At 66.2% G+C, this 47,212-nt stretch carries 45 protein-coding genes and 1 riboswitch; of the genes, 23 read left to right on the top strand and 22 right to left on the bottom strand.

Annotation, left to right across the window (positions count from 1 at the left end; translation table 11 throughout):
- The 3 genes from V7787_RS36375 to V7787_RS36365 all read right to left on the bottom strand — a co-directional run.
- Positions 1 to 1,042, bottom strand: a 1,042-nt coding sequence (locus tag V7787_RS36375) for a hypothetical protein (protein WP_336092310.1), incomplete at its 3' end; no start/stop codon positions are given.
- 8 nt (positions 1,043 to 1,050) lie between these two features.
- Positions 1,051 to 1,821 carry a PP2C family serine/threonine-protein phosphatase gene (locus V7787_RS36370; protein WP_336092308.1) on the bottom strand — a complete coding sequence of 257 codons (771 nt, stop codon included), beginning with the start codon at positions 1,819 to 1,821 and terminating at the stop codon, positions 1,051 to 1,053.
- 17 nt (positions 1,822 to 1,838) lie between these two features.
- Positions 1,839 to 2,522: a vWA domain-containing protein gene (locus V7787_RS36365; RefSeq protein ID WP_336092306.1), complete on the bottom strand. Its 684-nt coding sequence runs from the start codon at positions 2,520 to 2,522 to the stop codon at positions 1,839 to 1,841.
- 104 nt (positions 2,523 to 2,626) lie between these two features.
- Between V7787_RS36365 and V7787_RS36360 the strand changes: the two genes are divergently transcribed.
- From V7787_RS36360 to V7787_RS36350, 3 genes are all read left to right on the top strand, one after another.
- Positions 2,627 to 3,748 carry an aromatic ring-hydroxylating oxygenase subunit alpha gene (locus V7787_RS36360; RefSeq protein WP_336092304.1) on the top strand — a complete coding sequence of 374 codons (1,122 nt, stop codon included), beginning with the start codon at positions 2,627 to 2,629 and terminating at the stop codon, positions 3,746 to 3,748.
- Between the two features lie 4 nt (positions 3,749 to 3,752).
- On the top strand, positions 3,753 to 5,096 hold the full coding sequence (locus V7787_RS36355) for an amino acid permease (protein WP_336092303.1): 1,344 nt from the start codon (positions 3,753 to 3,755) through the stop codon (positions 5,094 to 5,096).
- A 127-nt stretch (positions 5,097 to 5,223) separates the two neighbouring features.
- The gene (locus V7787_RS36350; protein WP_336092301.1) at positions 5,224 to 7,314 is read left to right on the top strand and encodes a phosphocholine-specific phospholipase C; all 2,091 of its coding nucleotides are present in this window, start codon (positions 5,224 to 5,226) and stop codon (positions 7,312 to 7,314) included.
- A gap of 108 nt (positions 7,315 to 7,422) precedes the next feature.
- On the opposite strand, the gene V7787_RS36345 is transcribed toward V7787_RS36350, so the two are convergent.
- The 4 genes from V7787_RS36345 to V7787_RS36330 form a co-directional block, all read right to left on the bottom strand.
- The gene (locus tag V7787_RS36345) at positions 7,423 to 7,974 is read right to left on the bottom strand and encodes a hypothetical protein (RefSeq protein WP_336092300.1); all 552 of its coding nucleotides are present in this window, start codon (positions 7,972 to 7,974) and stop codon (positions 7,423 to 7,425) included.
- Between the two features lie 365 nt (positions 7,975 to 8,339).
- The gene (locus tag V7787_RS36340; protein WP_336092298.1) at positions 8,340 to 9,248 is read right to left on the bottom strand and encodes a siderophore-interacting protein; all 909 of its coding nucleotides are present in this window, start codon (positions 9,246 to 9,248) and stop codon (positions 8,340 to 8,342) included.
- A gap of 178 nt (positions 9,249 to 9,426) precedes the next feature.
- Entirely contained in the window at positions 9,427 to 10,698 is a 1,272-nt protein-coding gene (locus V7787_RS36335; RefSeq protein WP_336092297.1) for a multidrug effflux MFS transporter, read from the bottom strand.
- Positions 10,695 to 11,153, bottom strand: a complete 459-nt coding sequence (locus V7787_RS36330) for a VOC family protein (RefSeq protein WP_336092296.1) — start codon at positions 11,151 to 11,153, stop codon at positions 10,695 to 10,697. The genes V7787_RS36335 and V7787_RS36330 overlap by 4 nt, the downstream gene beginning before the upstream one ends.
- A 339-nt stretch (positions 11,154 to 11,492) precedes the next feature.
- Positions 11,493 to 11,587, top strand: a riboswitch (glycine riboswitch).
- Between the two features lie 206 nt (positions 11,588 to 11,793).
- Here V7787_RS36330 and gcvP point away from each other — a divergent pair.
- A complete protein-coding gene (gene gcvP, locus V7787_RS36325; protein ID WP_336092294.1) occupies positions 11,794 to 14,652 on the top strand; it encodes an aminomethyl-transferring glycine dehydrogenase in 2,859 nt (952 codons plus the stop codon).
- Between the two features lie 797 nt (positions 14,653 to 15,449).
- Positions 15,450 to 15,878 carry a hypothetical protein gene (locus V7787_RS36320; RefSeq protein WP_336092292.1) on the top strand — a complete coding sequence of 143 codons (429 nt, stop codon included), beginning with the start codon at positions 15,450 to 15,452 and terminating at the stop codon, positions 15,876 to 15,878.
- A 184-nt stretch (positions 15,879 to 16,062) separates the two neighbouring features.
- On the opposite strand, the gene V7787_RS36315 is transcribed toward V7787_RS36320, so the two are convergent.
- On the bottom strand, positions 16,063 to 16,422 hold the full coding sequence (locus V7787_RS36315; protein WP_336092290.1) for a hypothetical protein: 360 nt from the start codon (positions 16,420 to 16,422) through the stop codon (positions 16,063 to 16,065).
- A gap of 162 nt (positions 16,423 to 16,584) precedes the next feature.
- Between V7787_RS36315 and V7787_RS36310 the strand changes: the two genes are divergently transcribed.
- A complete protein-coding gene (locus V7787_RS36310) occupies positions 16,585 to 17,604 on the top strand; it encodes a sensor domain-containing diguanylate cyclase (RefSeq protein ID WP_336092288.1) in 1,020 nt (339 codons plus the stop codon).
- Between the two features lie 20 nt (positions 17,605 to 17,624).
- Here the strand turns inward: V7787_RS36310 and V7787_RS36305 are convergent, their stop codons facing one another.
- From V7787_RS36305 to V7787_RS36295, 4 genes are all read right to left on the bottom strand, one after another.
- On the bottom strand, positions 17,625 to 18,110 hold the full coding sequence (locus tag V7787_RS36305) for a hypothetical protein (protein WP_336092286.1): 486 nt from the start codon (positions 18,108 to 18,110) through the stop codon (positions 17,625 to 17,627).
- Positions 18,111 to 18,132: 22 nt separating this feature from the next.
- Positions 18,133 to 18,498, bottom strand: a complete 366-nt coding sequence (locus tag V7787_RS53205; protein ID WP_442965347.1) for a DUF4189 domain-containing protein — start codon at positions 18,496 to 18,498, stop codon at positions 18,133 to 18,135.
- 122 nt (positions 18,499 to 18,620) lie between these two features.
- Positions 18,621 to 19,760 carry a type IV secretion system protein gene (locus V7787_RS36300; RefSeq protein WP_336092284.1) on the bottom strand — a complete coding sequence of 380 codons (1,140 nt, stop codon included), beginning with the start codon at positions 19,758 to 19,760 and terminating at the stop codon, positions 18,621 to 18,623.
- A 34-nt stretch (positions 19,761 to 19,794) separates the two neighbouring features.
- Positions 19,795 to 20,475 carry a hypothetical protein gene (locus V7787_RS36295; protein ID WP_336092282.1) on the bottom strand — a complete coding sequence of 227 codons (681 nt, stop codon included), beginning with the start codon at positions 20,473 to 20,475 and terminating at the stop codon, positions 19,795 to 19,797.
- 907 nt (positions 20,476 to 21,382) lie between these two features.
- Here V7787_RS36295 and V7787_RS36290 point away from each other — a divergent pair.
- Positions 21,383 to 22,654, top strand: a complete 1,272-nt coding sequence (locus tag V7787_RS36290) for a histidine kinase (protein ID WP_336092281.1) — start codon at positions 21,383 to 21,385, stop codon at positions 22,652 to 22,654.
- Positions 22,647 to 23,444, top strand: coding sequence for a LytR/AlgR family response regulator transcription factor (locus V7787_RS36285; RefSeq protein ID WP_336092279.1), 798 nt, complete (start codon positions 22,647 to 22,649; stop codon positions 23,442 to 23,444). The genes V7787_RS36290 and V7787_RS36285 overlap by 8 nt, the downstream gene beginning before the upstream one ends.
- Here the strand turns inward: V7787_RS36285 and V7787_RS36280 are convergent.
- Positions 23,411 to 23,665, bottom strand: a complete 255-nt coding sequence (locus V7787_RS36280; RefSeq protein ID WP_336092277.1) for a hypothetical protein — start codon at positions 23,663 to 23,665, stop codon at positions 23,411 to 23,413. The two genes, V7787_RS36285 and V7787_RS36280, sit on opposite strands and share 34 nt — an antisense overlap.
- Here V7787_RS36280 and V7787_RS36275 point away from each other — a divergent pair.
- Both V7787_RS36275 and V7787_RS36270 read left to right on the top strand, forming a co-directional pair.
- The gene (locus tag V7787_RS36275; RefSeq protein WP_336092275.1) at positions 23,664 to 24,041 is read left to right on the top strand and encodes a hypothetical protein; all 378 of its coding nucleotides are present in this window, start codon (positions 23,664 to 23,666) and stop codon (positions 24,039 to 24,041) included. The genes V7787_RS36280 and V7787_RS36275 overlap by 2 nt on opposite strands.
- A 134-nt stretch (positions 24,042 to 24,175) precedes the next feature.
- Positions 24,176 to 24,472: a hypothetical protein gene (locus tag V7787_RS36270; protein ID WP_336092273.1), complete on the top strand. Its 297-nt coding sequence runs from the start codon at positions 24,176 to 24,178 to the stop codon at positions 24,470 to 24,472.
- Here V7787_RS36270 and V7787_RS36265 read toward each other — a convergent pair.
- Both V7787_RS36265 and V7787_RS36260 read right to left on the bottom strand, forming a co-directional pair.
- Positions 24,469 to 25,326 carry a methyltransferase domain-containing protein gene (locus V7787_RS36265; protein WP_336092270.1) on the bottom strand — a complete coding sequence of 286 codons (858 nt, stop codon included), beginning with the start codon at positions 25,324 to 25,326 and terminating at the stop codon, positions 24,469 to 24,471. The genes V7787_RS36270 and V7787_RS36265 overlap by 4 nt on opposite strands.
- A gap of 54 nt (positions 25,327 to 25,380) precedes the next feature.
- The gene (locus tag V7787_RS36260) at positions 25,381 to 26,058 is read right to left on the bottom strand and encodes a hypothetical protein (protein ID WP_336092268.1); all 678 of its coding nucleotides are present in this window, start codon (positions 26,056 to 26,058) and stop codon (positions 25,381 to 25,383) included.
- A 156-nt stretch (positions 26,059 to 26,214) separates the two neighbouring features.
- On the opposite strand from V7787_RS36260, the gene V7787_RS36255 reads away from it, so the two are divergent.
- From V7787_RS36255 to V7787_RS36215, 9 genes are all read left to right on the top strand, one after another.
- Complete coding sequence (locus V7787_RS36255; RefSeq protein ID WP_336092265.1) at positions 26,215 to 27,006, top strand: helix-turn-helix domain-containing protein; 792 nt, start codon at positions 26,215 to 26,217, stop codon at positions 27,004 to 27,006.
- 82 nt (positions 27,007 to 27,088) lie between these two features.
- The gene (locus V7787_RS36250; protein ID WP_336092263.1) at positions 27,089 to 27,433 is read left to right on the top strand and encodes a hypothetical protein; all 345 of its coding nucleotides are present in this window, start codon (positions 27,089 to 27,091) and stop codon (positions 27,431 to 27,433) included.
- Positions 27,434 to 27,495: 62 nt separating this feature from the next.
- Entirely contained in the window at positions 27,496 to 28,029 is a 534-nt protein-coding gene (locus V7787_RS36245) for a hypothetical protein (RefSeq protein ID WP_336092261.1), read from the top strand.
- A gap of 413 nt (positions 28,030 to 28,442) precedes the next feature.
- Complete coding sequence (locus tag V7787_RS36240; protein WP_336092260.1) at positions 28,443 to 29,516, top strand: dipeptide epimerase; 1,074 nt, start codon at positions 28,443 to 28,445, stop codon at positions 29,514 to 29,516.
- A gap of 16 nt (positions 29,517 to 29,532) precedes the next feature.
- Positions 29,533 to 30,699 carry a dipeptidase gene (locus V7787_RS36235; protein ID WP_336092258.1) on the top strand — a complete coding sequence of 389 codons (1,167 nt, stop codon included), beginning with the start codon at positions 29,533 to 29,535 and terminating at the stop codon, positions 30,697 to 30,699.
- A gap of 69 nt (positions 30,700 to 30,768) precedes the next feature.
- A complete protein-coding gene (locus tag V7787_RS36230; RefSeq protein ID WP_336092256.1) occupies positions 30,769 to 33,009 on the top strand; it encodes a TonB-dependent receptor in 2,241 nt (746 codons plus the stop codon).
- A gap of 83 nt (positions 33,010 to 33,092) precedes the next feature.
- Entirely contained in the window at positions 33,093 to 34,151 is a 1,059-nt protein-coding gene (locus tag V7787_RS36225) for a DUF1611 domain-containing protein (RefSeq protein ID WP_336092254.1), read from the top strand.
- A 34-nt stretch (positions 34,152 to 34,185) separates the two neighbouring features.
- Positions 34,186 to 35,322: a YkvI family membrane protein gene (locus V7787_RS36220; protein WP_336092253.1), complete on the top strand. Its 1,137-nt coding sequence runs from the start codon at positions 34,186 to 34,188 to the stop codon at positions 35,320 to 35,322.
- 14 nt (positions 35,323 to 35,336) lie between these two features.
- A complete protein-coding gene (locus V7787_RS36215; protein WP_336092252.1) occupies positions 35,337 to 37,319 on the top strand; it encodes a serine hydrolase domain-containing protein in 1,983 nt (660 codons plus the stop codon).
- A gap of 71 nt (positions 37,320 to 37,390) precedes the next feature.
- On the opposite strand, the gene V7787_RS36210 is transcribed toward V7787_RS36215, so the two are convergent.
- A complete protein-coding gene (locus V7787_RS36210) occupies positions 37,391 to 37,651 on the bottom strand; it encodes a hypothetical protein (RefSeq protein WP_336092250.1) in 261 nt (86 codons plus the stop codon).
- Positions 37,652 to 38,185: 534 nt separating this feature from the next.
- Between V7787_RS36210 and V7787_RS36205 the strand changes: the two genes are divergently transcribed.
- Positions 38,186 to 38,725: a hypothetical protein gene (locus V7787_RS36205; RefSeq protein ID WP_336092248.1), complete on the top strand. Its 540-nt coding sequence runs from the start codon at positions 38,186 to 38,188 to the stop codon at positions 38,723 to 38,725.
- A 31-nt stretch (positions 38,726 to 38,756) separates the two neighbouring features.
- Here the strand turns inward: V7787_RS36205 and V7787_RS36200 are convergent, their stop codons facing one another.
- From V7787_RS36200 to V7787_RS36185, 4 genes are all read right to left on the bottom strand, one after another.
- Positions 38,757 to 39,356 (bottom strand): hypothetical protein, encoded by a 600-nt coding sequence (locus V7787_RS36200; RefSeq protein WP_336092246.1) that lies wholly within the window; start codon positions 39,354 to 39,356, stop codon positions 38,757 to 38,759.
- A 125-nt stretch (positions 39,357 to 39,481) separates the two neighbouring features.
- Complete coding sequence (locus V7787_RS36195) at positions 39,482 to 40,498, bottom strand: M28 family peptidase (RefSeq protein WP_336092245.1); 1,017 nt, start codon at positions 40,496 to 40,498, stop codon at positions 39,482 to 39,484.
- A gap of 119 nt (positions 40,499 to 40,617) precedes the next feature.
- Entirely contained in the window at positions 40,618 to 41,421 is an 804-nt protein-coding gene (locus tag V7787_RS36190) for a MipA/OmpV family protein (protein WP_336092244.1), read from the bottom strand.
- A gap of 226 nt (positions 41,422 to 41,647) precedes the next feature.
- Complete coding sequence (locus tag V7787_RS36185) at positions 41,648 to 42,547, bottom strand: LysR family transcriptional regulator (protein ID WP_336092242.1); 900 nt, start codon at positions 42,545 to 42,547, stop codon at positions 41,648 to 41,650.
- Positions 42,548 to 42,644: 97 nt separating this feature from the next.
- On the opposite strand from V7787_RS36185, the gene V7787_RS36180 reads away from it, so the two are divergent.
- From V7787_RS36180 to V7787_RS36170, 3 genes are all read left to right on the top strand, one after another.
- Positions 42,645 to 43,367: a type 1 glutamine amidotransferase domain-containing protein gene (locus V7787_RS36180; RefSeq protein ID WP_336092240.1), complete on the top strand. Its 723-nt coding sequence runs from the start codon at positions 42,645 to 42,647 to the stop codon at positions 43,365 to 43,367.
- A gap of 74 nt (positions 43,368 to 43,441) precedes the next feature.
- Complete coding sequence (locus tag V7787_RS36175) at positions 43,442 to 44,284, top strand: type 1 glutamine amidotransferase domain-containing protein (protein ID WP_336092239.1); 843 nt, start codon at positions 43,442 to 43,444, stop codon at positions 44,282 to 44,284.
- Positions 44,285 to 44,524: 240 nt separating this feature from the next.
- Positions 44,525 to 44,989 carry a carboxymuconolactone decarboxylase family protein gene (locus tag V7787_RS36170; RefSeq protein ID WP_336092237.1) on the top strand — a complete coding sequence of 155 codons (465 nt, stop codon included), beginning with the start codon at positions 44,525 to 44,527 and terminating at the stop codon, positions 44,987 to 44,989.
- A gap of 66 nt (positions 44,990 to 45,055) precedes the next feature.
- On the opposite strand, the gene V7787_RS36165 is transcribed toward V7787_RS36170, so the two are convergent.
- Both V7787_RS36165 and V7787_RS36160 read right to left on the bottom strand, forming a co-directional pair.
- Positions 45,056 to 46,276 carry an XVIPCD domain-containing protein gene (locus V7787_RS36165; RefSeq protein ID WP_336092236.1) on the bottom strand — a complete coding sequence of 407 codons (1,221 nt, stop codon included), beginning with the start codon at positions 46,274 to 46,276 and terminating at the stop codon, positions 45,056 to 45,058.
- A 64-nt stretch (positions 46,277 to 46,340) separates the two neighbouring features.
- Positions 46,341 to 47,000 (bottom strand): ankyrin repeat domain-containing protein, encoded by a 660-nt coding sequence (locus V7787_RS36160; protein ID WP_336092234.1) that lies wholly within the window; start codon positions 46,998 to 47,000, stop codon positions 46,341 to 46,343.
- Between the last annotated feature and the right edge of the window lie 212 nt (positions 47,001 to 47,212).

Below are 47,212 nucleotides of genomic sequence, written 5' to 3'. Positions count from 1 at the left end.
GCGCGGTGCGGGTCAGCAACTCATGCCGCGCGCACGAGGCGCAGGCCTGTCCGGCGTAATGCTGGTGCTCGCGGTTCTTGCCGCAGACCACGATCAGGCCGCGCGAAGGCTGCGCATACGCGCGCAAGGCATCGCCCCACTCGCTGGAACTCGGCCGCGCCGCCGGCACATCGCCGAACGCGCGATCGAACAGATCGCGCAGTTGCGTCGGCATCATCGCGTGCGCGCTGACCGGATTGGGCTGCATCGCCGGATTGCCGCGTCGCGCATAGGCGTAGCAGCGCTCGCGGATGCGCCCGGGCACGTCGGTGGGCACGCGGTCGTGCGCGGGCCGGCCGCTGTAGGGATGGATGCCGAAGTTCAACAACTGGAAGATCACCACCGCCAACGCGAAGCGGTCCTGAGTTTCCTCGCCGGCTTCGTCGAGCGCGCGGATCTGATACTCCGGCGCCAGATAATCCGGCGTGTACTGCGGCGCGTGGAAACGCCGGCCGCGGCCCTGGATGCTGAAGCCGTCGCAATCGAGCAAGGCGATATACAGCGAGGCGCGATAGAAGCGCAGATTCACCGGCTTCAGATCGACCACGTAATGGTGCTGCGCATGCAGCGCCGCCAGCACCGAGGCCAGATTCGCCGCCAGGGTGACCTTGTGCCCCAGCCCGACCGGCAGCCCGGCGGCGCGGGCCTGGCGCTCTTGCAGCACTTGTTCGACTTCCGAAGTCGAATCCACATCCAGCGCCGGCATGCTGAAACCGATGAAACGGCCGCGCTCATCGCGCACCACCGCGTCGGGCCATGCGATCTGCACGTAGCGCTTGCCGCCTTCCATCTGATCGGGCAGATGCGGGCGCAATTGCAACATCGCTTCGATCCGGTCGGTGTAGCTGGGCGGGTCGACCCGGGCGTGATAGATCTTGGCCACCGCGTCGGCGTCGTCGGGCAGCAGATACACGCTGCCGGCGCCGCCGCTCTTGATCAGCGGGCCAAGCCGGCTGCGGCGCGAACCGATCTGGATGATGCTGCCGGTGCTGGGGCTGCTCATCGCCGGACTCAGCCCCGCAGCGCGATCAACAAGGTCTTGTCGTCGGAGGTGATGCCGTGGGTGCGCGGATCTTCCAGCGTGCCCAGCAACGCGCGGCTGCCCTGCGCCTCATCCACCGACGCCAGATAGCGCGTCACCGGTTCGAAGAACGGCTGGAACAGGCCGGCGTTGTTCTTCTGCATCGCGAACGGCATCGCCCCGTCGGACATCAACGCCAGCCGCGCCGCCGGCGCGGGCGCGCGCAACACCCGCAACTGCTCGCGCCAGGCTTCGCCGGTGACGAAATAGGTTTCGTTGGCGTACTCGCCGTTGGCCGGCAGCGACACCACCGGCTCGGCCGCGGCTTCGCCGTCCGCGCCGGCCGCCTCGGCCACGCCGATGCCGTCGCCGATGTGGAAGAACCAGCCGCCGTGCGCGTCGCCGGCATAACCGACCAGGGTCGCCGCGTAACTCGACAACGACGCCTCATCGGCGGCCGCGATCTCGATCAACGCCGCGCGCGCGGACTGCACCGCCGCGGCGGCGATGGCGAAGAAACCATCGCGATCCTCGCCCAGCCAATCCGGCTCGCGCTGGAAACGCTCGCCCAACTCGCGCGCGACGGTATCGGCGACCACCCGCGATCCGACATCGCTGCGCGCAGCCGAACCCGCACCGTCGCAGACCACCGCCACCAGCGCATCGCCGTGCGCGTGGAAGGCGCAGGCGTCCTGGCAGGGAATGCCTTTGTCGAGGTGGGAGGTTCCGGTCGCCGATGCCGCGTAAATTCGCCAGCCCATGTCCGCGACCCCGCCGCTCAGGTCGGTACCGCCGACCAGGTGTCGGTGGACGGCAACTGCGCCTGCCCGCCCGGCCGCGATTGCGACACCACCTGCATGCTGGCGCTGAGCCACAGGAACAGTTCGCGGAACTGCAGGCCTTGCAGACGCTTGACCCCGCCCGGGCCCTTGCTGCTGAACTGGCCCATGATCGCGTCGTCGCCGCTTTCGCCGACCGCGATCGGGAAGATCGCGACCTTGTTGGCGCCCTCGGCTTCGCGCGCGCGGCCGGCCGCGGCCTGCCACGCGTCGGTGGGCACGCCGTCGGACATCAGGAACAGCCACGGCCGGGTGTAGGCGATGCCGGCGGCCTTGAAGCGCTGTTTTTCGTTCTCGACCTCGAGCAAGGCCAGATCGATCGCGCGGCCGGTCGGGGTGGTGCCGTCGGCCTCAAGCACGGGCGCGGTGAAATCCATCGCGTCGCACCAGTCGCCGACCACCTCGGCATGGTCGAAACCGCCGTAACGCACCACCAGCACGCGCACCCGCTTGGCCGCGATCACATCGCCCTTGAGCTCGGTTTCCAGCAGCTTCAGGCCTTCGTTCAATTGCTGGATCGGCGCGCCCATCATGCTGCCCGAGCAATCCAGCACCAGCACCAGCGGCGTGCGCTGTTCGGTGTTGTCGACCAGGGCTACATCGGGGATAGCGGACTGATTCATGGCATTCCCTTGCTTTGGAGTAGCCCGAGTATAGCCACCCGCGGGCCGCGCGGGGCCGCAATAGCGGCTTTGCGCCCGGCCCGGCCCGGGCGGATACTGCGGCCATGACCGAGCCCGCCGCCAACGTCATCGCCCGCCTCCGGCCCGATCGCGCCGATCTCGCGCCGCAGCCGCTGAGCCACGCCATCGCCCTGCCCGCGCGCTATTACGTCGAGCCCGGCATGGCCGCGCTGGACCGCGCGGCGATTTTCGATCGCGGTTGGCAATTGATCGCCCACCTGTGCCAACTGCGCGGCGCCGGCGATCATGTGGTCGCCGACTTCGCCGGCCTGCCGGTGATCGCGGTGCGCGGCAACGACGGCGAGATCCGCGCCTTCCACAACGTCTGCCGCCACCGCGCCGGGCCGATCGCCAGCTGCGACGGCCTGGCCGCGCGTTCGCTGCGCTGCCGCTATCACGGCTGGACCTACGGCCTGGACGGGGTGCTGCGTTCGGCGCCGGAGATGAATCACGCGCCGGATTTCGATCCGGCCCAGGTGCGCTTGCCGGCGCTGCAAGTGCGGGTGTGGCAAGGCCTGGTGTTCGCCGCCGCCGCGACCGCGATGGAGTTCGACGAATTCGTCGAAGGCATCGCCGCGCGCATCGGCCAGACGCGCGATCTGGCCGGTTACGGCCACCACCACCGGGTCGGTTATGAGGTGGCCTGCAACTGGAAGGTCTACGTCGACAACTACCTGGAGGGCTACCACGTCCCGCACATCCACCCGGGCCTCAACCGCCTGCTGGATTACCGCAGCTACATCACCGAAACCGCACGCTGGTATTCCTATCAGTGGAGTCCGCTGGAAAGCGGCGAAGGTTTGTACGGCAGCGGCGATGCGCTGTATTACTGGATGTGGCCCAACACCATGCTCAACATCCTGCCCGGCCGCCTGCAGACCAATCGGGTGGTGCCGCTGGGCGCGGAGCGTTGCCGGGTCGAGTTCGATTTCTACTACACGCCCGACGACTCGGGCGAAGCGCGCGCACGGCGCGAAGCCGATCTGGCCTTCAGCGACGAAGTGCAACTGGAAGATCTGACCATCTGCGAAGACGTGCAACGCGGACTGGCCAGCGGCTCGTACGTGGCCGGGCGCTTGAATCCGCTGCGCGAGAACGCCGTGCACCATTTCCAGGAACTGCTGCGCGAGGCCTATCGCGCGGCCTTGGCCGCGAGCGGCGACTGAGCCGATGGGCGCCGACGGCCTGGAGCCGGACGCGCCGGCATCGCAAGCGCCGCACGCAGCGGCTGCGCGCCGGCCGCTCGGGCTGTGGGCGGCGACCGCGCTGGTAGTCGGCAACATGATCGGCAGCGGCGTGTTTCTGCTGCCCGCGGCGCTGGCCCCGTACGGCGGCATCAGCCTGATCGGTTGGGCGATCACCTTGTGCGGCGCCTTGCTGCTGGCCTTCACCTTCGCCCGCATGGCCATGCGCTGGCCGCAGAGCGGCGGCCCTTACACCTATGCGCATCGCGCGTTCGGCGACACGGTCGGTTTCATCGTCGCCTGGAGCTATTGGATCTCGATCTGGTGCGCCAACGCGGCCATCGCGATCGCCTTCGCCGGCGCCGTCGGCGCCCTGGTTCCGGCGCTGACCGCCACGCCCGCGCGCGCGGCGGCCTGCGCGCTGGGCGCGTTGTGGCTGTGCACCGCGATCAATCTGCTCGGCGTGCGCGAAGCCGGGCGCGTGCAGATCGTCGCCACCGCCTTGAAGTTGCTGCCGCTGCTGTTGTTCGGCGTGGTCGCGCTGTGGTGGCTGGATCCGTCGCAAGCGCTGCGGCCGTTCAATCCCAGCGGGCTGTCGCCGGCGCAGGCCGCGCATGCGACCGCGGCGTTGACCTTGTGGGCGCTGCTGGGCCTGGAAGCGGCCACCGTGCCGGCCGGCTCGATCGAAAATCCCGAGCGCAACGTTCCGCGCGCGACGGTGTTCGGCACCTTGCTCGCCGGCATCGCTACGGTACTGGCCTGCACCGTCGTGGTCGGCCTGTTGCCGATCGACAGCCTGAAGCAATCGCAGGCGCCGATGGCCGACGCCGCGACCGCGCTGTGGGGCGCCGGCGCGGGCATCGCCTTGGCCGCGGTGTCGGCGGTGTCGTGCCTGGGCGCGCTCAACGGCTGGACCTTGCTGTCGGGACAATTGCCGCTGGCGGCCGCGCGCGACCGGGTGTTCCCGCAGTTGTTCGCGCGCATCGACAGGCGCGGCACGCCGTGGCTGGGCGTACTGATCGGCAGCGCGCTCGCCTCGATGCTGGTGCTGGCGAACTTCAGCCGCTCCCTGGTTCAGGTGTTCGTGTTCTCGATCCTGCTCTCGACCGCGGCGACCTTGCTGCCCTACCTCGCCGGCAGCGCGGCCTGGCTGATGCGCGGCGAAGGCCGCAGCCGCACCGTCGCCGCCTTCGCGCTCGCGTTCAGCGTGTACGCGCTGGCCGGCATCGGTGCGGAAGCGTTGCTGTGGGGCGCGGTGCTGGTGATCGCCGGGCTGCCCGTTCATCTATTGCTGCGGCTGCGAGCGCGCGCGCGCACTTCCGCGAGCTAGCGCACAAGTCGTCTCACCGGTCGGTATGCGGTCACAGCAATGCCATACGCGCGCAGCACGCTGCGTGTGCGGTTGCCCGCCGCTTCCCCCAGCCACCGCTCCCCAGCGGATTTTTCGCCCGGACCCCATGACCGACCAACCCGACTCCCAACGCCGCGGCTTCCTGCGCGGCGCCGCCGGCGCCACTGCCGCCGGCCTCGCCCTGAATCTGTTCCCGCCCGCGATCCAGAAGGCCCTGGCCATTCCCGCCGCGCGCGTCACCGGCACCATCCGCGACGTCAAGCACGTGGTGATCCTGATGCAGGAGAACCGCTCGTTCGACCATTACTTCGGCGCGATGCGCGGCGTGCGCGGCTTCGGCGACCGCTTCCCGATTCCGCTGCCCAGCGGCAAGCCGGTGTGGCAGCAGACCAATGCGCAAGGCCGCGAAATCCAGCCGTACCACATCGACACCAAGACCACGAGCGCGCAGCGCATCGACGGCACCCCGCACAGCTGGCCCGACGCCCAGGCCGCCTGGAACAACGGCTTGATGGACAAGTGGCTGCCGGCCAAGACCGAGCGCTCGCTCGGCCATTACCGCGAAGCCGACATCCCGTTCCAGTACGCGCTCGCCAACGCCTTCACCCTGTGCGATGCGTACCACTGCTCGCAGCAGACCGGCACCAACTCCAACCGCCTGTTCCATTGGACCGGCAACAACAATCCCTCCGGCGACGGCGGCGGCCCGGCGGTGGCGAACAACTTCGACGATCTCGGCCCGCCGACCGAAGGCTATTTCTGGACCACTTACCCCGAACGTCTGGAACGCGCCGGGGTGAGCTGGAAGCTGTACCAGGACATGGACGACAACTTCACCGACAACCCGCTGGAAGGTTTCCGCCAGTTCCGCGCCGCCGCGCCGGGTTCGGCGCTGGCCGAAAAAGCGCTGAAGACCTGGACCCTGGACGATCTGGCCGCGGACGTGCGCAGCGGCCGCCTGCCGCAGGTGTCGTGGCTGGTCGCGCCGGCCAAATACTCCGAACACCCGGGCCCGTCGGCGCCGATCTGGGGCGCGGACTACACCGCGCGCGTGCTCGATGCGCTCACCGCCGATCCGGCGGTGTGGGCGAGCACGGTGCTGATCGTCAACTTCGACGAGAACGACGGCTTCTTCGACCACATGCCGCCGCCGGCGGCGCCGTCGCTGGACGCCGACAACCGCCTGATCGGCGGCTCCACCGTGGATCTGCGCGGCGAACATCACCTCAGCCGCAGCGGCCCGGCCTACGGCACGTCGAGCGATCCCGCGATCTACTACAGCCGTCCTTACGGCCTGGGCCCGCGCGTGCCGATGTACGTGATCTCGCCGTGGAGCCGCGGCGGCTGGATCAACTCGCAGGTGTTCGACCACACCTCGGTGATCCGCTTCCTGGAAAAACGTTTCGGCGTGATCGAGCCCAACATCGGCCCGTGGCGGCGCGCGGTGTGCGGCGATCTGACCAGCGCGTTCAATTTCTTCGACCCGCACCACGAACCGATCCCGACCCTGCCGGATACCTCCAACGCCGACAGCATCGTCGCCGAGCAAAGCAAGCTGCCCAAGCCCAAGCCGCCGGCGGTGGCGAACGCGCCGCAGCAGGAACGCGGGATCAAGCCCTCGCGCGCGCTGCCTTACGACTTGCAGGTCGGCGAACGGGTCGAACGCGATGCGCGGCGGATCCGCCTGAGCTTCGCCAACACCGGGCGGGTCGCGGCGGTGTTCCACGTCTACGATTTGCTCGAACCCAATGCGATCCCGCGCCGCTACACGGTCGAACCCGGCAAGTCGCTGCACGGCGACTGGAGCCTGAAGACCGGCAGCGCCCGCGCCTACGCCTTGCAGGTGTTCGCGCCGAACGGGTTCTTCCGCGAATTCCGCGGCTCGCTGCACGGCAGCAACCCCAGCGTGACCACGATTGCCGACCTGCGCCTGCGTCGGCGCAAACTGATCCTGGCCCTGCGCAATCCCAACCGCAAACCGCTGCGGCTGGACATCGCCGACGAATACGGCTTGTACGAATCGCGGCTGGAACGCCTCGGCGCCGGCGCGGTGCGCTACCGCGCGATCCGGCTCGACGAAAGCCAGCAGTGGTACGACTTCGCGATCACCGACGCCAACGATCCGGAGTACTACCGCCGCCTCGGCGGGCGCCTGGAAACCGGCGAGCACGGCATCACCGATCCGGGTTTGATTTGAGGCCGATACGGATAGGGCACGCCACCCTGCATCCCTTCCCGGCGATTTGCCGGGAAGGAACGAAGCGTTCATCCGCTACATTCAGAGGGTCAGGCTCTCTTTCCCCTATCACTCGCAACGCGGGGCCACGGTTTCAAGCATGCCGTGACTTGAGGCGTAGCTCGAGTCTGTCCTTCGGTAAATCGCGCCAGTGCCTGCGCCGTCCTTCCAGAACACCAACATGATCGTCGCTTGCTCGGCACGGAACTTGGCGTCTTGAATCATCTGCCGTCCCGTATTCCTGTACTGCGCGGCCATCCAGGCTTTGTAGGTCGCGAACGCGAGTTGCTCGCGATCCACATCGCCCCCAGAGCATGGACCGACCGGAAAGGCAGCGGCGGGCCCTTCCGGATAGATGTCCTCTCCCCCGCCAAAACCGCCGCCGCCGCCACCGCCGCCCGTGCCACCGCTGCCGCCCCCAACGCTTCCGCCGCCATCAGTGGGGTCGCCGACGAATTCGCAAACTTGAATCGGCTGAGACGGATGCACGATGCCGTCAACCACGACCGAACCTCCGGGCATGGAGCGACACATGAGCCCCACATCCGCTTTTACCTGCGTCGTCGCGCAAAGCAGCAGCGCGACGGCGAATACTGCGCGCTGCCAATACCAAGCATTCATAACTCTCCCCTTGTCCATTGTTTTCCCCAGATTGCAAACGCCCAGCGACCTCGAAATCCCGCTCTCACCCGACAGTCCGCTCGGCCAAATCAACTTAGAATCTGAGCAAGCCGCCAACAAGCGCCCCCTGTAATAAATGCCAGGTACCAGTACACCGACGGGCGCATCGATGCTGATCTATACGACGCTCCGTCGCAGCGCTCTGGGCTGGAGTGAGCCGTTCGATCCCGCCTAAGTTGGAAACCGGCGAGCACGGCATTACCGATCCGGGTTTGATCTGACCCGGCAATCGTTCCGGCGGCGGGAACGGCGCAAGCTGCTTCCGTCGCAATCCGGCCCTGCGCAGTCGCTCGCACGAGCGCCGGTCAATCCAACACCCGGCCCTTGCGCCAATACCCCATAAAGCTGATTGCCGACTTGGCGAAGCCGCGCTCAGCCACCAGATGCCGGCGGATCGCCATCACCGCGCCGGCCTCGCCGGCGATCCAGGCGTAGAAGTCCGACGCGGCGGCCTCGGCCTGCTCCCACAGGATGTCGCGGTCGATATCCACCTCGGCCAGCGCCGTTTCCTCGGTCTGCGTCCGCGTCGGCGTCAGCTGCGCCGCGCGGATCGCCGCGACCAGACGGGCGCCGTAGTCGGCCGGGGTCGCATCGCGATGCTCGGCGCGCGGCAGCCAATGGATCTGCATATCGCGCGGCCCGTGCAACGGCACCGCATCGGCGCGCAACGGCACTTCGATGAAAGCGCGCACTTTCGGCGGCCGCGCCAACGCCGCCAGCGATTCGAGAATGCCGGCCACCGCCGGCAACGCGGTCTCATCGGCGATCAGCAGCACTTCGCTCACATCTTCCGGCGGCTGCCATTCCACTCCGCCGGCTTCGGCTTGATCGGCGTGCGGCGCCATCAGCACCAGTCGGTCGCCGGGCCTGGCGCTCATCGCCCAACGCGAGGCCGGGCCGGCATCGCCGTGGGCGGCGAAATCCACTTCCATCTCGGCCGACTCGGCGCGCAATGCGCGGATGGTGTAGGTGCGCATCGGCGAACGTTGCGCCGGGTGCTGATCGCGGTAACGCGCGTACCAATCCTCGCCGCGCGGCACGCTGAGCTCGCCGGCGTCGTTGGGAAAGAAAATCTTGATCCGCTGGTCCGGACCGAAACTGCGCGCCTGCGCCAGCGAATCGCCGGTGAAGACGAAACGCAGCATCGACGGACTCAGCTCGATGCGCCGGCGCACCGAGACATCGAACAAATGGAAGGTTCTGCGTTGGGCCATGGCGGCGCCTCCTGCATGAGCGTGTGCACATGGCTGGGAGCGCATTCAAGCGGCCTGGCTGCCGGTGCGGCGCATCGGCGCCGCGGTCGCAGCTTACGCCCGCGCGGCCGCGCTGAGGTTGCACGGCTTGGCCGGATCGAGGCTGCGCCGCCCGATCCGGCCACGATGGCCGGACGGACTACAGCGAGTCCTGCGGCTCCACCACCACCGCATCGTCCGGGATGCGCGCGCAGGCGGCTTTCGACACCAGCGCCTCCCAGCGCCAGAAGCCCCAGGCGATCGCGGTCAACACCGAACCTGCGATCGCCAGATGCAGCGCGCTGTCGCTGAGCAAGGGCGAGATCACCCCGGCCAACAAGGCGTTGACCACCAACCCGGAAAACGCCTGCAACGACGACGCCGAACCGCGCTGATGCGGGTACATGTCCAGGATCGACAAGGTCACGATCGGAAACACCAAGGCGATGCCGAACGCGCCGATGCACATCGGGATCACCGCCCACGGCACCTGCGGCGCGTCGGTCCACAGGTTGTAGCCCAGGTTGATCGCCAGCGCGAGCGCGCAGAAGCCGAAACCGATATTGACCAGCCGATCGCCGCTGACCTTGCCGGCCGCACGCCCGGATACGAACGAACCCAGCACCATGCCGCCGATGGTCGGCACGAAGAACCAGGCGAACTCGCGTTCGTTGAGCTTGAGGATGTCGAGCACGAACGCCGGCGCCGAGGCGATGTACAAGAACAGCGCGCCGAAATTGAACGCGCCGGCCGCAGTCAGACGCTGGAAGCGCGGGTTGAGGAAGATCGCCACGTAATCGCGCAGCAAACGCTTGGGCTTGAGCGCCAGCCGCGCCTGCGGCGGATGGGTTTCCGGCAGCAGGAAGATCACCGCCGCCAGCAGCATCGCCGAGAACGCGACCAGGAACCAGAAAATCGCCGGCCAATGCGCCCAGCCCAGAATCCAGCCGCCGATGATAGGCGCGATCGCCGGAGCGATGCCGAAAATCATCATCACCTGGCTCATCAACCGCTGCGCGTCGTCGCCGTGCAGCACGTCGCGGATCACCGCGCGGCCTACGATCAGGCCAACACCCGCAGACAAGCCCTGCACCGCGCGGAAGAAAAGCAAAGTAGGCAGGCTTTCCGACAGCGCGCACGCGACCGAAGCCAGGGTGAACACCACCAGCCCGCCGATGATCACCCGCCGCCGCCCGATCGCATCCGACAACGGCCCATGCACCACGCTCATCAGCGCATACGCCACCAGATACACGCTGATGGTCTGCTGCATCTCCAGCTTGTCCGCGCCCAGCTCGTTGGCCATCGCCGGAAACGCCGGAAAGATGGTGTCGATGGAGAACGGCCCGAACATCGCCAGGCCGCCCAGCAACAGGGCCAGCCGGCGCATCGACAAGGACGTCTTCGCGGGAGTTGCGGCGGTTTCGCTCATCGGCTCGCTGCTTGGGAAACGGTGGAATCGGCCGGCGCGTGCTCGGGCGGGCCCTTGAGTTCGACCACATTGCCTTCCGGGTCGAACAGATACTGCGACGGGCCTTCGCCCTCGGCGCCGTAGCGCGACCCGAAATCGCCGATGCGCGCGCCGTGCGCTTGCAGGTGGGCGACGATGGCCTCGTGGTCGAACGGCTCGGCGCGCAGGCACAGGTGGTCCATGTTGTGGCCCTCCGCGCCCGGCCCGGCGCCGCCGGCGCGGCCGAGCTTGCCGTCGATGTCGACCAGATCGATCAGCGAACTGCCGGCGCGCAGTTGGACCAGACCGATGGCGTCCTGGCGCCGCTCCACGCTGCAACCGAGCACGTCGCAGTAGAAGGCGATCATGTTGGCGGTGTCGCGCACCCGCAGCACCACGTGATCGATTTGCAGCAGGCGGAACGGTCTGTCGGCCATGGCCGGACCTCTTCGCATGAATGGGGCCCGACAGCATACTCCCGCGCGGCCCGGCCGATGCCGCAAGACTTGTTTCGATCTGTCCGAAAGCCCTTGTAGGAGCGGCGCGAGCCGCGACCAACCGCAGAGGTTTGGGCGACCGCAGTTACCCGAAGCGTCCGACGGCCGGAAAATGATGCGGGCGAGGATTGCGGGCCCTGGCTTCGGAGGGATGCGCTTTCGTACGTCTCTGCGGTTGGTCGCGGCTCGCGCCGCTCCTACAGGGGCCCAGGCGACGCTCGCCGGGTGACGGACTGAACCACCCCCACCCACCCCGGCACGGGCTATAATCGCCGCTTCGACCACGCGGTGGGAGAAGCGGCCCGGCCCACGCCGGCTCCGCTGCCGAAGGCGCAACGCCCGTAATCGCTCAGGCCCTATACCGTCGCGTGTACAAAACTCTGGAGAGACCGCCCGCCCCGGCCACATCGGAGCGGAACCGGCGCCGAAGGGGCACGAAGCGAGCGCGGACAGGAGCGGCCCCAGCGGCCATCCCCTCCCCTAGCTGCCTGACCGCAGCACGCTTCCAAACTCTCAGGCAAAAGGACAGAGGGGCGCCTCGCGTGCGGCACCGCACGCTGCCTTAGGACGCCCCCTGCCCATGACGAACGTATCCCTGCGCGATCTCGAGCACCACGACGCTTTCATCGAGCGCCACATCGGCCCCAACGACGCCGAGATCGGCCACATGCTGGGGCAAGTCGGCTACGACTCGCTCGAAGCGCTCACCGACGCCATCGTCCCCGGCTCGATCAAGTCGACCCAGCCGCTGGCCCTGCCGCGCGCGATCAGCGAAGTCGAGGCCCTGGCCAAGATCCGCGCCATCGCCAGCCAGAACAAGGTGTTCCGCAGCTTCATCGGCCGCGGCTACTACGGCACCCACACCCCCAACGTCATCCTGCGCAACATCCTGGAAAACCCGGCGTGGTACACGGCGTACACGCCGTACCAGGCGGAAATCTCGCAGGGCCGGATGGAAGCGCTGATCAACTTCCAGACCATGGTCGCCGACCTGACCGGGATGGAAATCGCCAACGCGTCGCTGCTCGACGAAGGCACCGCCGCGGCCGAGGCGATGACCCTGGCCAAGCGTTCGGCCAAGTCCAAGTCCGACACTTTCTTCGTCTCCAAGAACATCCACCCGCAGACGCTGGAAGTGCTGCGCACCCGCGCCGAGCCGCTGGAGATCAAGCTGCACGTCGGCGACGACGCCGAGGCGGCGACGGTCGATTCCTTCGGCGCGCTGTTGCAGTACCCGGACACCTTCGGCGGCGTGCACGACTACCAGGCCGTGTCCGACGCGGTCCACGCGCGCGGCGGCATCGTCGCGGTCGCCAGCGATCTGCTCGCGCTGACCCTGCTCAAGGCGCCGGGCGAATTCGGCGCCGACATCGTGGTCGGCAACACCCAGCGTTTCGGCGTGCCGTTCGGCTTCGGCGGCCCGCACGCCGGCTTCATGGCCTGCCGCGACGCCTACAAGCGCTCGATGCCCGGCCGCCTGATCGGCGTGTCGGTCGACACCGACGGCAAGCCGGCCTACCGCCTGACCCTGCAGACCCGCGAGCAGCACATCCGCCGCGAGAAGGCCACCAGCAACATCTGCACCGCGCAGGTGCTGCTGGCGGTGATGGCCAGCATGTACGCGGTCTACCACGGCCCCGACGGCCTGACCCGGATCGCCCGCCGCGTCCACCGCCAGGCCGCGATCCTGGCCGCCGCGCTGCGTAAGGCCGGCGTCAGCGTCGCCGACGGTTTCTTCGACACCCTGCACGTCAGCGGCATCGACGCCAAGGCGATCCATGCCAAGGCCGCCGCCGCCGGCATCAACCTGCGCGAGATCGACGCCGCCAGCCTCAGCCTGAGCCTGGACGAAACCGTCGCCCGCGAAGACCTGACCGCGCTGGCCGGCCTGTTCGGCGCCGCGCTCGACATCGACGCGCTGGATGCTTCCACCGCCGACGCCATCCCGGCCTCGCTGGCGCGCAAGTCCTCGTTCCTGCAGCACCCGGTGTTCAACACCCACCACAGCGAACACGAGCTGCTGCGCTACATGCGCTCGCTGGCCGACAAGGATCTGGCGATGGATCGCACCATGATCCCGCTGGGCAGCTGCACCATGAAGCTCAACGCCACCGCCGAAATGATCCCGGTGACCTGGCCTGAGTTCGGCAACATCCACCCGCTGGCCCCGGCCGCGCAGACCGTCGGCTACAAGCAGCTGATCGACGAACTCGAAGCGATGCTGGTGGAGTGCACCGGCTACGACGCGGTCAGCCTGCAGCCCAACTCCGGCGCGCAGGGCGAATACGCCGGCCTGCTGGCGATCCGCGCCTACCACCGTTCGCGCGGCGAAGACCATCGCGACATCTGCCTGATTCCGGACTCCGCCCACGGCACCAACCCGGCCTCGGCGCAGATGTGCGGCATGACCGTGGTCGTGACCAAGACCGACAGCAACGGCAACGTCGATGTCGAAGACATCCGCCGCAACGCCGAGAAGTACAGCAGCCGTCTGGCCGCGATCATGATGACCTACCCATCCACGCACGGCGTGTTCGAGGAAGAGGTGGTGGAGATCTGCGAGATCATCCACAAGCACGGCGGCCAGGTGTACACCGACGGCGCCAACATGAACGCCCTGGTCGGCGTGGCCAAGCCCGGCAAGTGGGGCTCGGACGTTTCCCACCTCAACCTGCACAAGACCTTCTGCATCCCGCACGGCGGCGGCGGCCCGGGCGTCGGCCCGTGCGCGGTCAAGTCGCACCTCGCCCCGTTCCTGCCCAAGACCGTCGATGGCGAAGGCGTGGTCGGCATGGTCAGCGCCGCCAGCTTCGGCTCGGCCAGCATCCTGCCGATCTCGTGGATGTACATCACCCTGATGGGCACCCAGGGCCTGCGCAAGGCGACCCAGGTGGCGTTGCTCAACGCCAACTACATCGCCAAGCGTCTGGCGCCGCATTACGAAACCCTCTACACCGGCCGCAACGGCCTGGTCGCGCACGAGTGCATCCTCGACCTGCGCCCGATCAAGGACGCCACCGGCATCAGCGCCGAGGACGTGGCCAAGCGCCTGATCGACTTCGGCTTCCACGCCCCGACCCTGAGCTTCCCGGTCGCCGGCACGCTGATGGTCGAACCGACCGAGAGCGAATCGCAGCACGAGCTGGACCGCTTCATCGACGCGATGATCCAGATCCGCGACGAAATCCGCGCGGTCGAAGACGGCCGCCTGGACCGCGAAGACAACCCGCTCAAGCACGCCCCGCACACCGCCACGCAAGTCACCGCGAGCGAGTGGACCCGCGCTTATCCGCGCGAGTTGGCCGCGTTCCCGCTGCCGTCGCTGAAGCTGCAGAAGTACTGGCCGCCGGTGTCGCGCGTGGACAACGTGTACGGCGACAAGAACGTCATGTGCGCGTGCATTCCGATCGATGCGTATAAGGAAGAAGTCGAGGCATAACTAAAACTCATCTACTTCAATCAGAGTTCGCGAACAGGCCCCGTCGAAATGCGGGGCCTGTTCGTTTTGGAAAATCAGAATACTGGCAACTTCGAATTACACCGCCCCTGCATCAATAATCCACCATTAAGAACATAAATCTCATCACGCTCTAAGAAATTGGCTTTCATGTCCATAGTGGAGATCATGGGTACCTACTCGAAGTACCAATACAACTAACTTTCCCACAAATCTCCTGATAAGATCGCCCCAGAATGGACTCTCGGAAGGGTCGAATGTCTTCAGAAGAACCCCATAACACATTGCCAGTAATCGCTGGCGCGGATGGTCAGCAACAGCGGCCTCCCGAACCCACTCCTGTACCGAGAACTCCATTCCCAAGCAGCCAACTAATCTCCGCACTTGATAGTGCCGCCAATAGCGGGCGCGGGTTCGGGAGTGAGGGAGCGAATGCCTTGGTCGTAGGTATAGCCACCCATCTTGATAACGAGATCCGAGAACTTAAAGGAAAGCTCTCGCGACTTGAATTCCAGCACGACCAACTAGTGAAAAAGAACCACCAGAACGAGCTAGAGGTAGCGCGCCTAAATAGCGAGGTAAGCACGGCCAAAAACTCAGCCGGCTACACAAAAGTCTTCCTGGGCATCACGGGCATCTTAGGCCCAGTAGGCTTTGGACTTGTACAAGACCCTAAACTTCTGGGGTTTGGTTCAACAGTACTTGCCATAGCCGTCATATCGGGAGCTCTTGGTCTGTTCCCCCGATTCATCAAACGACTCCTGTAACAGGACCTGCCAGTGAACTTCACGACTTCACTTCGCGACATCATCGTCGACACAGTGCGAGCGCCAGGGGTTCCGAATGCGGAATGCATTTGCTTGCGCGCCATTGATTATGTAGACACAACAAATCTTGGGATGATGATCGGGTACAGAATCCCAAACGGCACGGTCACCCCGCTAAGAGACAGGTTGTTTTGGTTTGGTGGCACTTATTTGCCGCCAAATACTCAGATCAACCTTTTTACGGGAGAAGGAGCCTATAACATGTCAGAGCTTGGCAACGGCTCATACCTACACAACATGTTCTGGGGCCAGCCTTTCACAGTGTTCAATTCATCCGAGATCGTGCCAATCCTGTTTCGCGTTCAGCACGCAAACATAGGCACTGCACCCTCGCCAATTGCCTTGCCTTACCTCGATGAAGTTCTGCGCTCACCGCGTTGAGGGAGACCGCCGAATGTGATTGAGCGCTCCTCATCGGCGCCCGAACCAATTCGGAATAAACCAGACACGGCAGACGAAGCGCCATAGCCTCTATCGCCCTGGAAACGCTACGTCAACGTCTCGCGGCAACCTCGAGAATCTGTCTTACCCAGCGCAGCCGGCCACTTACCGTCCTACGGGGTCGTCACCAAGGCGTCCAACGCCACCAAGGACGCGGCGGATGATCCGGCGGATGCAGGTCGCGGATGATCGATCGGTCGGCGACGGCCAACTCATACGCGGTCCAGGCGATGGGGTCGTGATGCCGGTCCGGCCGGTTGTCGCGCGCCCCGCTGCCGGCCCGGACGATGCCGCCGTGGGTCCGGTCCCAGGCCAGGTCGGCATCGCCCGCCGACAGGCCAAGATCGACCAGCGCCTGCCGGACCCGCTCGGGTTCCCAGCCCTGGCGGCCGCGATCGATCACCTCGCTCACCACGTCGTGCAAGCTCGTCCGCTCCGGCAGCGCGATGTCCAACGCCTGGTGCTCGATCCGTTCCTTCGGCATGTCCGGCCCTCCTGTTGGCCCGTGCGCTCGCTGCGCAGCTTATTCGGCGCCGGTTACCGGCGGCAAACCGCTGTGCCTGCCGGCCTGAATGCGGGCATCCTTCCGCCACACTCCCTCACCCTGCCGGCGATATACTGCCGCGGTCGCCGGGGGGTGATTGCAATGAATATGCAGGAACCACAACTGCAGACGTTCTCCGAGCGCCTGCTCAAAGTGATCCAGACCCAGACCGAGATCGCCAAGCTCGGGCTGGACCTGGGCGGGGTGATGGACCTGGTCGCCAACCGCGCGCAAACCCTCACCGGCGCGGTCGGGGCCGTGGTCGAGCTGGCCGAAGGCGAGGACATGGTCTATCGCGCCGCCGCCGGCATCGCCGAGTCCAGCCTGGGCATGCGCCTGAGCCGCGGCGCCAGCCTGTCGGGCCATTGCGTGGCCGCCGGCGCGCCGCTGCGCTGCGACGATTCGGAAACCGACCCGCGGGTGGACCGCGCCGCGTGCCGCGCGGTCGGCCTGCGTTCGATGATCGTGGTGCCGCTCAAGCATCACGAATCGGTGGTCGGCGTGCTCAAGGTCATGTCGCGGATACCGCACGGCTTCGGCGACGACGATCTGCATCTGCTCGACCTGATGTCGGGCCTGATCGCCGCGGCGATGTACCACGCCGCCAAGTACGAAACCAACGAGCTGTTCTACCAGGCCACTCACGATGCCTTGACCGGCCTGCCCAACCGCGCGCTGTTCTACGACCGCCTGCGCCACAACCTGGCCCAGGCGCACCGCGAATCGCGCCGCATCGGCATCCTCAATCTCGACATGGACGGGCTCAAGCCGGTCAACGACCACCTCGGCCATCGCGCCGGCGACGCCGCCATCCGCGAATTCGCCGAACGCATGAAACAACTCGCCCGCGCCGGCGACACGGTGGCGCGGGTCGGCGGCGACGAATTCGCGGTGATCCTGCCGCGGATCGAACACCGCGAAGGCGCCGCCGCCCAGGCCGAGCGCCTGGCCCAATCGCTGCGCTTCGCCTTCGAGTTCGAACAACGCCCGATCGCGCTCGACGCCAGCATCGGCTGCGCGGTGTATCCCGACGACGGCGAAGACCTCACCGATCTGCTGGAAAAGGCCGATCAGGCGATGTATCGGATGAAGCGGTCGAAGAAGGCCGGCGCGGCCGGTTGAGCCCCCAGCAGGCAAGAACGTTACGCTAAAAATGAGGATCCATCCGGCTTCCCATCTGAAGCATCGGTTCGGGCGAGATGCTGATGGCGGGACAAACGAATACCGATAGCCTGCCCAACGCAGCCAGTCAAAAGCACCACAAAGAACCAAGGCCTGAGCAACACATACGGCATGAGGGAAGCGCCTAGAAACAAAGTAGCGAAGCACAACCACGCGATGCCCCAAGAAACCAGTAGCCGGGTTTCGGCTTGAACAGACTCCGAAGGCTTCTTGGGACGGAATGCTATTGCAGAAAACACGCACCAGGTATACCCGATCGCAACTAGGCCCTGGAATAAAACGGCAACTAGTCCGACAAGAATCGCCAGTTTTAGCATCGGCACGAATAGAGTTCCCCACCCGAGGGCCAGCATACTGATTGCCACACCCCAGAAGGCAAAGGCCACAAAAGACAAGAACCTGGAGATGTTGGCACTGCGTTGAATCAAGACAGATTTCGTGCTCATAGCATTCGTATCGAGTGAGTCGTTAGCGAGCACGGACGGGGAGGCTGCAACCACTGTAGTAGACCCAGCATTCGCCAGCGCTGGACTCCCCACAGCGGCGCTGACCAATCGCACTTGCCTCTGCTTCTGTTGCTGCGCTTTGAGAAAATGACTGTGTGCGAGAATTAACTACCGCAGCACACTGATTGCGGAATGCGAAGTTTGCATTGCATGTTGCACTAGAGCGTTTCTCGCATTCAATCAGCGCGGCCTGCTTAGCTTTCCGCTCGCTTTTCATGCCTGTGACAATGCCAAATTGCCCATTCTCGTCTGTTGCAACAGCTCCCCAACGGCTTTCCCACCGGGGCTTACTCGGACCATTCGCCGGAATGGGAACACAACTAGCCATGGATGCTGCCGTGCCCTCCGAAGCCGAGAGGTTTCCCGGCATTTGCCCCGGCGGACAGCCGCCTTCCGCGTATGCCGGCGATACAAATGCAAGTAGCAGAGCAAGAAGTTTTTTCACGGCGGTCACTCCTTGCGGACCTCATCAGCAGACTTAACGCGATTCTCATGTTTTGGTGTCGCTTGATCGACAGACCGATTCATATGCGAGTAGGTTGTCTGAGGTGTTTGGTTGTTCCCCCTACTGGAATCTTGAACCGGATTTACAACCGCGGGAGGAGGGCCTTGGCTTGGCCCGCCCCCTCCACCTCCTCCTCCCTGACCCCATCTGCCAAATGCCGAGCTGGAAACGAAGTTGCCTATCTGCCCTTGGAAGAAATGCGCTGCCATTGGCGGGACCGAAATTATCAGCACAGTCATGATCATCCCTACGCTACCTTGCTGCATCGCCTGATTAGTAATGCCCTCAGCACTCAGACCTGGAATATTGGCCAGCTTAGCCAGCCACATGAACGTGGCTATACGAACCGTAAGGTCAAGCAGCAGATTGGCGACAAAACTCAGGACGGCCAACGAGAACAACGTGCCTATCCCGTATTTCAGCCACGATGTGAACATGCTTTTGGTAGCAGGAAATGCCAGCGCAAAGATGAAGATCGGCCCAAGACCGATCCATAAGTTGAGCGCGAAAGTCCAAAGCAACAGCATGCAACCGGCTGCGATGGCGGGACCAGCCGAACCCATGGTTGCCCACGCTTTCGCGCTCCGCTTCTCCTCCAACAACTCCGGGTCCGCCTCAAGCAGCTGAACACCATCGATAGCCGTTATCGCGAGCTGCACCACGGCAAGCGACTTATCGATGCTGTTCGCGGTCGTCTGATTTTTCTTCCCGGTCACCAACTCGTGAATCGCCTTGTCCATGTCCTTGGTCAAGAACGAGTTCAACGAAATATTGTTCACCGCCATCGTGGTGGCGATACCGAAGATGACCGCCATCCGCGCTCCTTGCAGAACGGTGCCCATCATCGGTTCCCGCGCGCCGCCGAGGATTCGGTAGCCCTGGAAGACCAGCCAGAGCAAGGCGAAGGAAAACCCTACCCCTCCCACAAACGACATCGACCGTCCCATCAGCGCCAGCCCAAAGTCCTCGACTCGGGTCGTGATCCATCCACTGATGAGGCGAAACAGCGCGTAATCGGCCAGTCCGCCTTGCGATGACGGCGAAAGCCAGCTGAGCATGTCTAACGGCAAGTTCAACAAATCCATGTTGGTATGACCTATTCGAGAATAAAGAGATGACCTATTGGCCGAGCGCCGCCTTGACCATGTCGGTTGGAACAATGCCGTCCAGCGCGCCTTTCTTCCCGCGTAGCGCCCGCTTGGCCAAACGGGTGTGATCCCATTTGAGCGCGGCGATGTAGTCGTCGTAGGCCTTCATGCGGGCCTGCCAGTAGTCCAGTTCTAGTTGGTTGCGGGCAACGAACCGATAGGCCTCGTTGTCGTTGGCGGCCAGCGCGCCCTGGCCGCCGTTGACGGCGTCGCGTTGGCTCTCGATCTGGGCGAACTCACGACTGCGTTGCATCAAGGTGCGCAACATGCCGACGGACTCGTTGTACTTCAGGTTCTCGGCGTAAACCATGCGCTGGCAAATGGCTTGTTGCTCATCCACCACGTTTCCTTCCAGCTTCGGCATGGCTTGGCGGAACGCCTTGGTCAGTTGCTCCTTGATGCCCTTGCCCGGTCCGGGGCATATGTCTTCCATGCCGTAGTCGGCAGGCCGTGGCGGGAAGCTGTCTTCCATCGGCTTCTGGCCGAAATTCAGCCGTTGCAGCTTGATGATCTGCTGCTGGTAGTGCTCCATCGTCTTTTGGTACTGGCTGACGGTCTCGTTCCAGCGCTTGGCCTGCTTTCCGAATTCGACCGAATCCTTGCTGATCTGCTCCATTTTGGCCACCAGACCGAACGGGTCTTTGGTGATCATCTGAGCGCTGGCTTGGCCAACCGGAAACGCGCTCAGAATTGCAATGACCCATGCAGCTCTCTCGATTAGGCCACGATTACCGCTGTTGTTCGCGTTCATGCCAATTCCAAATCCGTTTATGAATGTTGCCGATGGCGCTTGTCCTGACCTCGCTGTTTCGGAGGTTGGAAATCGATATGCAATCGATGGCTGCGTGGCCGCTTGTCGTTTTCTATTCGCTGCTATTGAGGCTTGTGTCGGGCTAGCCCGACAGAGTTATCGCTTCCCACCTGCGACCATCCGTGTCGCGCAATAGGATTAGCGAGCCACTTCGCACAATGCAAGTTGAATTCGACTGAAATGTGCGGAAATTTTGTTTGTTCAATCCTGTTCAATGCGCTGTTCAACGCGACCGAAATTTGTTCAACAGCAATACCGTGCGAATAATCGAATAAATGTGTGCCACGCGAATTGACGCCGCGTGTCTGAAGTAAGTCGATAGCGCTCTTCGAACGATTATTAGATCGCTCGATTCAGTGCCGTCTTGCCGCGCCGGCGATACATAACGCAACGAAGCACCGATCCAAAGAACGGTTCTACCAAGCTGCCCACAGCACGGTGACTGGCCTGTCCAAAGGCCGATTGGGCGGCGTACCGGATTCGGCGCTCGAAATGAGCCGGCCCCGCCGGAACGCCAGCCCCGCATCGCTGCGGGATCGGCGCTCCCCGCCGTGGGATCCATGCCCCAAACCGCCTACCCAGCCAGGATCCGGGCAAATCGCCCCACCCCGCATCCCCGCAGGCACCCGCTTCGCTCCCAAGCCCGGCCGTTTCGTCGCCACCGCCCCGGCTTCGTCGCGCGCCCCCTTCCACTTCGGCGCCGGCGTTCTATTCTGCCCTCCATCCGCCAACACCCACCGGACGCCCCGTGATCCGCAGCCTGTTCTTCGCCGTTCGCCTCGCCGCCGCATGGTTCGGTCTGTTCGTGCTGCTGGCGCTGGTCGCCTCGGTCATACCGGTGGTGAGGAATCAGGACACCGGCGCCTTGTTCCTGCTGGCGACAGTGGTGTCGGTGGTGGTGATGATCACCGCCTTCTCGCATCTGCGCCGGGTCCGCTTGATCGCCGGGCATGTCGATGCGGTGACCATGGCCAACCGCCAGCGCCGCCAGATCGAGGTGCCGCTGGATGCGGAAGAAACCTTCCACCTGCTCGACGCGGCGATCCGCGAGCTGCCGCGGGTCAAGTCGGTGGAAAGCGCGCGCGACAGCCTGCAAGTCCGGGCCAAGGTCGACAATCCCAACATCGGCGATCCCAACGCCACCGGGCCGGCCAATCCGCAGCACTGGAATCTGTACAACTGGTGGATCAGCGCGACCCGCAACCAGATCCTGGCCACGGTCGCGCCCGACGGCGACATCAGCCGCATCACCCTGATCTGCGAGCCGGAAACCGGCGCCTGGAGCGACTGGTTCCGGGTCGATCACGGCGCCAATCTGGAAAACGCCGAGGCCATCGTCCGCGCGATCAACCGCCGCATCGCCGAGCGCAGCCGCAACGAGCGCGCCGACGCCGCGCGCACCGCCACCGAGAAGGAGTTGGCGGTGGCCAAACTCAGCTTGCTGCATGCGCAGGTCGAGCCGCATTTTCTCTACAACACCCTGGCCAGCGCGCAGTACCTCACCCGCAACGATCCGCCGCTCGCCGATGAAATGCTCGGCCATCTGATCGAGTTCCTGCGCCGCTCGCTGCCACGCACCGAGGACGCGCTGTCCACGCTCGGCGATGAGCTGGACCGCTCGCGCGCTTATCTGGAAATCCTCAAGCTGCGCATGGGCCCGCGCCTGGCTTTGCAGTTGGACGTGCCCGAAGATCTGCGCGGGATCCAGCTGCCGCCGATGATCCTGCAAACCCTGGTCGAAAACGCGATCAAGCACGGCCTGGAACCCAAGCCCGGCGGCGGCATGGTCTGGATTCTGGCGCGGCGCAATGCCGATTCGATCTCGATCACCGTCGCCGACGACGGCCTGGGTTTCAACGCTTTGAACGCCGGCACCGGCATCGGCCTGCGCAATGTGCGCGAGCGTTTGCAACTGGTGTACGGCCCGCGCGCGCAGTTGACCATCGTCGCCAACTTCCCCAACGGCGTCGCCGCCACCATTGTCGTGCCGGCGCCGAGCCCGGAGACCGTCAGTGTCTGATTCCCCCAACCACGCCCCCGCGCTGACCGCACTGGTCGCCGAAGACGAAACCCTGCTGCGCCAGGCCCTGGTCGAAGCGCTGCAAGCGGGCTGGCCGCAACTGCGGATCGTGGCCGAATGCGAGGACGGCGCCGACGCGCTGGAAGCGCTGGCCGAACACCATCCCGACATCGCCTTCCTCGACATCCGCATGCCCGGATTGACCGGCCTGGATCTGGCCGCGGCGATGCCCGAGGTCAGCCCGCACACCCAGATCGTGTTCGTCACCGCTTACGACCAGCACGCCATCGACGCGTTCGAACACGGCGCGATCGACTACCTGCTCAAGCCGGTGACGCCGGAACGGCTGGCGATCACCATGCAGCGCCTGCAAGCGCGGCGCGGCGGCGGCCAGAACGAACGCGACGCGCTGACCGAACTGGCCCAGCGCCTGGCCGCCAGCCAGAGCAAGCGCGAGGAGAAACCCGCGCTGACCTGGATCACCGCCAGCGCCGGACGCGAAACCCGCCTGATCCTGGTCGACGACGTCGTCTACTTCCGCGCCGACAACAAATACACCACCGTCGTCACCGCCGAAGGCGAAGCGCTGTTGCGCAAGCCGATCCGCGAGTTGCTCGACGTGCTCGACAGCGCCCGGTTCAAGCAGATCCACCGCTCCACCATCGTCAACCTGAAAGCCATCGCGGGCATCGTCCGCGACGACAGCGGCAAGGGCACGGTGCGTCTGCGCGACCGGCCGGAGACGCTGACGGTCAGTCAACCGTTCATGACTTTGTTCAAGACGATGTAGCTTCCCCGCCGGCGCGGCCAGGGACGGCCGAGTCGGGTCACATCCGCGGCCTTGGCGGCGTCTACCGATACACCGGCCGCCAGCGGCTGCGATACGAAATTCCGGAACCGCGCGGCGCCGCGCATCGGCGCGGCGAGGCCGTGCGTTGCCCGCACGAAACTGCGTCGGCGGCGCACGGTCGGCACAACGCATTCATTCAAGCAGACCAAGGAGTCGGACATGCGCAATATGATGGCCCTGCTGTATTACCTGTGCGCCCTGCTCGGTTGCGACGTGGGCGGAACCACCACCGTGCACCGCGCCAACATCGACGGCGTCGACATCATCGACAGCCAGGTGCGGGTCAGCGAACAGATCGCCAAGTTCGACTGCCGCGCCAGCCGCAGCGGGCATTGCCACTACGCGCTGTTCCGCGCCGATTGCCCTGCCAAAACGCCCGCGGGCGCGGCCGCAAGCTGCGAAGGCGCGCCGTTCGAGCAATTCGACCTGGAAGCCGGTGCCAGCCGCGAGATCATCGATATCGCCAAGGGCTTCAAGATCTGCGTCAGCGACAAGAACCAGGCGGTCGGGCCGGACTGCAAGCCGGTCGCTTCGTGATGTCGGGTGAGCCGCGCGGCGAAAGCTGAACGCCGCGCGGCCGCATGTTTCATCGCTGCAATGTCCGCCCGCCGCGATCGCGCGCGTTGTTCAGTACATGCAAGGACCGACCGACAGGACGGCGGGAGGACGACATGGAACTGTTCCGCGACGATTACGCCCACGGCCCGGACCGGCTGCTGTCTGGCCACCGCGGCGACGCCGGCGAGATTCTGGACGATGCGGCTAGCCGCGACGGCAGCCAGCTCGATCTGCTGTACCGGCTCAAACTTGCCGGACGCGATCCGGAGCGGTTGAAACGGCGCCGACGCTCGTTGCGCGAGATCGCCTGTTGGCTCGCGGTCGCGGCGCTGATGGCCGCGGCGGTAGCCTCGCCGGTGCGCGCGGCGACGCCCGCGGCGGACCAAGCGGCGATGTGCGTTCGCGCTTAGGCGATCGGCCGGAACAGCGCGACTTGATCGGGGTACTGCGGCGCGCCGTCGCCGCGCAGCCAGGGTTGCCCGGCCAACACTTGCGTGCACGGTCCCAGGCTGCACACGCGGATCTCGCGCTGCCGCGCCTGCGCGTGGATCAGTTCGAGCATCCGCGCCATCACGCTGCCGGTGAAGGGCGTATACAGATAGAACACCGTGGCCTGGGACAGATCGGCGTCGCGCGCGTCGGCCTGAACGAAGCTCACCTTGGCTAACCGCAAATCCTCGGCGCAGCGTCGAGCGCTGGCCACATACGCCGGTTCCAGTTCGACGCCGACGCAGCGCGCCGGAGTCAGCAGCGAAGCCAGCAACGGCACGTGACCGAGCCCGGATCCCAGATCGATCAACACATCGCGCTCGCTCAAACCGAGCCGGCCGATCAGCTCGACGATATGCCGCGCCGGTGTGGGTTGATAGAACACCATCTCCGGACTCGGCGGCGCGACCTCGCCGCTGGGTTCGCTCAGTTGCAACACGCCGCCGAGCAAGGCGTCGAGGTGATCGTAGGCTTCGCCGCGGACGCCGTCTGCGGCCGATTCGGACGGCATCATCCACTCGCGCAGGCCGCGGGTGTCGCCGCTGCGAATGTTCGCACGCAGTTGCGCATACAGGCGGTCGTTGGTGGATTCCAGGCGGGCGACGACCGCGTCGAGACGCTCGCGCAGCGGCGCGGTCGATGGCGCATCCGGCAAGAAGTCGCGCAGATGTTCCAGTCGGTCCAGCGTCTGGATGCGTTCGCGCAAACGCCGCGGGTCTTCCAAACTCCGATCTTGCGCCAAACGATCGAGCAGAACCGACAAGGTTTCGCTCATGCGCTCATCCCTGCTCGGCAGGTGCACGCGCCTGCATGGAAACCAGCGAGGCGCTCATGGCGCCGGCTCCGGCAACGCCCTCAGGCTTTGCCGCAACGTCTCGACCTCGGCCGCGGGCAGCGCGCGCTCATGGCGGGCCAGGAACTTCGCCACCTCGGCGCGATACTCGGCGATGTAACGCGGATTGCCCGGGCTCACCTCAAGCCGCCGCGCGGCGCGCTGGACCGGCTCGCGATCTTCGGCGATCAACAGGGCTTTTCCGTAGTCCGACTCATCGACCATGATCGCGATATTGCGTTCGAACCCCGGCACGTACTTGGCCACGAACGGCGCGCCCTGCGGCGGGATCAGGATCGCGTTGCGGATCGGCCAGGTGCTGGCCGACATGGTGTCGAAGCTGATATCAACATCGCGGCCGTCGGCGGTCTTGAGCACCGCGTCGTACTCGTAGACGGTGCTGTCGTTGAGGGTGGAGTTGGTCGGCCGGCTGTCGACGATCACCGCCGTACTCCGCGTGCCGGCCGCATCGAGGAACCACGCGTTGAGGATATGCCCGGTGAAGATGTTGAACTGGGCGAACAAGAATCCGGCCAAGGTCAGCCATGCCCACCAACCACCGCCGCGCCAGCGCGAGATCAGCACGCCCAAGGCCATCGCGCCGAACAGGATCAGCGGGAACGACCAGAACGGGTGATGGGCGAGAAAATACAAAACCGCGGAGATTGCGACCATGTCAGCGATTCCTTGCCAAGTCAGTGGCGCGACCCGGGAGCCGGAGCGAGCCGAGACGATTTTCGCACGCCCTCGCCCGGCCCTGCCGCCACTAGCCCGAACCGGCTAAGTCCTGCCACAGTGGCGCGTCCGCAACCGCCGCCGTCCCGCCATCGCATGCACTGCGCGCCTCATCGCCAACCGCGGGTTTTCCAGCAGGCGCCGTGCCCGCCGCTGCGGCCGTTCGTGCAGCGCTTCATGGTGGTCGAGTTCGATGCGGCGCACGAGGACACGCATCTGCCCGACACCGCGACGGTCGCAGCCTTCTCGTTCCGGGGACGCTGCCGGCAGGACGCCGGCGAAGCGGTGCCACTGGCCGCCTTCACCGGCCTGCGCGACCGCTTGCGCGCGCATCAGCACGAGGCTGGTCATTCTGTGCTGCTGGCGGTGTTCTCGCCGGTCGGCGCGGCGGCGTTTCTGCGGCCCTCGCAGGCCGAGTTCGCTGGCGCCACCGTGGACCTGGGCGATGCGCTGGCAAGCGCCGGGGAACTGGATCGCCTGCACGAACAAATCGCCACCGCCAACGATCATCCGCAACGCGTGCGGCAACTGGAGGCGTTCTTGCTGGCGCGATTGGGCGCGGCGACGCCCGACCCGCTGATCGCCGCGGCGGTGACGTGGCTGCAGCGGCAACCGGCCAGCCAACGCATCGACGCGCTGACCCGCCACATCGGCCTGAGCCAGAGCGCGCTGGAACGCCGGTTCAAACGCGTGGTCGGGGTTTCGCCGAAGAAGTTCGCCACGATGCTGCGCCTGCAACGCGCCATCGGCCTGCACGGCGCCGGCGGCGGGCTGGCCGAGCTCGCGCTGGCCGCGGGCTATTACGACCAGGCCCATTTCAACCACGACTTCCACCGCGCCACCGGCCGCACGCCGAGCGCGTTCTTCGCCGCCTGCGAACCGGCCTGACCGGCGCGACGCCGGTTTTTTACAAGCCGCCGCGGCCGCGCGCCGGCACAGTGCGCGCTCCGACACACGAGCCGCTTGCGCCATGAATACCTACGTCATCGTGTTCCGCCGCGGCCGCGCCGCGCTGAGCGAAACCGAACAACAGCAACTGGGCCAGGCCATCGGCCCGTGGGCGGCCGCGCAGAACGAGGCCGGACATCGGCTCGAACCGCGCCTGCTGACCGCCGAGGCGCGCCACTACGGCCCGCACGCGGCGCTCGCCGAAGCCGATGCCTTGCCGGTCACCGCGTTGCTGTTCCTGGACGCGCGCGACCTGGACGAAGCCGCGCGCGTGGCCCAGAGCCATCCGGGCATGAACTACGGTTTCAGCATCGAGGTGCGCGCCTGGTCGGGACCGCAACGCGCCGCTACGGCCGCGCCGCGCTGATTCTTGGCGCGGGCCGCGCGAGCGCGTTATAAATCGGTTCTCCGTACGTACCGCGCCCGCCCATGCACGTCGTTTTCATCCACGGTCCCGTCGCTTCCGGCAAACACACCATCGGCAGCCGCGTGGCCGAAGCGCTGGCGCTGCCGCTGTTCCACAATCATCTGAGCGTGGACGCGGCATTGGCCTTGTTCGAATTCGGCACGCCCGGCTTCAAGCGTTTGCGCGCGGCGATCTGGACCGCCGCGTTCGCCGAAGCCGCCGCGGCCGGGCGTTCGTTCGTCTTCACCTTCCATCCCGAAGCCAGCGTGGATCCGGCTTTGATCGATGTCTTGATCCAGAGCGTGCAAGCGCAAGGCGGGCGGGTGTTGTTCGTAGAACTGCAATGCTCGTCGGCCGGCGTTTTGCAGCGGCTCGGCGAAGACAGCCGCAAACGTTTCGGCAAACTCACCGACCCGGATCTGTACCGGGCGATCGAACGCGACGGCGGCTTCGAATTCCCGCCGTTGCCCGCGCCGATCGTCCAGGTGGATACCGAAGCCCACACGCCGGACGCCGCCGCGGCGGCGATCGTCGCGGCGGTACGCGCGAACGCGTAACCGCCGCGGGCGCCGCTTGCGCCCGAGCCGATCCATAGCGCGCCCGCGCGCCGATTCCGAACCGCGGCGCAGGCCTGTCCGCGGGCCGAATTCGTTCGCCCTTGGGCGACCGCGCGCCTGATCCAGCGCGGGCCCAATCGCCTATCCATTCGCGCACTCGCGACGCCGTTCTTGCTGCGTCGCAGCAGAAAATGCTGGGCATTTCCGCCGTTTCCGCCCGATCCGGCGCTCTGGCACCGGCCCAACTTGACTCAATTGAAAATAAATTTTCTGATTCTGAAACACGCCGCACCGGCGCGTTCTGAAGATTCGGCGACGACCCGCGCAGGGGCCACAGCGCGGTCGCAGGGAGGGCCGCCGAGCAACCCGCACGCCGCGCACGCGGCGCCCGATGGTTTACCGGTCAAGCGCACATGTCCCGAGTTACCCGACTGCAGCTGTCGCTGGCGATCGAACCGCTGCCGTTGAAGGCGCCGTTCCGCATCGCCGGCTATCGCTTCGAAGCGATGCCGGCGTTGACCGCGATCCTCAGCGCGGCCGACGGCTACGGCCGCGGCGAAGCCAGCGGCGTGTACTACCTCAATGATGAGCCCGAATCGATGCGGGCCAGCGTGGAATCCTGCCGCGAGGCGATCGAAGCCGGTCTGGACCGCGCACAGTTGCGCGCGCTGCTGCCGCCGGGCGGCGCCCGCAACGCCATCGATTGCGCGTTGTGGGAACTGCAAGCCCAACGCGAACGGCGGCCGGTGTGGCAACTGGCGCAAGCGCCGCACCCGCGCGCGCTGATCACCGCCTTCACCCTCGGCGCGGAGGATCCGGGCGTCGTCGCCGCCGGCGCGCTCGGCCATGCCCAGGCGCGCTTGCTCAAGCTCAAGCTCGACGGCGATGTCGACGCCGACATCGCGCGCATCCAGGCCGCGCGCCGCGCGCGCCCGGACGTCGATCTCGCCGTCGACGCCAATCAGGCCTACACCCTGGAGCGGATCGAACCGCTTATCTCAGCGTTGGCCGATCAGCGCGCGATCCTGCTCGAACAGCCCTTCGCGCGCGGACGCGAAGCCGATATGGATTCGCTGGATTGCCCGATCGACGTGGCCGCCGACGAAAGCCTGCAAGGACTCGACGAAGTCGATGCCCTGCACGGCCGCTTCGATGTGCTCAACCTCAAGCTGGACAAATGCGGCGGCCTCACCGAAGCGCTGCTGATCGTCGCGCGAGCGCGCGAGCTGGGCATGAAGCTTATGGTCGGCAACATGCTCGGCACCAGTTGGGCCGCCGCGCCCGCATTCGTGCTCGGACAGTTCTGCGACGTGGTCGATCTGGACGGCCCGACCTTCCTCGCCGGCGACCGAGCGCGCGCGGTGACCTATCGCGACGGCCGCATCCACTGCCCCGGCGATGTCTGGGGCGGCGGCGACGCCGCCGCCACCGATGCCGCGCACACCGCTCGCCTCAACGCGGCGTTCCCCGCCGCGCCCCTCCGTTGACCACAGGCCCGCGCACATGAGCGATTCCACCGTCCGACTCGGCCGCCGCCGATTGCTGCAAGCCTCCGCGGCCGCCGCCGCGTTGGCGTTGCCGATGCATGCTTTGACCGCCGCCAAGTCGCCCGGCGCGATCCAGCCGGGCAAACCCGACCTCAGCCGATACTCCAGCCGCGCGCGCGCCATCGTCGAGCGCGCGCTGGTGATCGACATGCTCGCGCCGCTGCGTCTGGACATGCGCGAAGACGTCTATGCCTTGCCGTTGACCGACCAGCAAGTCGCCGATTTCCGCCTCAGCGGCATCGACGTCTTCCACAACTCCTGGGGCCTCACCGGGCCGGACGCGCGCGAACGCGTGGCCGAATACCTGGCCGGCTGGCACGGCCTGCTCGCCCGCCGCAGCGACCTGTTCACCCTGGTCGGTCAGGCCGCCGATCTGGATCGGGCCAAGCGCGACGGCAAGATCGCGGTGATCTCCGGCGTACAGAACGCCGAACACTTCCGCAGCAAGGAAGACGTGAAGTTCTTCCACGGCCTGGGCCTGCGCTGCGCGCAGTTGACCTACAACAGCCAGACCGTGATCGGCTCGGGCAGTACCGAGCGCGAAGACGGCGGGCTCAGCGATTACGGCGTTGCGATCGTCGCGGAGATGGAAAAGGTCGGCATGCTGGTCGACGTGTCGCATTGCGGCGAACGCACCACCCTGGACGCGATCGAACTGGCCAAGGGGCCGATCGCGATCACCCACTCCAACTGCCGCGCGCTCAACGACCACCCTCGGCTCAAGAGCGACGAAGCGATCCGCAAGCTCGCCGCCAAGGGCGGGGTGATGGGCATCACCGGCGTGCGCATGTTCGTCGGCGCCAAGGAACCGACCACGCTCGACAGCATGGTCGATCACATCGACCACGTCGCCAGGCTGGTCGGCATCGAGCACGTCGGCATCGGCTCCGACGCCGATCTGTACGGCTACGACGCGATGCCGGCCGATCAGCTCAAGGCGCTGAAGGCTTCGTACAAAGCCAGCTACGGCTTCCGCGAACGCATCGACATCGAAGGCTTCGACCGCCCGACCAAGATCTTCGAGCTCACCGACGCGCTGATCCGCCGCGGCTACAGCGACGGCGACATCGAAGCCGTGCTCGGCGGCAATTTCCGCCGCTTGCTCGGGCAAGTCTGGCGCTGACCCACGCCGCGGCCGTCGCCGCAATCTCCAGCGTCACCCCAACGCAGTCCGCTCCCCGGGAGTACCGTCATGCCGCACGCAACCACCCGCGACACCGCTCCGCATCGTCTCGGCCTGGCCATCGCCCTGGCCCTCGGCGCATGGTCCTGCACCGCCTCGGCGCAGGACGGCGCGGCGGAACCGGCGCCGCCGCAGCGCGGCGAGCAAGCTTCGGCGACCCTGGAAACGGTCACGGTGACCGCGCAGAAGCGCAGCGAGAACGCGCGCAAGGTGCCGTCCTCGATCAGCGTGATCGGCGAGCAACAACTGGAAAACCAGCACGTCACCCAGTTGTCGGATTTGAACGGTTACCTGCCGGCGATGACCATCACCGACAACGGCACGCCCGGCCAGACCTCGATCTCGCTGCGCGGCATCCCGACCCTGGGCCCGGGCGCGGTGGTCGGCACTTACCTGGACGACACGCCCCTGGGTTCGAGCAGCAACTTCGCCCGTTCCAGCGGCTTCGTGCTGGATCTGCTGCCTTACGACATCCAGCGGGTGGAAGTCCTGCGCGGCCCGCAAGGCACGCTGTACGGCGCCGGCGCGATGGGCGGCCTGCTCAAATACGTGCTCAAGGATCCGGACCTGGACAGTTTCGAAGGCCGCGTCGGCGGCGGCGTTTCCAGCATCCGCGGCGCCGGCGGCAACGGCTGGAACGCGCGCGCCGGCATCAACGCGCCGTTGATCGAAGGCAAGCTCGCGCTGCGCGCGTCCTTCGCCAACGAGTCCACGCCGGGCTGGACCGACAACGTCTACACCGGCCGCAAGGACATCAACGACACCCGTCAGCGCAGCGGCCATCTGTCGCTGCTGTGGCAGCCCGGCGAAAACCTGAGCCTCAAGCTCACCGGCCTGCACCAGACCATCGACGCCGACGACAACAGCGTCGGCATCCTCGACGCGCAGCGGCGCGCGCATTTGGGCAAGGACGGCACCGACAAGCCGGCCGCTGAGCGTTTCGAGAAGAAGATCGACTTCTTCGCCGCCACCGTCGACTGGAATCTGCACTGGGCCGATTTCGTTTCGGCCACCAGCTACTCCAAGACCACGACCTATCAGCTCAACGATCAAAGCAAGACCTACGGCCCGCTGTTTCCGCTGTTCGGCGCGGCCCCGGGCGTGTCGGTGTTTCCGCTCAGCCTGGGCTTGAAGAAATGGACCCAGGAACTGCGCCTGCAATCCAAACCCGACGACAAGGTCGAGTGGATGCTCGGCGGGTTCTACACCCACGAGAAATCGAGCAATCACCAGGAACTGCGCGCCGAGTCGTTCGCCGGCGTGCCGGTGGCCGGTATGGACCCGCTGGCGGTGGTCGACCTGCCCTCGACGTACAAGGAACGCGCGCTGTTCGGCAACCTCACCTACAAGTTCAGCCCGCGCTTCGACGTGACCGCCGGTGTGCGCTACGCGCGCAACGACCAGGACTTCCAGCAGATCGCCACCGCCGGCAGCTTGCTGGCCTTGGGCGTCACCGACGGCCAGTCCTCAGAAAGCGTCACCACGTATCTGCTGGGTTCGCGCTGGCATCTGGATCAGGACAGCATGCTGTATGCGCGCGTGGCCAGCGGCTACCGTCCCGGCGGCCCCAATGTCGCCTTGCCGGGGATTCCGCCGTCGGTCGATTCCGACAGCCTGGTCAACTACGAAATCGGCTGGAAATCGCTGTTCTTCGATCAGCGCGCGTCGATCGATCTGGCCGCGTTCCTGATCGACTGGAAGGACATCCAGTTGTCGGCCTCGACCCGCGACGGACTGACTTACTCGGCCAACGGCGGCAAGGCGCGCAGCCGCGGGGTCGAGCTGACGTCGGTGTTCAAGCTCACCCCGGATCTGCGCATGGGCTTCAACGGTTCGTACACCGATGCGTATCTGGTCGATGCCGCGCCGTCGTTGCGCGGCCTGCCCGGCGATGCGCTGACGGGCATTCCGCGCTGGAATTTCGCCCTGACCGCCGACTACGACTTCCTCTGGGCCGAAGGCTACAACGGCCGCGTCGGCGCCAGTTACCAATGGCTGGGCAAGCGCAAGACCCATGTCGACAGCAATCCCGACGCGGCGCAGCTGTCGGCCAGCGGCCAGCTCAACCTCAACACCGAGCTGAGCCACGGCAACTGGGCCTTGCGCATGTACGTGCGCAACCTCACCGATCAACGCGCCATCACCGCGCTGTCGCCGGTCAAGAGCGCCGCCACCGGCGCGACCGTGGAATGGCAGGCCAACCGGGTGCAGCCGCGCACGGTCGGACTGGAATTCGATATCTGGTTCTGAGCGAACCCACGCCGCATCCACTCCCCCTCACGCCTCGCCGCCCGGATCGCGACCACGCGCCGGGTCACAACGGAATGTCCCGAATGCCGATCGACGCTGTCGCCGAACCCGCTCCGCTGCAATCGCTCGACCTGCCGCAGCCCTACCTGTTGTTTCTGGGCGATGTGCAACATCCGGCCTTCGCCAAGACCGCGTTCGGTCTGCGCGACTGGGCGCCGGAACGCTGCATCGGCGAATACGCCCTGCCCGGCGCCACGGTCGGCTTGGGTCTGACCCAGATGGACCCGGGCCAAGCGCATGCGGCTGGCGCACGCGCGCTGGTGATCGGCGTGGCCAACGTCGGCGGGGTGATTCCGGCGCATTGGATGCCGGCGCTGCTGGATGCGCTGAGCAATGGTCTGGACCTGATCGGCGGCATGCACACCCGCCTGAGCGAGGTCGCGCCGCTGCGCGAACACGCGCAACGCCACGGCCGCCGCCTGATCGACGTGCGCGAGCCGCCGGCCGATCTGCCGACCGGCAGCGGCCGCAAACGCAGCGGCAAGCGCTTGCTCACCGTCGGCACCGATTGCGCCTTGGGCAAGAAATACACCGCGCTGAGTCTGGCCCGGGCGATGCGCGCGCTCGGCATCGATGCGACCTTCCGCGCCAGCGGCCAGACCGGCCTGTTGATCGCCGGACGCGGCATTCCGATGGATGCGGTGATCGCCGATTTCGCCTCCGGCGCCGCCGAACTGCTCAGCCCCGACGCGCACGCCGGGCATTGGGACGTGATCGAAGGCCAGGGCTCGTTGTCGCATCCGGCCTATGCCGGCGTATCGCTGGCGCTGCTGCACGGCAGCCAGCCCGATGCGATCGTGGTCTGTCACGAACCAGGCCGCACCGAATTGCTCGGCTATCCGGGCTACGCGTTGCCGTCGATCGAAGAAACCATCGATCTGAATCTGCGCCTGGGCCGCCGCACCAATCCGGCGATCCGTTGCGCCGGCGTGAGCCTGAATACCTCGCAGCTCGATCCCACCCAAGCGCAAGCCCTGCTCGACAGCGAAAGCGCGCGGCTGGGCTTGCCGGTCGCCGATCCGATCCGCGGCGGCGCGTCGTTGCAGGCGCTGGTGCGCGCGTGCTTGAACGATCCGGGCTGAATCTTCCACGCCACGGCCTCACCTGGAGATGTCCATGCGCTCATCCGCCACTGGCTCGTGGTTCCAACGCTTCCTGCTGCCGGGCTTCGCGTTCAAGGCGGTGGTGATCGGCGGCGGCTACGCCACCGGCCGCGAACTGGCCGAGTTCTTCTTGCCCGGCGGGCCGTGGGGCGGGATCAAGGGCATGCTGTTGGCGATGGCGGTGTGGAGCGCGGTGTGCATGGCCACCTTCGCCTACGCCCACGCCGCGGCGACCTACGATTACCGCGCGTTCTTCCAGCGCTTGCTCGGCCCGTTCTGGGGCTTGTTCGAACTGGCTTATCTGGCCTTGCTGATCGTGTTGCTGGCGGTGTTCGGCGCCGCCTCCGGCGCGATCGGCGCCGGCCTGTTCGGCTGGCCGCCGCTGCTGGGCACCTTGTGTCTGGTCGCCGGCATCGCCGCGTTCGTCAGCTTCGGCAACGAATCGGTGGAGCGCTTGTTCAAGTGGGTGTCGTTCTTTCTGTACGGGGTGTATGCGCTGTTCGTGGTGTTGGCGCTGAGCCGATTCGGCGACCGGATCGCCGCGCAGTTCGCCGCGCCGCGGCCGGAGCTGGACTGGGCGTTCAACGGCTTGACCTATGCCGGTTACAACATCATCGGCGCAGTGGTGATCTTGCCGATCGTCCGCCATTTCACCGGCCGCCGCGATGCGCTTATCGCCGGTTTGATCGCCGGGCCGCTGGCGATGCTGCCGGCGCTGGCCTTCTTCGCGTGCATGGTCGCCTATTACCCGCAGATCGCCGACGAAGCCTTGCCTTCGGATTACCTGTTGCAACGCTTGCAGCTGCCGCTGTTTCATGGCGTGTTCCAGCTGATGATCTTCGCTGCCCTGCTCGAAAGCGGCACCGGCGCGGTGCATGCGATCAATCAACGGGTGGAGGCGGCCTGGCGCGCGCGCGGCGGACAGGCCTTGCCCAAACGCGGACGTTTGGCGGTGGCCGGCGGATTGTTGATCGGATCGATCTTTCTCGCCGACCGCTTCGGCCTGGTCGATCTGATCGCCAGCGGTTACCGCGGTCTGGCTTATCTGTTGCTGGCGGTGTACGTGCTGCCGTTGTTGACCTGGGGTTTGTGGCAGTTGCGCAGCGGACGCTTGCGTCCGCCCGCCGCGCCGCAGTCCATCGCTTACTGACCTGGAGGACGGACATGAAGTGGTCGTACCTGAGATGTTTCGCCGTCGGTCTGCTGACGGCATCGATCGGCGCGCTGCACGCGCAGACGCCGCTGCCCGCTTCGCCCTCGCCCGCGCCGTCGCCCGCAACGACCGCGCCTGCGGTGGAGTCGGCGCCGGCCGCGCGCCTGGACGCCAAGGACCTGGGCGCCTACGTCGACGGCGTGGTCGAGTCCTATCGGCGCCGCTTCGGCATCGCCGGCGTCACCGTCGCGGTGGTCGACGCGCAAGGGCCGTTGCTGTTGCGCGGTTACGGGCTGGCCTCGCAGAATCCGGAGCGGCCGGTAACGCCGGACGCCACCTTGTTCCGGATCGGCTCGGTCTCCAAGACCTTCACCTATCTGGAAACGGTCAAGCTGATCGAAGCCGGCAAACTCAAGCTCGACACGCCGGTCAACGATTACCTGCCGCAAGACCTCAAGCTGCCCGAGGACGGTTACAAGCCGGTGCTGCTGCGCCACCTGCTGACCCACACCGCCGGTTACGAAGACTCCGCCTTCGGCCATCTGTTCGCCAAGGACCCGCAACACGCGCCGTCGCTGCACGATTACCTGCTGCGCCACCGCCCCGCGCGCGTGCGCGAGCCCGGTTTGTACGCGGTCTACTCCAACTACAGCCTGGCCCTGCTCGGCGAAGTGCTGGCGCAAGTCAGCGGCGTGCAGTTCGAAGCCTTGATCGAACGCGATCTGTTCGCGCCGATGGGCATGCGCCGCACCACCTTCCGCGAACCGCTGGGCGCGGCCGATCCGCGCGACAGCGGCGCCGCGTTCAAGGGGCTGTGGTCGGACGGGCATCAACGCAAGGACGGCGGGTTCAAGAAGCACGGCTTCGAATACATCGCCGCGGTCGCGCCGGCCGGTTCGGTCTCCAGCGACGCGGCCGACATGGCGCGTTACCTGCGCATGCTGCTCAACCGCGGCGAACTCGACGGCCAGCGGATCGTGCCGGCGGCGGCCTTCGCCCGGCTCGAAGCCGGCCCGCTGTTCGCCAGCGCGCCCGGCGCGACCGGCCTGAGCTACGGCTTCTTCCGCCGCCAATACGGCCAGGTCCACAGCCTGGAGCATGGCGGCGCGACCTTGTATTTCCACTCGAATATGGTCGCCGTGCCGGAGCTCGGCTTCGGCGTGTTCGTCTCCACCAACACCGACACCGGCGTGCGTCTGGCCGCCGAACTGCCCGGCTTGCTGCTGCAGCACTACTTCGAACGCGCGCGCCCGGCGCCGCTGCCGGTGCCGCCGGCGGATGCGGTGGAGACCAACAAGGCCTACCTGGGCAAATACCTCAGCGAACGCCGCAACCATCGTCATTTCGAAAAGCTGCTGACCGCCTCCAACGCCGTGTTGGGCGCGACCGACGACGGCTACCTCACCCTCAGCGTCGGCGATGAAACCTCGCGCTGGGTGTGGGAGAAGGCCGATACCTTCCGCGCGGTGGAAGGCCCCGGGCGCTTGGTGTTCGTGCGAGAGAACGGCGCGGTCAAGGGCTTCGTGTCGCCCTATGGCCACGATGTGTATCTGCGCGCCGGCGCGTTCGACAGCGCCAATACCCTGTACTTGCTGCTGGGGCTGAGCGTGCTGGCCTCGCTGGGCGTGTTGACCGGAATCTGGTTGCGCCGCCGCGGCGAACGTACCGCCGCCGCGAGCAGCACGCGCTGGCTCGGCCTCACCGCGGGCGCCTGGCTGTTGTTCGTGGTGTTGTTCGGGGCCAGCTTCGCCGAGTTGATGTCGGCCGGCAACGAAGCGATCTACAGCTACCCGACCGCGTTGCTGCGCGCCGCGCTGTGGCTGGCGCTGTTGCCGGCGCTGCTGACGCTGGTCGATCTGGCCTTGTTGTGGCCGCTGTGGCGCGCGGGCGACATCGGCGTGTGGCGCAAGCTGCGGCATACCCTGGCGGTGCTGGTGTTCGCCGTCACCGTGTATGCGATGTGGGGGTGGAACGCGTTCGGCTGGAAGGTCTGAACCCAACCGCCGCCTCGCGCCGCGCGCGTATCGCCAAGGGCCTCGCAAGAGGCCCTTGGCGTGTTCGCCGATCAGAGGTACTGGCAACGGATCGAGACGGTGATGTACCAGTTCGGGTGGAAATAACCGGCATTGGTGACGTTGTAGCCGAACAGCACGCTGCCGCCGGACTGCTGGCAAACGGCGATGGCCTGATTGATCGCGATCACCGTCGCGGTGGTCTGATCGGCCCAGGCGCCGCTGCCGTAGATCAATTCGGTGTGCGGAGCGGCCGAAGCCTGCGAAGCGAACAAGGACGCGGCCAGCAGCGGTGCGAGCATGAACTTCTTCATTGCGGATTCCTCCTCAAATCCCGCCCGATCGACGGTAGCGCAACGCTATCGCCGGGCCCGCGCGCGCGAATGTCGATGGGTACCGCTTATTTTGCGAATTGCCGCATCTGCGACGAAGACGCGGATCGGCCGGCGTGGTTGTGACCCGGCTGCTGAATCGCCGCGACCAGGGTCGCGCCCGCCGGGTTGAGCGGGTCTCGATAATTTTTCGATAGCGGTGCGATTGCCGCGGCGAACAGCCACGGGGTTGGCCGACTGCGCGGACATTCGCGGCCTGAGGTCCGACTGTAGGAGCTGCGCAAGCTGCGACCGCGACACCGCAGTTGCGTCGTAAGCGCGATGTCGCGGTCGCAGCTTGCGCAGCTCCTACAGGGGGGCTCCTACAGGGGGGCTCCTACAGGGGGCTCCGGCAGGGAGGCGCTGGGGTCGCTGTCTCTCAATTGTCACGAAACAGCCATAAATTGCCTGGATTCCGCCGTGGCGGTCCCGCTGCCGGACCTGTCCACCGATCGCCCCCCCCTACAGGCAACTCCCATGCGCTCGTTCAAGCTCGTTTCCCTGTTGTTGGCCCTGCTCGCGTGCACGTTCGCGGCCGCCGCCAAACCGCCCTATGTCGAGATCGAACAGCGCCTGAGCCCCGAGCAGCTGCGCGAGGTCGGCCTGAGCGCCGAACAACTGGCCACCCTCAACCGCATGCTGCGCGCGGCCGACGAAAAAGCCGCTCCCGCGCTGGTCGATAGCGCCCCGGCGACTTCGGCGGCGCAAGACGACGGCCCCGCCATCGGCGCGGGCGCACCGCCGGCCAAGACCGCCAAGCCGGCCGGCGCCGGCCAGTTCATCGGCCTCAACGATGAGCCGATCAAGAGCCGGCTCAAGCACGACGTCGCCGGCTGGGAACCCGGCACGGTGTTCGAACTGGAGAACGGGCAGCAGTGGAAGGTGCTCAAGGGCAGCATGAAACTGCCCAAGCCGATGACCACGCCCGAGATCGTGGTCGTCCCCGGCGTGGCCGGGCGCTGGTTTCTGCAGGTCGATGAGGACACGCCGAAGGCGCGGGTCTATCGCATCGACTGAGGAACCCCGCATCGCCGAACAGCGACGCGGTTCAACTGACGAACAGCACCTGCGTGGCGACGACGATCCAGCCGTCGCCACGCCGCTGCAGCTGATACAACTGGCCTTGCGAACACTGCAGGCCGCACTCGATCTGGGCATAGATCAACGCGCCGGTTCCGTCGGCCGTGCGCACCGCGCGGGCGACCATCAGCCAGGCTTTTGCGTTCGGGTAATCACGCAACGGCCAGAGCGACGATTCTTTTCTCTGACCTGACGTCGCCTCGCGGCGATACACGATTCCCGGATCGCGCGGATCGGGATTCTGCGACGGCGTCTGATTCGCCAGCACCAACTCGCGACGCAGTTTCAGCGGCATGAATCCGTCGTCGCGATACAGGGACACAATCGAGGTCGCCAACGGCGGCGTCGCGCAGCCGGCATCGCGCCTGGGCAACAGGTCTTCGCGAAAGCGGCAAGCCGCCGGCGTGTCCCGGCTCAGCACGACAGGCCGGTCGTCGATCCGCGGTTTCGCCGCCTCGCCCGGCGCGGGCGGCGGCGGCACGTCGCCACCGACTATTTCGATCTGATCGAGCAACGCGCGCACGATCGCCGCCTGCTCGCTATCGCTCACCGGCAACGGCCGCGGCATCGCCGCTTCGCGCTCGCGCTGCAGTCGCTGCTGGTGCCGGGCCAACGGAATCGACACCGCGATCGCCGCCGCGGCTGCCAGCGCCACCGCGACAACAACCGAGCGCCGCCAACGGATCGAATCGCTCACGGCATCTGACTCGCCGCATACACCGCCTGCACCACCTTGGCCATTCGCTGGTAATCCAGTTTTTCGTAAGTATCGCTGGCCTGATGATAGGTGTCGCTGCGCATGAACGAGGTGTCGGTGACCATCAACGCCGGATAGCCTTCGCGCCAGTAACTCAGGTGATCGGAGAAATCCACGCCTTGCACCAACAGCGGCGGCGCGTTGATCGAATGCACCGGCAGATCGCCGGCGCCGGCCAGGCTCGCCTTGAGCCGGCGGCTGGTTGCGAAGTCGCCCATGCGGCCGACCAGGGCGACGAAATCGCCGCGCTCGGAATACAAGCGGTGCATGCCGCGCACCGGATAGTGCTGGCTGCCGCGGCGGTCGCTGAAGCGGCCGATCATCTCCAGCGACAGCATGAACTCGACTTCGCGCCCGGCCTCGCGCAAGGCGCGCGCATGCCAGGCGCTGCCCATGTGTTCGCTGCGGAAATGCGGCGGCTCTTCCAGGGTGTAGGCGACCAGTTCGATCGGACGGGTCTGTTCGCTACGGCCGAGCATGCGCGCCAGTTCCAGCAAACCGGCCACGCCGCTGGCGTTGTCGTCGGCACCCGGGGTGTGGGTCTTGGGCGAGTAGCCGCGCGGGTCGTCGCTGCCCTGGCCGACGTCGGCGAAAGAATCGTAATGCGCGCCGAACACCCGCAGCGGTCCGCGTTCGGGGCCGAAGCGGGCGATCACGTTGCGGTACTTCGCACCCTCGACGGTTACGTCCTGGTACGACACGCGCGCGCCGCTCAGGCGCAGCTGCTCGTGGATGTAGCGCGCGGAAAGGTCCAGCATCTCCGGCTGGTCGTAACTGCGCGGGTACAGATCGACCGACAGGTGTTTGACGTCGGCGAGCAGGCGCTGCGGATCGGCCGCGGGCGGATGCGAAATCCGCGGCGAAACCCAAGGCTGCACCACCGCGAACAAAGCCAGCGCGCCGCAAACGGCCGCCAGCAACAGCAACCACAACAATCGCCGCAGATACTTCATGCTCAGGCCTCCCTGCCATTGCCCGGCGCATCCGGTCCGCCGCCGACGCTACCGCAAACCGCGGCCGCGCGCATCGGCAGCGCGGCCCTCGCGTTCGTGCGCGAGGGCCGCGAGCGGGCTCAGAAGCTGCGGGTCACGCCGACGAACATCTGGCCGACGCCGTCGGTGCCCTCGGCGATCAGCGGGCTGTCGCTGATTTCGTCGGGCAGCACTTGGTAGCTCAGGTTGGCGATGACCCGCCACTTCTCGGCGAACGGCTTGGCCACGGTCAGGCCGACATAGGGAATGGTCACGCTGCCGGGCTTGTAATCGACCACGCCGCGCGCGACTTCCTTGTCCAAGGTGCCGTAGTAGTAATTGGCCAGATCCTTGGACAGGGCGTTGACGCCGACGGTGGGGGTCAGCAGCCAGCCGCCGGCCTGCATCGGATAGCTGTAGCTCAGGTCGACTTCGTAACCGCCGCTGACGTCGGCGATGTCCGCCTTGACTTCCAGTTGGACCTCGCCCGCGCTGCCGCGCCAGCTGGCCGACGCGCCGGCATCGGCGCTGTCGTCGCGGTCTTCCAGCAGGTCGCGGTTGATCCCGCGGCGGGCCAGTTCGCGGCGGCCGAAATCCTTCTTGTCCATCGCGTCCAACCGGCCGGAGATGAAGCCGTCGAGCACGAAGCTGTCGGTCTTGACGAAGTGATAGCCCAGGCTGATGCCGCGGAAATAGAAGCGTTCGCCCTCATAACCGAAGAACGGAATCGCCCGGGTGTGGTTGCCCTCGCCCGCGTACAGTTCGTTGCGCATGCCCGCGGCCACACCGATGCTCCAGTTGGAAGGAGCGACGTCTGCGCGCTCCTCGCCTTGCTTGGTGACCTGGGCCGATACTGCGAATGGAATAAGTAACAGCAACGGCGAAGCAATGCGGACGATGCGCATGGAAGGTGTCCTGTTGGATGGGGGGGATTACGCGAGCGGAACGACCGTGCTGTCGGCACGACGCGAAATTAGCCCGCGCACTTTAAGAGTTGTTTAAAGCCGGAAGATTTACTACCGACCGGCACACTTAATTTCATTTGGGTTTAACGACGGTTAGGGAAAACCCGAGCGCCCGGCGCATCCGAGCGCTCACTACACGGCCCCGTATCCAGCCGCCGAAGCCGCCTCATTCCTGTCCGGTGAGCACGTCGATCAAAGCCCGCGACGCCGCCGATAAGCGCCGATGCGGCGCGTAAATCAACGAGAACGGACGCGAACGTCCGCGCAATTGCGGCAGCACTTCCACCAGCCGTCCGCGTTGCAATCGATCGGCGACGATAAAGTCGTAGGTCTGGCAAATTCCCGCGCCGTGCTCGGCCAAGGAAACCACGCCGAGCACATCCTCGGACACCTGCAACAACGAGTCGGGCGTCCAATCGATATCGCGGTCTCGGTCGCGGAACTGCCATTGCGCGATGCGCCCGGTGCTCGGCATCTGGAACGGCAGACACGTATGCGCGGACAGATCCTGCAAACTGCGCGGCACGCCGGCGCGTTGCAGATACTCCGGCGCGGCCACCACGCACAAGGCCGCGTCCTCCAACTTGCGCGCGACCAATCCGCTGTCGGGCAATTGCCCCAGACGGATCGCCAGGTCGTAACCCTCGGCGACCAGATCGACATTGCGATTGGCGATGTTGAGTTCCACCGCCACCTTCGGATAAAGCTGGGTGTAGCGCTGCAACAACGCGGGCAGACGGTAGTGGCCGTACGTGGTCGGCACGCTCAAGCGCACCCGGCCGCTGAGTTCGCCGCCCTCGCCCTGGATCGCGCGCTCGGCGTCGTCGATCAGCGCGAACGCCGAACGCGCGTGTTCCAGATACATCCGGCCGGCGTCGGTCAAGCCCTGGCGGCGGGTGGTCCGGCGCAGCAACTGGGTGCCCAGCCGGTTCTCCAGCCGCACGATCGCCCGGCTGATCACCGACGGCGTGGTCGCCAGCGCCACCGCTGCGGCGGTCAGCGAGCCGTGTTCGACGACCGCGATGAAGGTCTCCACGTCGCCCAGATGGTCGAATCGCCGGCTCATTTTTGCTCCTGAAGAACAAATGATTTTCTGCGCCGGGATTTTATCGCCGGTAGCGGAATCAATACAGTGGCCGCCATCCCCTCACCCCGGAGCCGCCATGAACACAACCACCCCGCAATCGCGCACGTCCCAGCCGCTAAAACCGGTGTTGTTCGTCCTGACCAGCCACGGCGTCAAAGGCGCCACCGGCCAGCCGACCGGTTACTACCTGGGCGAAGTCACCCATCCCCTGACCGAGCTGGAAGCGGCCGACATCGCGGTCGAGTTCGCCTCGATCCAGGGCGGCGAGCCGCCGGTCGACGGCCTGGAGGCCGAGGACGCGCTCAACGCGCGCTACTGGAACGACCCCGGCTTCCGCGCCGCGGTGCGCCAGACCTTGAAGCTGGACGAGGTCGACGCCTCGCGCTACTCGGCGATCTTCTTCGCCGGCGGCCACGGCGCGATGTGGGACTTCCCGACCAGCGACGCGGTGCAGCGGGTGACCCGCGAGATCTATGAAGCCGGCGGCGCGGTCGCTGCGGTATGTCACGGCCCCGCAGCGCTGGTGAATGTGCGCTTGAGCGACGGCACCGCGCTGGTCGCCGGCAAGCGCGTCAGCGCCTTCACCGACGAAGAAGAACGCGCGGTCGGCCTGGGCGATGTGGTGCCGTTCCTGCTCGCCAGCGCCTTGAGCGAACGCGGCGCGCTGCATCAGCCCGCGCCCAACTGGAACCCGCAAGTGGTGACCGACGGCCGCCTGATCACCGGACAGAACCCGCAATCGGCCAGCGGCGTCGGCGCCGCGCTGCGCGAGTTGTTGTTGGCGCACCGCGACGCTTGAAGACGCTGCGCAAATCCACTGCCCGCGATACGCGCCTTGCATCGGCGCGCTCACTCAACGCTTACGAGACCAGCATGAAAACCTTATCGATCCTCACCGCCGCGCTCGCCCTGAGTTTGTCGTTCGGCAGCGCCCACGCCGGCAATGTCCTGGTGGTGTTGTCCGACGCCGATCGTTTGGACCTGAAAGACGGCAAGACCTTCGCCACCGGTTTCTATCTCAACGAATTGATGCAACCGGTCAAAGCCTTGATCGACGCCGGCCACGACATCACCTTCGCCACTCCGCAAGGACGCGCGCCGACGCTGGACCGCGGCTCGGTCGATGCGATGTATTTCGGCGGCGACGCGCAAGCCTTGCGCACGCATCAAACCCTGCTCGACAAACTCGCGCTGACCTCCGCGGAAAAATCGCCGGTGGTGAGTCTGGCGCGGGTCGAACAACTCGGCTACGACCGTTACGACGCGGTCTATATTCCCGGCGGACACGCGCCGATGCAGGATCTGTTGAGCAGCCCCGCGCTGGGCCGCCTGCTCGGCGACTTCCACGCCAAGGGCAAGACCACCGCGCTGGTCTGCCACGGGCCGATCGCGCTGCTGTCGACCCTGCCCGACGCCGCCGGCTTCGCCGCCACGCTCGCCGCCGACGGCCGCGCCAAGACGCCGCCGCAATGGATCTACGCGGGCTACCGCGTCACCGTCATCAGCAATCAGGAAGAAGACATCGCCAAGCCGCAACTGGGCGGCGGCGCGATGAAGTTCTACCCGCAGACCGCGCTGGAACAAGCCGGCGTGCGTTATCTCAGCAACGCCAAGCCCTGGACTGCCAACGTGGTGGTCGATCGCGAACTGATCACCGGCCAGAATCCGGCCTCGGCGGCGGACGTGGCCAAGGAATTGTTGCGGCGCTTGAAGTAAACCGATTCGCGGCGAGCCGAACCCGGCGCCGCTGCGTTCAACGGCCGTGCTCGCGCACGGCCGTTTTTTTTGCCGATCGCTCAAGCCATGTCACGCCGGCCGATGTTGGTTCGTCGTACCCCATGAAGGCCAACGCAGACAACGCAAGCGCGCCGTACCCGATGTCACGCCCGCACTCGCTGCTTCGTCAGACCTTACGAACCCAACGATTCGCCCACCTCAGCCATGGAGAACCCACGCATGAACAGCCAGCCCCGCATGAACAACCCCGCCCTGGTGCTGCCGGAAACGATGAAGGCGCTTTGGGCGCTGAAGTCTTCGGTCGAACACAAGGGCGTGCCCGAATCGACCCTGATCCTGGTCGAACTGCGCGCCAGCCAGATCAACGGCTGCGGCGCCTGCGTCGACATGCACGCCAAGATGGGCAAGAAGGTCGGCCAAAGCGATGAGCGTTTGTTCTCGGTGGCGGCATGGCGCGAAGCGCCGTACTTCGATCCGGCCGAACGCGCGGCGCTGGCGCTGGCCGAAGCGCTGACCCGGATCAGCGACCGCCCCGAATCGGTGTCCGACGAAATCTGGGACGAAGCCGCGCGCCACTACGACGAAGCCGCGCTGGCGGCCTTGGTCGTGGCGATCGCCAACATCAACGTCTGGAACCGGCTCAACGTCGCGGTGCGGCAGCCGGTGGGTTCCTGGAAGGCGTAAACGGTCGGCAGCAGGGCGAACGAACCGCGGCGGCGCATCCGCGCGGTTCGTTCGCCGCCGCAACGCTCAGCTGAGCGTTGCGCGGCGCTGTTCGTTCTGATTGGGCGTCTCGCTGGCTGCGGGAGGCGCCAACGAGGCCGCATCCGGCGGCGGCGACAGCGCGCGTTGCTGATCCAGAAACACCCGCAGATGGCCGGGATCGTCCAGACCGCCCTGGACCAGGAAGAAGCCGCCGCCATCGCGGCCGGCGATGACGTGATCGATCTGCTTGAATCCGTGCGCGTTGGCGTCGAACGCCGCATTCGTGGCGGCATCGCGATAGCCCTGCTCGCCGCGGAATTCCAACGCGCCCGGTTGCAATCCGCGCAGGCCGCGCAGCGCTTGATCGTACAGCGCATGGCCGGGATGGCCCGGATCGGCCAGACCCGCATCCACCGACCCGACCTCGCGCCGCGACGTATCTCCGGCCCCGTTCGCTCGGCCGGCATCGTGCCCCGACGGGCCCGGCATCGCCTGCTCCTGCGCCTTGATCACCGCTTCGATGTAATGGATGTCGATGCCGTGCTTGATGCCGTTACCGGGAATCAAACGCTGGAAGAAGGTTTGCGGATCCGGATCGGGCAGTTCGATCTTGTGCCCGACCGCATCGGGCATCGCCCACTTCAGCGGAATGCTGTGCTCTTGCAGATCGGTGAGGATCTCGTTCTTGACCGCGTAACGGCGGATCTGGCCGTTATGCGCGACTTCCTGCTTGGCCGCATCGGCATCGATGCCGACGCGCTCCAGGGTCTTGTCGTGCACGCCCGAAGCGTTGAAGGTCACCGCGGGAATGCCGCTGCCGATCGAAGCCAGACCGGCCAGACCGCCGCCGAGCGAATGGCCGGTGATCACCACTTCATCGCCGAACGCCACCCGCGCTTCGCGCGCCAGGGCCAGCGCCTGATTGTATTGCGCGTCCTCGAACCCCAGGCCCTGGCGGAAATTGCTCAGCCAGTCCTTGCCTTCGTCGGTGCCCGAAAACGCCAGTACGTAGTGGCCGTGTTCGTCGCCGTAGATACGCGCCAGAAAACCCGAGTCGCTGTTCTGCAAACCGGCCGGATCGATGCCGACGCCGCGCAGTTGTTCGTCGCTCAAGGGTTTGAAGCCGTCGACGCCGGGGCCCTGATCGTAGAGATCGTCCATCAGCCGCGACAGCGTCTTGTCGATCGGCTTGGCCTGCAGACCGCTCACCTGATCGGCGAAGGACTGCGGCGCCTCGCCTGCGGCGGTCGGGGTGGGCTGGCTCATGCTGCGGTCTCCCTGAATTCCTTGGTATGCCGTCGTTCCGAATGTGGTAACCGAGTGCGCGCGTCTAGCCGCGTTCCAGCTCGATGCCGCGTTCGCGCATCCATGCGACCAGGGTTTCGCGGTCGGCGCGGGTGCGCGCGTCGAGCAAGCTCGGCGGCGTCATGAAGGCGTAGCGCTGGAAGGTCAGGTTCTGCGCATTGCGCGCATCGGCGCGGGCGCCGGCCTGCAGCAGTTCCAGCGCGCGATCGGGTTGATTGATCTTGCCGGCGACATGCAGCGCGGTATTGCCCATGCGGTCGGCGCGTCCGGGATCGGCGCCGGCGGCGAGCAAGCGCTTGAACTGCACCGGCCGCTCGCCCATCAACGCCGCGCTCAGCGGCGTGGCGGCGGTGACCGAATGCGGCGTGTCCGGATCGGCGCCGTGGGCGAGCAAGGTGTCCAGGTAAATCGGATCGTTGGCCATCGCCGCCAGATGCACGACGGTGCTGCCGTCCACGCCGGGCCAGGCCGGATCGGCGCCGAGTTCGAGCAGCGCGCTCAATCCTTCGTTGCTTTGGTTGAACACCGCCCATTCGAGCAGAGTCACGTTCTTGTCGCCGCGCGCGGACAACGCCACGCCCGCGGCCAGACGGCGAATCCGCGCCGCATCGCCCGCGGCCACGGCCTCGGCCAATTCGGCGACCGCCGGATCTTCGAATACCTGCTGCGTCACTGCCTCTGACATCTGTGGACTCCTCCTGAGCACCTGGCGGGCTTTCCCCGAGGCCCGCCGATCGGCGGGAGGTGTTGCGAAGCGCGCGGAACTTCCCCAAGCCGTAGCGCCCTGCGACATACGGCCACGTACCGTGGCTCTGGGAGACTAGCAAGAACTCGATGACAGTGCAGCCGGAACGGCGTCACATTTTTTTGGATCGCCCGTGATCGCGCAACGCGATC

It is taken from the genome of Pseudomonas sp. CGJS7 (genome assembly GCF_036961695.1).
The sequence above is the reverse complement of the archived record's forward strand: the minus strand, read 5'-3'. Positions and strand labels throughout refer to the sequence as shown.

Coding starts and splice junctions, on each gene's coding strand:
- V7787_RS36370 (WP_336092308.1), bottom strand. CDS start 1,821: ATGGGCTGGCGAATTTACGCGGCATCGGCGACCGGAACCTCCCACCTC.
- V7787_RS36365 (WP_336092306.1), bottom strand. CDS start 2,522: ATGAATCAGTCCGCTATCCCCGATGTAGCCCTGGTCGACAACACCGAA.
- V7787_RS36360 (WP_336092304.1), top strand. CDS start 2,627: ATGACCGAGCCCGCCGCCAACGTCATCGCCCGCCTCCGGCCCGATCGC.
- V7787_RS36355 (WP_336092303.1), top strand. CDS start 3,753: ATGGGCGCCGACGGCCTGGAGCCGGACGCGCCGGCATCGCAAGCGCCG.
- V7787_RS36350 (WP_336092301.1), top strand. CDS start 5,224: ATGACCGACCAACCCGACTCCCAACGCCGCGGCTTCCTGCGCGGCGCC.
- V7787_RS36345 (WP_336092300.1), bottom strand. CDS start 7,974: ATGAATGCTTGGTATTGGCAGCGCGCAGTATTCGCCGTCGCGCTGCTG.
- V7787_RS36340 (WP_336092298.1), bottom strand. CDS start 9,248: ATGGCCCAACGCAGAACCTTCCATTTGTTCGATGTCTCGGTGCGCCGG.
- V7787_RS36335 (WP_336092297.1), bottom strand. CDS start 10,698: ATGAGCGAAACCGCCGCAACTCCCGCGAAGACGTCCTTGTCGATGCGC.
- V7787_RS36330 (WP_336092296.1), bottom strand. CDS start 11,153: ATGGCCGACAGACCGTTCCGCCTGCTGCAAATCGATCACGTGGTGCTG.
- gcvP (WP_336092294.1), top strand. CDS start 11,794: ATGACGAACGTATCCCTGCGCGATCTCGAGCACCACGACGCTTTCATC.
- V7787_RS36315 (WP_336092290.1), bottom strand. CDS start 16,422: ATGCCGAAGGAACGGATCGAGCACCAGGCGTTGGACATCGCGCTGCCG.
- V7787_RS36310 (WP_336092288.1), top strand. CDS start 16,585: ATGAATATGCAGGAACCACAACTGCAGACGTTCTCCGAGCGCCTGCTC.
- V7787_RS36305 (WP_336092286.1), bottom strand. CDS start 18,110: ATGAGCACGAAATCTGTCTTGATTCAACGCAGTGCCAACATCTCCAGG.
- V7787_RS53205 (WP_442965347.1), bottom strand. CDS start 18,498: ATGGCTAGTTGTGTTCCCATTCCGGCGAATGGTCCGAGTAAGCCCCGG.
- V7787_RS36300 (WP_336092284.1), bottom strand. CDS start 19,760: ATGGATTTGTTGAACTTGCCGTTAGACATGCTCAGCTGGCTTTCGCCG.
- V7787_RS36295 (WP_336092282.1), bottom strand. CDS start 20,475: ATGATCACCAAAGACCCGTTCGGTCTGGTGGCCAAAATGGAGCAGATC.
- V7787_RS36275 (WP_336092275.1), top strand. CDS start 23,664: ATGCGCAATATGATGGCCCTGCTGTATTACCTGTGCGCCCTGCTCGGT.
- V7787_RS36280 (WP_336092277.1), bottom strand. CDS start 23,665: ATGTCCGACTCCTTGGTCTGCTTGAATGAATGCGTTGTGCCGACCGTG.
- V7787_RS36270 (WP_336092273.1), top strand. CDS start 24,176: ATGGAACTGTTCCGCGACGATTACGCCCACGGCCCGGACCGGCTGCTG.
- V7787_RS36265 (WP_336092270.1), bottom strand. CDS start 25,326: ATGAGCGAAACCTTGTCGGTTCTGCTCGATCGTTTGGCGCAAGATCGG.
- V7787_RS36260 (WP_336092268.1), bottom strand. CDS start 26,058: ATGGTCGCAATCTCCGCGGTTTTGTATTTTCTCGCCCATCACCCGTTC.
- V7787_RS36255 (WP_336092265.1), top strand. CDS start 26,215: ATGCACTGCGCGCCTCATCGCCAACCGCGGGTTTTCCAGCAGGCGCCG.
- V7787_RS36250 (WP_336092263.1), top strand. CDS start 27,089: ATGAATACCTACGTCATCGTGTTCCGCCGCGGCCGCGCCGCGCTGAGC.
- V7787_RS36245 (WP_336092261.1), top strand. CDS start 27,496: ATGCACGTCGTTTTCATCCACGGTCCCGTCGCTTCCGGCAAACACACC.
- V7787_RS36240 (WP_336092260.1), top strand. CDS start 28,443: ATGTCCCGAGTTACCCGACTGCAGCTGTCGCTGGCGATCGAACCGCTG.
- V7787_RS36235 (WP_336092258.1), top strand. CDS start 29,533: ATGAGCGATTCCACCGTCCGACTCGGCCGCCGCCGATTGCTGCAAGCC.
- V7787_RS36230 (WP_336092256.1), top strand. CDS start 30,769: ATGCCGCACGCAACCACCCGCGACACCGCTCCGCATCGTCTCGGCCTG.
- V7787_RS36225 (WP_336092254.1), top strand. CDS start 33,093: ATGCCGATCGACGCTGTCGCCGAACCCGCTCCGCTGCAATCGCTCGAC.
- V7787_RS36220 (WP_336092253.1), top strand. CDS start 34,186: ATGCGCTCATCCGCCACTGGCTCGTGGTTCCAACGCTTCCTGCTGCCG.
- V7787_RS36215 (WP_336092252.1), top strand. CDS start 35,337: ATGAAGTGGTCGTACCTGAGATGTTTCGCCGTCGGTCTGCTGACGGCA.
- V7787_RS36210 (WP_336092250.1), bottom strand. CDS start 37,651: ATGAAGAAGTTCATGCTCGCACCGCTGCTGGCCGCGTCCTTGTTCGCT.
- V7787_RS36205 (WP_336092248.1), top strand. CDS start 38,186: ATGCGCTCGTTCAAGCTCGTTTCCCTGTTGTTGGCCCTGCTCGCGTGC.
- V7787_RS36200 (WP_336092246.1), bottom strand. CDS start 39,356: ATGCCGCGGCCGTTGCCGGTGAGCGATAGCGAGCAGGCGGCGATCGTG.
- V7787_RS36195 (WP_336092245.1), bottom strand. CDS start 40,498: ATGAAGTATCTGCGGCGATTGTTGTGGTTGCTGTTGCTGGCGGCCGTT.
- V7787_RS36190 (WP_336092244.1), bottom strand. CDS start 41,421: ATGCGCATCGTCCGCATTGCTTCGCCGTTGCTGTTACTTATTCCATTC.
- V7787_RS36185 (WP_336092242.1), bottom strand. CDS start 42,547: ATGAGCCGGCGATTCGACCATCTGGGCGACGTGGAGACCTTCATCGCG.
- V7787_RS36180 (WP_336092240.1), top strand. CDS start 42,645: ATGAACACAACCACCCCGCAATCGCGCACGTCCCAGCCGCTAAAACCG.
- V7787_RS36175 (WP_336092239.1), top strand. CDS start 43,442: ATGAAAACCTTATCGATCCTCACCGCCGCGCTCGCCCTGAGTTTGTCG.
- V7787_RS36170 (WP_336092237.1), top strand. CDS start 44,525: ATGAACAGCCAGCCCCGCATGAACAACCCCGCCCTGGTGCTGCCGGAA.
- V7787_RS36165 (WP_336092236.1), bottom strand. CDS start 46,276: ATGAGCCAGCCCACCCCGACCGCCGCAGGCGAGGCGCCGCAGTCCTTC.
- V7787_RS36160 (WP_336092234.1), bottom strand. CDS start 47,000: ATGTCAGAGGCAGTGACGCAGCAGGTATTCGAAGATCCGGCGGTCGCC.